Genomic DNA, 50,436 nt, shown 5'->3' on the forward strand with positions numbered 1-50,436 from the left:
CGGCCCCGGCGCCCAGCCCGGCGGCCGCCACCGCCCCGCCCGCGAGCAGTCCTCGGCGCCCCACCCCGCCCCCCGCGGTCGGTGGCTGGTTCGGCTCCTTTGCGGCTTCGGCATGCATGGAGCACATTGGAGACGATAGAACACGCCGTATGCAACTTTTGACCACACGTCACTTTCGTTCCGCCACGACGCCGTCACGCGGGACCCCGGCCGTCAAGCGCCCGCCCGTCCTGCCCGTCCTGCTCGCCGCCGCCGTCCTCGCCCTCTCCGGCTGTTCCTCCGGCGGCTCGTCCTCCTCCGACGCCAGGCACCCGGGCGGCACGGTCGTCCGGGTCCCGCAGAACTTCCCGACCATCCAGCAGGCCGTGGACGTCGCCCACGAGGGCGACACCGTCCTGGTCGACCCAGGCACGTACCGGGAGAGCGTGCGCCTCACCAAGCCCCGGGTCGTGCTGCGCGGCACCGACCGCAACACCGTCGTCCTGGACGGCGGCCTGAAGCTGGTCAACGGCATCACGGCCTCCGGCCCCGGCTCGGTGGTGGAGAACCTCACCGTCCACGGCTACCTCGCCAACGGCGTGCTGTTCACCGGCGTCACCGACGAGAAGCTCCAGCAGCACGGCGCGGGCGGCTCCGCCTACGACCCGCTGGACACCGTCCGCTTCCCGCCCCTCCAGGGCTTCCGCGCGGGCAACGTCACCGCGTACAACAACGGCCTGTACGGCATCTACGCCTTCGACGCCCGCGGCGGCGTCATCGAGGACTCGTACGCCTCCGGGGGCGCCGACTCCGGCATCTACGTCGGCCAGTGCAAGCCCTGCGACACCCTGGTGCGGAACAACACCGTCGAGCGCAACGCCGTCGGCGTCGAGATCACCAACGCCTCCGACAACCTCACCGTGGTCGGCAACCGGATCACCGGCAACCGGGTCGGCGTCACCGTCAACTCCAACGACCTCGAAGCCCTCGCCCCGCAGCACGGCGCGGTGATCGCGGGCAACGTCGTCACCGACAACAACGCCGCCGACACCCCCCAGCAGGCCGACGGCGCCTGGGGCATCGGCATCGGGATCGGCGGCGGCACCGCCAACCAGGTGCAGCGCAACCTGGTCCAGGGCAACCGCGCGGCCGGCGTCGCCGTCACCGACCCGCCCGGCCACCCGGCGAGCGGCAACCGGATCGAGGGCAACCGGGTCACCGGCAACGGCACCGACCTGGTGCTGGCCTCCGTCGACCCGGGCAACTGCTTCACCGGCAACCAGCCGGCCGTCCAGAGCCCGGACGGCCTGGAGACGCTGGCGGGCTGCGCCGTCCAGGGCCGGACCGCCCCGCCGTTCGGCCGCACCAGCCCCGTCCAGTCGCCACCCGGCGTCCCGTTCAGCCAGGTCCCGGCCCCGCCCGCCCAGCCGTCGCTGCCTGATCCGAGCGCGCCGGGCCGGCCGGCCACCGACCTCCCCGGTCCGGTCGACGCCGGCGCCTACCCGCTGCCGGAGTCCGCGGACGCCCTGCCGAAGCACTGACGGGCACTGACGGGCACCGCCGGTGCCCGGCCGGGCCGGTTGGACCGCCCATCCGCCCATCCGCCCATCCGGCAACCCGGCCGTGCGGCATGATCGGTGCGACCGTCGGACGATCCGGTCATCCGCCACGGGGAGGGGCCGCATCCGATGTCCGAGGCCTGGACCACCGACCTCGTCCTGGGCTGCGCCGTCCTGCTCGGCGCCTCCGTCCAGCGACTCGCCGGCATCGGCTTCGCCCGGGTCGCCGCGCCCGTCCTGGTCCTGCTGCTCGGCCCCGGCGACGGCGTCACGCTGTCGAACCTCGCCGCCGGCGCCATCAGCGCCGCCGGGCTGCTGGGCAGTTGGCGGCAGGTCCGGCTGACGGCGATGCTGCCGCTGGTCCTCGCCGCGGCCTGCACGGTGCCGGCCGGAGCCTGGGTCGCGGCACGGGTGCCGGCCCCCGCCCTGCTCACCGGCATCGGCGTCCTGGTCACCCTGGCCTCGGCGCTGGTGCTGCGCGGGGTGCGGGCGGCCGCACTGCGCGGGGTGGGCGGGGCCCAAGGGCCTCTCTTATGGATCAGGTCGGATCAGCGCGCGGCGTTGGAGTGCGTGCATCGCAAGGCGGAGGAGGGCGTCCATGCGGAGCATAGGCAACCGACGACAACGCAGCGAGGTGCGTGCTCCGGCGTCGCGCGCCCGGCATGATCCATAAGAGAGGCCCTGATCGCGGGCGCCACCAGCGGGTTCATGAACGCGGCCGCCGGGGTGGGCGGCCCGGCCGTCTCCCTGTACGCCGTCAACACCGGCTGGACGGCCCGGGAGTTCCTGCCCAACGCCCAGTTCTACGGCGTACTGGTGAACGCCTTCTCGCTGGCCGCCAAGGACCTCCCCGCGCTGTCCGGGACGGCCTGGTGGCTGGTGGCCGCCGCACTCGCGGGCGGCGCGGCGGCCGGCCGGCTGCTCGCCGCGCGAGTACCCGAGGCCCGCGCCCGGCAGGTGGTGCTGGGCCTGGCGCTCGCGGGCGGGCTGACCACCCTCGCCAAGGGCTTCTCGGGGCTCGGCTGACCGGCCCGGCGCACGGCCGCCGGCATCCGCCGCCGCCGGCCCGTCCGTCCGGAAACCCGCCCGAACCGAGCGAAACCCCACCCGACACTCCGGACGGCACCGGACGAGCCCGACACCCGTGCCGACACGGGCAGTTCGGGACACCACCGACAGTTCGGAATCCGCCCGAACAGTACTCCGCGGACATGACATACTGCGTCGGTGACCTCAGCTGACCTGGCCGCAAAACCGTCCAAAAGCCGCCCTCAACTGGGTCGGAAGTTCCACCTGTTGTGGTCCGCGTCAGCGATCTCCTCGGTCGGCGACGGCATGCGCGACTCGGCCCTGCCGCTGCTGGCCGTCGCCGTCTCCGACTCCCCCAGCGCGGTCTCCGTGGTCTCCGTCGCGGCGTCCCTGCCCTTCCTGGTGATGTCGCTGTACGGCGGGGTGCTGGCCGACCGGGCCGACCGGCGGCGGCTGATGTGGACGATCGACGCCCTGCGCGCGGTCGTCGTCCTCGCCTTCGCCGGCTGGGTCTTCCTCGCCGACCCGCCACTGGTCGCGCTCGCCGCGCTGGCCTTCGTGCTCGGCTGCGGCGAGACGGTCTTCTCCAACGCCGCCACCTCGGCCGTCCCCGAACTGGTCCGCCCCGACCAGCTCGACGCCGCCAACGGCCGGTTGCAGGCCAACATGCTGGTCGGCGGGAACCTGATCGGCCCGCTGCTCGGCTCGGCGCTGTTCGCCGTCGCCGTCGCCTCTCCCTTCGCGGTGGACGGCCTCTCCTTCGCGCTCGCCGCCGTCCTGGTCGCCGCCACCGGCCGCTCCACCACCCCGCGCACCCGAACGGACCGCTCGGTGCTCACCGAGATCCGCGAGGGCGTCAACTGGCTGGCCCGCCACCGCGAGGTGCGGATGCTCGCCGTGCTCTCCACCCTCGGCGCGCTGACCTGCTTCATGGGCACCACGATGATGGTCCTGATGGTCACCAAGGTCATCCACGCCCCCGCCGCCTCCTACGGCATCGTCCTCGCGGCCGGCGCGATCGGCGGCACCGCCGCCAGCACCCTGGCGGGCCGGCTCAGCCGCCTGCTCGGCCGGGGCACCCGGATCGCCGTCGCCTTCCTGCTGATGGGCGTCTCGCTGATCCTGATGGGCCTGAGCACCTCGGTGGCCGAGGTGGCCGCGCTGTACGGCGTGATCGGCTTCGGCATCGTCACCTGGAACATCCAGGCGATCTCGCTGCGCCAGCAGGCCGTGCCGAAGGAACTGCTCGGCCGGGTCAACAGCTGCTACATGCTGCTGACCCGCCTCGGCATCATGGCCGGCGCCGCCCTCAGCGGCTGGATCGCCTCCACCGTCAGCATCCGCACCCCGCTCTTCGTCGGCGGCGGCCTGCTGCTGGTCCTGCTGGTCGCGGTGCTGTTCCTGCTCCCGCGGATGACCGCGATGGAGGCCGCCCCGGCCGCCGCGGCCGCCGCGTCGGAGGCCGACTCCGCCGAGGCAGGCTCCGCCGAGGGCCGGTAGCCCCCGCCGCTCCGGTACGGCGGCCCCCTCGGGCGGGCCGAACGGCCGTGCACCGGACGCCGGTTGACCTCCGACCGCGCCCCAACCGTGCCCCGACCCCCACTCCGGCGGCACGCCGTTCCGACTCCGGCCGCAGCTGGCGGGAACGGGTATCGCGATATATCGTGAGTTCCCGTCCGCGCCGCCGGCCCCGTCGTGCGACGCCCCTTCGCCGAGCCCGGGACGGAAAGCATGCAGGGAGAGATCGTGTCCGCCGGAAAGCACTCCGACCCCGGCAGGCAGCCCGGACTGCGGGCCTCCCACGCCGACCGGGACCGGGTGGCCGAGCAGCTGCGCGTCGCGGCGGGGGACGGCCGGCTGACCGCCGAGGAACTGGACGAACGCCTGGAGGCGGCCCTGTCGGCGCGGACGCTCGGCGAGCTGTCCGGACTCACCACCGACCTGCCGCCGATGACGGTCTCCGCCGAGGGTGTCGTGGCGGAGGTCAGGGACGTCGTCCGGATCGACCAGAAGTGGAGCCGGGTCAAGCGGACCGGGCGCTGGGTGGTGCCACGCCGCCTGGAGATCGTCACGGAGTGGTCCGCGGTGACGCTCGACTTCACGGAGGCCGTGATCACCGAGAGCACCCTGCGGATCGACCTGGACATGCAGGGCAAGACCCTGACGCTGATCACCAGGCCGGGCATCGTGGTCGACGCCGACGACCTGCGGCTGGAGTTCAGCAAGGTCAGGAACCAGGCCGCGGACTCCGGCACGCCGGTCGTGCTCCGCGTGGAGCTGGTCGGCAGCAAGAGCCACGGCCGCGTGGTCGTGCGGCGGCCGCGGACGAGGGACGGCCGGTGGCGGACGGGGAGACGCGCAGCCCTGCCCGCCCGCGACTGAACCGCCCGGCGACCGACCCGCCCCGGGGCCGGGTACACCCCACCCCTCAAACTGACCATGGACAGCTCAAGCCACCGTCGGTAGCATCCTCCTGACGGACCGACAGATCCGGGCCCGCCGCCTCCGGTGCGGCCCCTGGCGGCCCGCACCGGGTGCCGCGGCGATGCCGCGCCCCCGCCCCCGAGCCGGGCGCCGGATCGCTCCCCCGTCGATCCGGCGCCCTTTCGCGTTCCCTCCCCCGGCGCCCCCGCCGGCCGAACGGCTACCGCGCTCCGGGCACCGAGTGGTGGATCGCGGTGATCGTCGCGGCGGCGTCGAAGCCGAGCACCGGGTCGGGCCGGCCGGCGAGGAGACCGGCGTAGAGCGGGCGGTAGTGGGCGACCTTCCGCCCGGTCCGGCCGTCGGTGCCGAAGGTCGCCAGCAACTCCCCCTCCCGGGCGGCGAATCCGGTCATGGCCGTGTGGTCGATCCAGATCTCCACCCCGGACCGGCCGAGCACCAGGCTGCTCTCCTTGCTGCTGGATCCCGTCAGCCAGCTGCTGCGCAGCCGGGCCGTGCCCGCCTCGCCCCGGGAGCGGAACCCCACGGTGCACCACGCGCTCGCGCCGCCGTCCGTCTGGCTGAGGCCGGTGAGCTCGGTGAGCTCGACGAAGCGGGTGAGCATGCTCAGCTGGTTCACCCCCGAGTCCGTCCAGCTGGAGACGTACGAGGCGAAGGCCGCCTCGCTGCGCAGCACGTAGGGGTCGTAGAAGGCCGAGGTGATGGCCGTGACCGGCCCCCAGTCCGGGTTCGCGGCGATCAGCTCCGCCGCCCAGTCGACCTCCGGCGAGAACGCGAAGTGGTGGGCGGTGAACACCCTGCCCCGCACGTCGGCCCTGCCGTCCAGCGCGCGCAGCGCACCGAGGGCGGCGCGATCGTGCACCAGCGGCTTCTCCACCAGCACCCGGGCCGTGGAGCGGAGCAGGGCCAGCTCCGTCAGCTCGGCGTGCGTCTCGGTCGGTGTCGCGAGGACCAGCAGGTCCGGCTGGTGCTCGTCGAGCGCCGTGGCGAGGTGGCCGTAGTGGTGCGGCGCCGAGCCCCGGAACGCGACGGGCGTCACGGAACGCGGATCGACCGTGAACTCCAGCTCCACGTCAGGCCGTTCGGCGAGGACGGCGAGGTGGGTCCCGGCGATGACGCCGACCCCGACCAGGCCCACGCGTACCCGTTCGGTCATGAGTCCCTCTTCCCCTCGTCCGCTCCGGCCCCGCACCCCGGGGCTCCGGCGCCTCGTCGTCGCGCCGCCACCTCGGCACACCGGCCCAACGATACGGCCGGGCCGTCGACCGATTCGCCCCGCGGGCCGTGCTCCACCGCCTCGCGGGCCGTGCCGAGGACGAGGCTGCCGGTCTCGGCCGGGAGGCCGGCGTCCGCGAGGTGTTCGGGCAGGGCGTCGAGGGCTCGGGTGGTGAGGAGGGCGCCGAGGACGGCGGGGCCGAGGGCGCCGCCGACCTGGCGGAAGGCGTTGTTCCCGGCCGCCGCCATGCCGGCCAGGTGGTGGGGGACGGAGGAGACGGCGGAGGCCGTCATGGGGGCGAAGACGGCGCCGAGGCCGAGGCCGAGCAGGACGAGTCGCCAGGCGAGGGAGCCGTACGAGGTGTGGGCGTCGAGGCTGGTCAGCGTGAGCAGCGCGGTCGCCGTCAGGACCAGGCCGGTGGTGATCAGGACGCGGGCGGAGACCCGGTGCATCAGCCGTCCGACGGGTATGCCGACCAGGAGGGAGGTCCCGGACACCAGGACCATCCGCAGCCCGGCTTCGAGCGTGGTCAGGTGCTGGACCAGGCCGAAGTACAGGCTCAGCACGAAGAAGAAGCCGATCAGCCCGAGGAAGCTGATCATGGCGACCAGGGCGGTGGCGGTGAAGGCCGGGCTGCGGAACAGGGCCAGGTCGAGCATCGGGCTGGTGCTGCGGCGCTCGACGAGGACGAACGCGACCGCACCGAGCGCGCCGAGCACCAGGGCCGCCACCACGGCGGGCTCGCCGAAGCCGTCGGCGCCGCCCTCGATGACGCCGTACACGACGGCGGTGACCGCGACGGCCGCGGTGATCTGCCCGGGCCAGTCGAGCCGGCGGCCGTGCGGCGCGCGCGAGTCGGGCAGCAGGAACGCCGCGACGACCAGCACGGTCAACGACACCGGGATGGGCAGCAGGTAGATCCAGCGCCAGGCGACGTGGTCGAGCAGCACGCCGGCGATCAGCGGGCCGACGGCGAGCGAGGCCAGCAGGGACGTCGCCCACAGCCCGATGAACCTGCCCCGCTCCCGGTGGTCCGGCACCGCGTGGCTGATCAGGGCGAGCGTGGTGGGCAGCAGCGCCGCCGCCCCCAGGCCGGAGAGCGCCTGCCCGGCCCACACCACCTGCACCGAGTCCGCGGTCAGCGCGATCGCCGCGCCGAGCGCGCAGAAGGCCATGCCGGCCTGGAAGACCCGCTTGCGGCCGTGGACGTCGCCCCACACGCCGGTGGTCAGGATGAGCGCGGCCATCGGCAGGACGAACGCGTCCGGCACCCAGGACAGTTGGGCCGTCGTGGCGCCCAGGGCCCGCTGGATCGCCGGCAGGCTCACCGACACGGTGGTCACGGGAAGGTAGGCGACGAAGACGCCCAGGCAGGCCAGGACGAGCGTGACGGCCCGTCCGGCCCTGGGGTCCTGCACCGTTGCGGAGTTCACGAGGACGTTCCTTCGGCTGCGGAGGGTGCCGCGCGGGCACCCCTGTGCTGGATGAGCGCCGCCGTCCGGCGCGCGCCCTGCTCCGGGAGCGGGCACACCGGCGGAGCCGCCGCTGTCCGCGCCGTCCACCGATCACCCGCGGAGCCGCCGACCAGCTTCGCCCCGGGGCCGCCGGACCTCCCAGGCGATCCGGCCCGGCGTTGCCAAGCCTCCATCCGGCCGGTTCGCCATGGCAGGATTCCTCCATGCCCGACGATCTGGACCGCAAAATCATCCACGGACTCCACTGCGCCCCGCGCGTCTCCTTCCGCCGCCTCGGCGAGGTCGTCGGGGTGTCCGAGCAGACCGTGGCGCGCCGCTACAACGCCCTGCGCCGCAGCGGCGTCCTGCGGGTCGTCGGGCTGAGCAACCCGGCCGCCCACGGCCAGGCCGAGTGGATCGCCCGGCTTCGCTGCCGCCCGGACGCCGTGGGCCCCCTCGCGGACTCCCTCGCCCGCAGGCCCGAGGTCGCCTACGTCGGCGTCGTCTCCGGCGGGGAGATCGTCTGCATCATCCGCTCACCCGCCGGCACCGCCCGCGACGACATCCTCCTGCGGCAGCTCCCCAGGGCCGCCTCCGTCCTCGACCTGAGCGTCGACCTCGTCGTCCACGCCTTCGGCAGCCCGGACACGGCCGGCTGGACCGGCGCGGAAGGCTCCCTCACCGACGACCAGGTACGACGGCTGACCGAGGACCGCCCCGTCCCCGGCAGGCCCCCGCTCGCCCCGGGCGACGAGGACCTCCCCCTCCTCGAAGCCCTGGCGGAGGACGGCCGGGCCTCGCACACCCGCCTGGCCGAACTCACCGGCTGGTCCAAGCCGCGCGTCGCCCGGCGGCTGGAGGCGCTGGAAGCCACCGGCTCCCTCACCTACGACGTCGACGCGATGCCCGAACGCCTCGGCTACGAACTCAACGCCGCCCTGTGGCTCCAGGTCGACCTGTCGCAGCTGCACCGCATCGGCGAGGAGATCAGCCGGCACGTGGAGTGCGCCTGCGCCTTCGCCGTCAGCGGCCGGCACAACATCATGGCCATCGTCATCTGCAAGGACACCCCCGACTTCTACCGCTACCTCAGCAGCCGCGTCGCCCGCATCGAGGGCATCAGGGGCTACGAGATCAGCATCCGGGTGCGCCGCCTCAAGCAGTCCGTCTCACTCATCCACCACGGCCGCCTCGTCCACCCCACCCACGCCTGACCTGCCCGGACATCCCCTCAGCGCACCCGCCCCCGCGCCTTCAGCGGGATGTCGGGCAGCGCCGGGGCGGCCAGCCGGTCGCCGGCGTAGCCGTGCACCTCGCCGAAGCGGGTGCCGGACTCCCAGTCCTCCCGCGCCCGCGCGATGTCCTCGGTGGTGCGGCCGATGAAGTTCCACCACATGACGATCTTCTCGTCGAAGGGCTCGCCGCCGAGCAGCAGGACGGCGGCGTCGCCGTGGGCGCGGAGGGGGAGGTCGGGGCGGCCGCAGCCGAGGTAGAGCATGGAGCCGGGTTCGACCGGGACGCCGTCGACGTCGACGCGGCCGGTCATGGCGAGGACGGCGTACTCGAAGTCGGGGACGAGCGGGAGGCGGAGCTCGGCGCCGTCGGTGAGGGCGAGGTCGGCGCCGACCAGCGGGGTGTGGGTGGTGCCCGGCGAAGCAGCGGTGTCGAGGATGCCGAGGAGGACGGTGGCGCGCAGGCCCGGGCGGGTGAGCACGGGCAGGTCGGGGTGGTGCTCGAAGGCGGGGGCGGTGTGCCGGCTGGCCTCCGGAAGGGCGACCCAGAGCTGGGCGCCGTGCAGGTGGCGGGCGTGCGGGCGCGGGGACTCCTCGGAGTGCGAGATGGCCCGGCCCGAGGTCATCAGGCCCAGTTCGTACGGCCGGACGGTCTGGAGGCTGCCGAGGCTGTCGCGGTGCAGCACCTCGCCCTGGTGGAGCCAGCTGACCGTCTGGAGGCCCATGTGGGGGTGCGGCGGGACCTGCATGCCCGGCTCGTCGGCGATGTCGTCGGGTCCGTAGTGGTCCACGAAGCACCAGGCGCCGACCATCCGGCGGCCCAGGTTGGGCAGCAGCCGGCGGACCATCGTGCTTCCACCGAGCGGAAATTGACGGGCCGTCAGCAGATCGCGGACTGGGCCGGTGCTGGCCTCGCGGCCGCAGCTGGTCGGGGCGGGCTTGAGGTCGAGGTTGCTCATCGCGGTTCCACCACCGTACGGAGAGGGCCGGGCGGGGCCCCGGAGGGCGCCGCCACCGATCATCCGTCACGGTGCGGCGTTCCTCCACCCGCGCCCGGCCATCCGGCGGCAGCCGGGACCCCAGCGCGGCAGCCGGCACCAGGGCGGCAGCCGGGGCCGGCGGGCGGGCCTCAGTGCCCGCAGGCCCACCAGGCGTCCGCCGTCGCCTTGTCGGCGAGTTCCCGCAGGTTGCGGACCGCCTCGGCCGGGTCCTCGGCCCCGTACACCGCCGAGCCGGCCACGAACACGTCCGCGCCCGCGTCCGCGCAGCGCTCGATCGTGCCGGCCGAGACGCCGCCGTCCACCTGGAGCCACAGTTCCAGGTCGTGCCTGGCGATCAGCTCCCGGGTGCGGCGGATCTTCGGCAGCATGATGTCCAGGAACGCCTGGCCGCCGAAGCCGGGCTCGACGGTCATGATCAGCACCATGTCGAGCTCGGGCAGCAGGTCCTCGTAGGGCTCGATCGGGGTGCCCGGCTTGAGCGCCATCGAGGCGCGGGCGCCCTTGGCGCGGATCTCGCGGGCGAGCCGGACGGGCGCGGCGGCGGCCTCGACGTGGAAGGTGACGGAGCCGGCGCCGGCCTCGACGTACTGCGGGGCCCAGCGGTCCGGGTCCTCGATCATCAGGTGGCAGTCGAGCGGGATGTCGGTGGCGCGGGCGAGCGACTCGACCACCGGGACGCCGAGGGTGAGGTTGGGCACGAAGTGGTTGTCCATGACGTCCACGTGCAGCCAGTCGGAACCCCGGGCGGCCTCGGCCTCGTCGGCGAGCCGGGCGAAGTCGGCGGACAGGATGCTGGGGTTGATCTGGGCCATGGCCGACTACCTTCGTGCGAGGGCTTGCGAGGGCTGGGCGCCCCGGAACGGGCACCTCATCCCATCATCCCGTGCCGCACCGCCGCCGACCGCACCCCACGGCCACCACGTGACCGTCGTCACACCCGTTTCGGGGTTACCGGGGCCTTCGCCGTGGTCATCAGCCCTGGAGCGGTCCACGCACCCACCCCGGCGGCCCGAGTACGTCCCGGCACGTCCGAGTTCGTCCCGGTAACTCCAGGGCGCCCGGGCACTTCCGAGGACGGGGACTCGCCGCCGCGGCGCCTGCCGGAGGCCGTCCCGACCAGTCGAGTTCCCGCCCCGTCGGGAGCTCCGTCCGAGGAAGGTCTCCCGATGGCCGATCTCGTCCATCCCGCCCGCGCGCTGTGGTGGCTCTTCGAGCCGGTGCACACCGTCACCTACTTCCTGCCCGAGGGCCGCGCCGCCTTCGAGGAGGCCGGTCTGCACGGCCGCCTGCACGGCTACTTCGCCAGCCGCGCGGCCCCGCTCGGCGCGGTGGACGCCCCGCCGGTGACCGCCGCGTTCTTCAGCTTCTCCCCGTCGATGGTCGAGCGTGCCCTGCCGGAGGTGTGGAACCACGCGAGCCCGGACGAGGCGCTGGCCGCCCGGCTGAAGGGCTCGGCGGCGATCCTGGGCGGGCTGCTGGAGCACGTGGACAAGGACCAGGTCGAACTGGTCGCCGGGACGCTGGAGCAGGCAGCCGCCCGGCTGGACTGCGCCGGCCGGGTGCTGGCCGCGGCCAACGCGGCGCTGCCCCGCCCGAGCGGCCTGTACGAGCGGCTCTGGCAGAGCGCCACCGTGATGCGCGAGCACCGCGGCGACGGCCACGTGGCCGCGCTGGTGGCGGCCGGGCTGGACGGCTGCGAGGCGCTGGTGGTCCGCTGCGCGATGGACCTGCGGCGCGAGGACCTCCAGCCGCTGCGCGGATGGACGGACGCCGAGTGGGAGGCGGCCGCCGAGCGCCTGGTCGAGCGCGGCTGGCTGACCGCCGAGGGTGCGGTCACCGAGCTCGGCCGGATCGGCCACCAGGCCCTGGAGGCCGCCACCGACCTGGCCGCCGCCCGGGTCTGGGAGGACTACCCGCGGGCCGAACTCGACCGGCTGGCAGCCGCGTTGAAGCCGATCTCGGCGCTCTGTCGCAGCCGGCTGCCGATCAACCCGATGGGGCTGCCTGACAACCAGTGACCGGACAGCCGGCGACCGGACACCAGTGACCGGTCGGCGAGGTCAGCCGGCGAGGTCAGCCGGCCGGGGACGCCCCGGGCGGGCCGAGCACGATCCCCCGCCCGGCGTAGAACTGCCCGAACGACCGCCACGGCACGCGCGCGAAGGCCTGCGACTCCCCCGGGAAACCGGACGGGTTGTGGATCAGCAGCGCCGTGTCCGTGGCGCCGACCGCCAGCACCAGGTGCCCGCCGCGCCGCACCGGCTCCGGCCCGTGCGGCTCCCGGATCGACGGGTGCACCGACACCATCACCAGCCGCCCGCCGGCCACCTCCGCCGACACCTCCGCAGGCGTCAACTCCCTTGCGTCCGCGGCCAGTCCCCAGCGGCTCCGGACGTAGGAGGCGAACGGTGCGTGGATCAGCCCGCGCAGACCGTCGCCGTCCCGTACGTACCCGCCGGCCGCCATGCACTCGCCGGCGAGCGCCATCGCCGCCGGGGCCACGCCCCACCAGTGTTCCAGTGCCATCCGCAGGCAGGCCACCCCGCACAGCCGCCAGGACCACCACGCGTACTCCTCCGGGGTGGCCGCGCCGGACTGGCCCCAGCGCGGGTCGGCGGAGGCGTCCAGCCGCCCGTCGACGATCTCCCGCACCAGTTCCGCCGACTCCCACTGCGCCCGGTACGGCACATCGTGCACCACCCGCAGCGGCCGTACCGGCGCCTCCGGCCGCGCCCCGCCCTGATCCACCATCCCCCGAAGCTCTCACGGCACGGCGACCCGGACAACTCGCGACACTCCCGTGCCGCCCACGCTCAGGCGACCGCCGCCTACTCGCCTGCCTTGTCCGCCCCGTCCGCCCCGCCGCTCCCCGGCTCCCGGTGGGCCAGCCGCTGCGCCGCGTGCCGGCCGCGCGCCTCCACCGGCAGTGAGCCGGTGGCGCCGGCCAGGCCGAACGGCGGCATGTCGAAGTAGATCGACTCGTACCCGCCCTCCGGCACGATGTACGTCTCGTGCCAGAGCCCGACGTGTCCGCGCGCCTTGCCCTCCCGCAGTTTGCGGTTGGCGATGCCCCACACAGTGTGGTGGAAGCCGTCCGGCGCACTCGCATAGCCGTACAGCTTCTCCTTGGACTCCCAGTACTGGACGACGTAGTAGGTGCGCGGCGAGGCGGTCAGCAGGATGCGGCCGCGCAGGCCGCGTTCGGGGGCCCGGCGCAGCTCGTACAGCATCCGGAACATCGCGAACATCACCGGGCCCCAGTGGTGCACGGCCCAGAACCGGTTGATCCGCATGCCGATCAGCAGCACCACGGTGTCGCCGGTGGCGGCGGCGGTGGTGTAGCCCGGCTGCGGCCTGGCGAACAAGGACATCCCTGCCTCCCCGCACCCATGCTCATGTAAGCGGTGATTACATCAGCGCCGGATGACCCGGTCAAGGCTCGCGGCAACCACAATTCGACTACCGCGCAGGTCGGTTGGCGACACCCTGGCCGAAGGCGTCGAGCACCTGCCCGGCCAGCTCCTCCGCCCTCCCGGCCGGCAGGTAACCGTCCACGATCATCTGCGCCAGCCCGTACACCAGCGCCTGCCCGGCCAGCCCGACCAGCGCCGGATCCCCCGGGCGCAGCCGGCCCGCCTCCTGGTCGGCGACGATCAGGTCCGTCAACGCCCGGTCGATGCCGTCCAGTTGCTCGCGCAGCTCGGGCTCCCTGACGGCTGTGAACACCCGTGAGCGCACCAGCTCGAACCGGCGCGGATGGTGCAGCGCGTACCGGACGAACCCCAGTCCGATCGCCCGCATGCCCGAGCCGCCGTCCGGCCCGGCAGCCGCCAGCTGCGCCTCCTGCCAGCCCACGAGGTCGGCCAGCACCCGGTCCGCCAGGGCGGTCAACAGCGCCTGCCGGTCGGCGAAGTGGCGGAACGGCGCCCCCGCCGACACCCCCGCCCGACGCGCCACCTCCCGCACGCTCACCTTCTCCTGCCCCTGCTCGTCCAGCACCTCGAACGCCGCCGCCACCAGCGCCTCCGGCAGCGCCCCGTGGTGGTACGCCCCCCGGCCCCCGCCACCCTCCCCGCCCTGCGCCCGCGCCCGCATCTGCTCCCGCTCCCTCATGCCTGCCTTGCTACCACAGCGGGGCGATTCCCCATCCGCGTCACACCCTCCGAACGGAGCCCGATGTCCACTCCCACCTCCCGCCCCACCGGCCGCACCAGCCGCGCCGCGACCTTCGCCGCCGCCTACGTCCTGCTCCGCAGTTCGGCCGACCTCGCCGACCACTGGATCCAGACCGACCACCAGGCCGACACCAAGGCCGACCGCTCCCCGCACGGCCGCCGCGCCTGCGCCGCCCACGTCGCGACCTACACCGCGGTCCAGGCGGCCGCCCTGGTCCTCGGCGGCCGCGCCCTCGGCCTGCGCCCGAAGCCGCGCCGGGTCATCGCCGCGCTCGCCCTCTCCGCCTCCACCCACTACCTCGCCGACCGCCGGGAACCCCTGCGGCGGGCGGCCGAAGCCACCCGCCGCGGGAACTTCCTGCGCCTCGCCGACCACGGCATGAACGGGGGCTACATCCTCGACCAGGCCTTCCACCACGTCGTCGAGACCTGTGCCGCCCTCATCGTCGCCCGCTGACCCCGCCCGCCGGCCTCACCCGGCCTGCGGGTGCCACCCCCCGAGCCGCGCCGCGGCGACGCGCACGGCCTCGGGGTCCGTGACCAGGAGGCTGCCCCCGCGCCCTTTCGGCCAACCGCCGAAGGGAGGATCGGAGGTGAGCCGCCGCACCGTGTCCCGCCCGAGGCCGAGGCACTCGGCCACCTCCTGCTGGGTGATCCTGAGGCACACCGGCCCGTCCGGCTGCCCCGCCCCCTCCGCGTGGTCCAGCAGCGGCAGGACGAGACGGGCCACCCGGGCCGCGCCGTCGCCGGACCGCAGGATCATCGCCCCCTCCCGCCCCCGGCCGGAGACGTACGGCAGGAGGTCGTTCCACCACTCGCGGCGGAACTCGGCGCTCCTGAACCGTTCGCCGGAGATCATCACCACCTCGCACTCGGTGCGCGCCCGCACGGTGGCCGTACGGGAGGTCAGTTCGAGCGCCGCCATTTCGCCGAGGAGGTCGCCGGCCCCCCGGATGGTGATCAGCTGTTCGGCTTCCCAGTCCCGGCCGCCCCCGCTCTGCCACACGTCCACCAGACCGCCCAGCAGGGCGAACACGTCGACCCCCGGGTCGCCCTCACGCATCGGCGTCCACCCCGCCGGACGGGTCATCCGCGGAAGGCCCCTGAGGAACGCGACCCACCGCTCCTCACCCACACGCTGACGGAACGTCCAGTGCGGCCCGGGCGAGGCCCCGGGCCCGGGCCGCCGAGCCGTCCGGTTGGCAGCCGTCGGCGAACCCGCCGAGAAGTTGTGGCAGTTTTTCATGCCGGGAGATTAGAGGCCGCCGCGCCCAACGAACCGCGACCATCCGACAGTTGGAGCAATGTCCAGGACTCCCCCCGGTTACCTGCTACCCTCCCGCGCCGCCTGCCGCCCGCGGGATCCGCTGTGGCGCGGGTCACAGGAATTCGGACCTGCCAAGCCATTGCCCGCCGCGCCCCACGCCCAGACTCGTGACCGCCACCGCGCAGCAGGCCGGCCACCCGCCCCCTCACCCCGCCAGGAGAACGCCATGCCCGAACCCCCGCAGCTCCCCGGCGCCTCCAGCCGGCCCCTGCCGCCCTACCAGGGGCTACTCGGGCTGGACGTACGGCGCTACACCGACCTGCCCGGCGTGGTGCAGGCACCGGTCAGCGCCTACCTCGAACCGCTCCTCGACGCGGCGCTCACCGCCGCCGGGCTCGACGAGCTGAGGACGGCGAAGCGCTTCCTGTCGCACTCGGGCGACGGGCTGGCCCTCGGGTTCGCCTCCGAGCTGATGCCCCACGTCATCCACCCCGGGCTCGGCTGCCTCAGCAACGAACTCGCCCGGCACAACGCGGCACCGAACCGCGTCCGGCTCCGGATGCGGGCCAGCCTCCACGCCGGCCACGTGACCGCGGAGGGGTCCCCCGGCGAGGGCAACGGGCCGGCCCGGAACGAACTCCACCGGCTGCTCGACTCCGAGCAGGTCAAGGAAGTCCTGGCGCACGCCAGCCCGGCGACCACCCACCTGGTGGCGATCCTCTCCGACCACGTCTACCGGGAATCGGTCCGGGAGCTCTACACCGGACTGCCCCCGCGGCTCTTCAAGCGCGTCCGGGCGACCGTGCCCGGACGTGACTACAGCGAGTGGGCGTGGATCTACGACCCCGCGCACGCCGGGAACCCGCTCTTCCTGCCCGACTGCGAACGCCTCCACGTACCGAAGTGGACCACGTTCGTGGACACGATCGACCGCCTGCACTCCACGATCCGACGCCTCCTCGACCGCTACTGACTCCGCCCAACGGAAGGAACGCACCCGTGGCCCTGATCACCTACCACGGCATCTTCGACGTCATCCACGCGCGGGTGACCGGCGCCGCCCACCTCCGACCGGCTTTTCTCGCCGTCGAGTTCGAGGGCGAGACCGTCCGCCTCGATCCCGCCGAGGCGCGCGCGGCGCTCTGGGAGGAGCCGGAGGACACCGGGCTGCGCGGCCGGATCTGGTGCCGGGCCGTCGCGTTGGCCCAGCACGACACCCTGTCGACGGCCATCGGCTCGACCGAGGTCACGGGCTGGGTCGAGGCCCTGGTCTGGCTCGCCGCACCACGGCTCGAACGGTTCGTGCGCCAGTCCTCGCCCCGGACCCGGGCCGACCGGCAGGACCTGGAGTCCGAACTGCTGTCCGCCTTCGTCGAGGAGTTGGCCGAGGTCTCACCGGACGACCCGGAGGTCGGTGACCGGCTGCTGCGCGCCGCCGTCCGGCAGGGCCGGAAGTTCACCCGGGGCTCGGCCGACGAGTACCCGAACGAGCACGTCGTCGTGATCGCCGACGCCCGCGACGCCAGGGCTGCCGACAACGGCCGGGTGCCCGCGAGCACCGCGGCCGCGGACACCGGCGGCGCGGTGGTCGTGCCGGACCCCGGTTCCCCCGCGAAGGTCGAAGCGGTTCGGCTCGCGGAACTCACCGACCACCTGGGACTGCGGGAGGTGGTGCGCCGCACGCACCGTCCCGCGCGCGGGTCGCGGGTCGGCAGCCTTTCGCTGCGCGCGGCGGGAACGGCCCGTTGACCGCCCCGCGCCCGAGCGGGCCGCTGACCTTTCCCGAACTGTTCGGCCTCCCGCTGGCCGTCGACATGCGCACCGCCGCCCGGGCCTTCGGGATCTGCCGGCAGACGGCCTACCGGCTCGTCCGGCGGCAGGCCTTCCCCTGCCCGGTGGTCCGCACCGGGCACCGCTACCGGGTGCCCACGGCGGGCCTGCTCACCGCGCTGGGCATCGAGGAACTCCCGCTGTACGCCGACGAGTCGGAGACCTGGGTGAGCGAGCCGCCGCTGCCCGGGCTCGGCTGGAAGGACCTCTCGTGAAGACGACGCCGCCGGTCCCCCGGCACGATCAGCGCCGACCTGAGAGTCCCCGGATGCCGACCACGTGCTTCGTGATCGGCCCCGCCGGGGACCGGTACCCAGGGACCGACACCGGCCGGGCCTCCGGCGAAGCGCACCTCCGGGTCTTCGAGCAGGTCGTCCGGCCGGCGTGCGCGGCGCTGGGGATCGAACCGCTGCACACGGACGACGCCCGGAAGGGCGGGGAGGCCTCCGATCGGATCTGCCGGCACGTGCTCCAGTCCGACATCGTGATCGCCGACCTGACCGACGGAGAGCCGGACGTCCTGTACCAGCTCGGCCTGCGCCACACCACCGGCCGTCCGACCGTCCACCTCGCGGAGCGCGGCCGGCTCCCCTTCGACGCCTCACCCGGCCGGACGATCCTGTACGAACGCTCCCCCGACGGTCTCGCGGACGCCCGCGAGCGGCTCCGGACCGCACTGGACCGGGTCCTGACCGAGGGCTACTCCCCGCTCCCACCGGCCCGGATCCTGCTCGGCCTGCGGTCACGGGACCACGACGCCGCTCTCGGTCCTCCCGGCTCCGACCAGGAGGACCGGGAGGACCGGGCGGGTCCGGAGCGCCGGGAGGAGCCGGAGCACCGGGAGCACCAGGCCGACCAGGAGGACGGGCCAGGCCTGATCGACCGCTTCGCCGCCGTCGAGGCGGAGATGCGGATCGTGACCCAGGGCATCGAAACCATGACGGACCTGGTGAACACCATCGCCAACCTGGCCGAGGACTTCGGGCCCGTCCCGCAGGCCCCCGCCGGTACGGGGAGCGCCCCGGCGGCGACGGCACCCGCCGCGCTCCGGGGACTGGCCGTCTCCCTGGCCGGCCCCGCGTCCGAGCTCCGGGACCGCGCCGCCGAGGTCGCCTCGCGGGTGTCGGGTGTGGACCCGACGGTGCACCGGTCGCTCGCCCTCTTCGAGGCGGCGCCGCACCTGTGGGAGGGATCGCCGGCCCACGACTCCCTGCTCCGGCTCGTCGGCATGTCCCACTCCGCGTGGGAGGTCCTGAAGACCCTCCGGCTCTTCCGGATGACGATGGAGTGGCTCCTCTCCGCCCGCCCCGGCCTCCAGGGCCCGGCCGAGGACATCATCGCGGCCCTCGACCGCCTCACCGAGACCATGGCCCGCATCGAGAGCTGGGACCGGAGGGCCCGCGCCCTGGTCTGACCCGCCGCCCACCGGTGGCACTCGGGAGGACCCCTGGCCCCGAGTGCCACCGGCCACCACTCGCCACTCGCCACTCGCCACCCGCCACCCGCCACCCGCCGGAACGCTCCCGAAAGGAACCGCATGCCCCTCGGCGTGGACCTCGACCGGCTCAGGACCGACCTCGGCGCCACTCCGGCGCAGATGTTCGAGTCGCTCTGCGTCCATCTCTTCCCGGCGATCCTGGAACACGACTTCGGCCCCGTCGTCGACGGCACGCTGTTGGCGCTCCGGCCACCGGACGGCGGGCTGGAGGCGTGCGCCAGGACCGCCGGCGGACGCGTGGTCGGCATCCAGGTCAAGCACCACGCGGCACTGAAGTCCGCGCTGCGTTCCATGGACGAGTCCGTCGGTTCCGCCCTCGCCCACCATCCCGACCTCACCGACATGCTGGTCTTCCTGCCCCAGGACTTCACCGCCGGCGGCACCGGCACGCCCGGCACCCGCCAGTGGAGCACCGCTTCGAGCCGCTGGGCCGCGATGGTCCGCCGTGTCCGGCCCGGCCACCCGGTCGTCTTCCACCCCTACACCAAGAGCCTGATCGAGCGGGCGGTGGTGTCGTTCGCAGAGGAGGCCGTGCCGGCCTACTTCGACGCCCGGTACCTCCGGTTGTCGGACCTCCACCGGCACGCGGCCGCGGCCGCCCGCACCGTCCGTCGCCGCCCGGGGCCGGCCGGCCCGCAACCACCGCAGCTCACCACGTTCCTCTCCGAGGCCCTGGCCGGGCTCGACGACCCTTCGCCGCTCGTCTCGCGGCTGGCCGGGACGGCGTCAGGGCTCCGGCTGTGGGCCGGATGGCGACCGGCCACCGACGGCCTCCCCGTTCCGTCCGTCGTGCCCGTCTCGGCGGCGTCCGAGCGCTGGACCGCCTCCTCCGGCCGTCGGGCGGAGTGCGCCGACGGGCTGGACGGCATCGCGCGGCTTCTCGGCGAGGAGGACCGCACCGACCCCGGGATCCTGCGCCGCCGGATCTCACAGGCGCTCCGGCTCTGCGGCCGGGTCGCCGTCGAGGTCCGGGAGGTACACGACGAACTACTGGCCGCCGTACGGGAGTCGCAGCCGTACGAGGCGCTGCCGGGCCCCGGACGTGGCGCGCTCGGCCGCCTGCTGGCCGTCCTCAAGGACCTGCTGGCCTGCGCCCGCACCCTGTACACGACGTGCGCCGATCCCGCCCTGGCCACCCGCCAGACCGGCGCGCTGCTCGTCGGCGGCGGTTGGGGCACGGGGAAGTCCTACGGCCTGGGAGGCTGGGTGCGGGGGCGCGTCGCGGACGGCGCGCCCACCGCGTTCGTCTGCGGCCACGAGTTCGGCCCGGACGAACCGTTCGAAGCGCAGCTGCCCCGCCTCGTCGCCCCCGGCACCCGGGCACACGGGCTGCGCGACCTGCTGGCGGCCCTCCAGCAGCAGGCCTTGCTGACCGGCCGCCGGGCGGTCCTCGCGGTCGACGCGCTGAACGAGGTCCGGTGCCTGCGCGGGGACTTCCGGGTGGCCTTCGAGTCCCTGGCCGAGGCGGTCGGCCGCTACCCGCTGGTGACCCTGGTCGGCACCGTCCGGATGGACGCCCGGCCGGCCGTTCCCGAGCAGGTCGTCCACACCGTGAGCACCCGGGGGCACGGGTTCCTGTGGAACCCGGGAGTCGCTTCGCCGGACCGGTCCTGGCGGATCTACCAGGACATGTACGGGCTGCCGGAGCTGCTGCTGCCGCCGGACGTCTCCGAACTGCGGCGGCCGCTGATGCTCGCCGTCCTGGCCTGGTGCCTGCACCGCACGCCGCGGCCGCCCGGCGAGGCGATCGTCCCGCCCACCGTCGGCGACCTGTTCCAGACCTGGCTGGCGATCCTCAACGATGACCACGCCGCCTACCTCGACCGGGTCCACGACCTGCGCGCAGCCCCGTCCGCGGCCCCGCCGCCCCTGGTCACCCTCGCCTGCCGGGCACTCGCGGACGCGATGGGCGTGCGGGGATCGCTCGACTACGGGACCGCCGGCCGTGTGCTCTCCGGTGTGCCGGGAGCGGCCCGGCCCGCGGTCGTGCTGCGCTGGCTGGAGAGCGCGGGCGTGCTCGCCCTGGACCCGGACACCCGAAGGGTCCGGTTCGCCGTCCAGCGGTTCGCCGAGCACGTCCGTGCCGTGAACCTGCTCAACCAGCGCCGCCGCTCGGCCGCCGTCACCCGCCTGGTCAAGGAGTTCGAGCGGCTGCGCGCCGCCGAGCCGGAGTCCTCGCGGCTCACGGACCGCCGTCGGATGCTGGAGGCGCTCGCCGGGGCCGCGCCGCACGCGGCCAGCGCCGCCGAACTGGCGGATCTGGTACCCCGCCGGTACCGCTCAGCCGTCTCCGGCATGGTGCTGGAGTCGTTGGAGGGGCGCGCCGCCCCACGCGTCAGCCGGTCCTCCCGCGTGCTCCTGGCCCGCTGGCTCCGTACCCCGGACACCGCCCAGGCCGCGCTGCTCGCCGTCCTGGTGAACTCCACCTGCCCCCGGCACCCACTGGGAGTGGGTTTCCTGGACGCCCAGCTGTCCGCCTGGAGCCGGGGCCGCTACGGCCGCTGGTTCGCCGACCCCGTCCTCGAAATCCTCGACGACGAGGACCTGGTCCTCCTGCTCCGCCGCCTCGTCAAGGCGGCCGGGGATGCCGGGGCGAGGGGCGACGAGGCCGTCGCCGAGGCTGGCGTCCTGCTGCTGTGGCTCTCCGGCGTGGGCCACCACGGCCTGCGCGACGCCTGCGTGCGCACCCTCGCGGACCTGTGGACCGACCGGCCCGCGGCGATCGCCCGGCTCCTCGACAGGTTCGGCGGCCACCGGGACGAACTCGTCACCGAGGCGTACTGGCTGGCCGCCTACGGGGCGCTGGCCCGCAGTACGGAGCTGCCGTCCGGCCGGCTGTTCCGCAGTGCCGTCGACCGTGCGCTGACCCGGCCGCACCTGCGGATCCACGATGCCGTCCTCGCGGTACGGGGCCTCCTCGGCCCGGAGCCCGGGGCCGCCGGAACCTTCCCCGCCGTCCCCCTCCGCCGGCCCCGCCTGGTCGCCCCGTTCTGCGGCAGCCTGATCGCCGAGGAGGCCGTCTCACTGTCCTGGTGCCCGTTCGAGGAGGCCGATCCGAGGCCCCGTCAGGCCTGGCTGGCCCGCCGGGCCCAGTTGTTCGCCCTCGGCGCTCCGCGGCACCCGGTCCGGGTGCGCGGCGGATCCGCCTTCGACGCGGCCGACGCGTCGGTGGCCAAGGCGCTCCAGCGCGCGCAGCAGGAGTGGTACGCCGAACAGGCCACCCTGGTCGGGGATTCGCCGCCCGTCCCGGTGCCGGGCGAGCACGGCGCGGCCCGGTACCACCAGCGAACCATCGATCCGACCCTGGGGGCCCGATGGCCCACCCGTCTCAACACCGTCTCCCGGCCGGGGAACTGGTGGACCCCGCCGTTCACGGCCGCCGGGCTGCGAGGGTCCCCGACCGGCCCGCCGGCCGGCCTGACGGCGGTCCTGACGAAGCCGGACCCGTCCGGAACACCGTGGCTGCTGATGAACGCGCTCCACCACCTGCTCGACGAGGACGACGAGGGGGACGAGCAGGACGAGCGGCCCGTGCCCGGCCTCCCCCTCCTGCACGACCCGAGGAGCGGCATCCTCCGTCTCTCCGACACCTGGCGGGCCGCCTCCCCGGCCCACCGGACGCAACGGCTTCCTCCGGTCCTGCGGGTCGAGTCCTTCGTGGTCCCCCGCTCGGAGCTGGCCTCCGCGTTTCCCGCACCGGCCGCCCTCCAGCGGTTGCGGCCGACCCTCCGCTGGCCCGGACAGGCCTACCTCGCGGAGTACTACGGCCGTCCCGAGTTCGCCCACGCCCCCGGGAAGCCGTCGGGGCCCGAGCCCACGGCGGTCACCTCCCAGGACATCGGTGTCCCGCCGCCGGCCGTCGGCCGCTTCTTCGGCGCCCGTGACCGCCCGGTCCCCACCCGCCGGCTGACCGACCGGCTGAACGTCCGCTGGACCGGCCGACAGCTCGACTTCGCCGACCGGTCCGGCGGGGAACTCGTGCTCACCGACCCGGGATTCGCCGGCGAGGGCCCGGAGAGCATCCTGCTCCGGCGGACGGCCGTCGACCGCCTGCTCGGCGAGGACGACGTCCTGCTCTGGGCCGTCACCCTCGTCGAACCCGTCGCGGTGTGGTCGGTGGGCTGGTCGGCCTACTGCGTGCTCGACTCCGGCACCCTGTGTCACCTTCCCGGTGTCGGGCCTTCGACCGGCCATCGGCTCCCGCCCGTCCTCTGGCCCCGGCCCGGGGTGCCCGCGTGGCGGCCGGGGTCGGAGCCGGAGGCAGGCCGGGGGCCAACGGCCTACCAGGCGTAGTCCTCCGGGGCGGGCTTGTGCCCGGGGAAGAGCTCGTCGAGGTGGTCGAGGGTCTTCTGGTCGAGCGTGAGGTCGAGCGCCGCGAGGGCGCCGTCGAGGTGGTCCGCGGTGCGCGGGCCGACGATGGGGGCGGTGACGGCGGGGCGGGAGAGCAGCCAGGCGAGGGCGAGGACGGCCGGGTCGGCGCCGAGTTCGTCGGCGAAGTCCTCGTAGGCCTGGATCCGGTCACGGTGCCTGTCCAGGAGTTCGCTCGCGTAGGGCAGCGCACTGCGGTCGCGGGTGCCCTCGCGCTCCTTGCGCAGGATGCCGCCGAGCAGGCCGCTGCGCAGCGGGGACCACGGGATCAGGCCGACGCCGTAGTGCCGGAGGGCGGGGATCACCTCGAGTTCGATCGTGCGGTCGAGCAGGTTGTAGAGGGACTGCTCGCTGACCAGGCCGAGGAGGTTCCGGGAGCGGGCGGTCTCCTGGGCCTGGGCGATGTGCCAGCCGGCGAAGTTGCTGGAGCCGACGTAGACGACCTTGCCCTGGGCGACCAGGACCTCCATCGCCTGCCAGACCTCCTCCCAGGGCGTGTCCCGGTCGATGTGGTGCATCTGGTACAGGTCGATGTGGTCGGTCTGGAGGCGGCGCAGGCTGGCCTCGACGGCCTTGCGGACGGCGAGCGCGGAGAGCCTGCCCTCGTTGGGCCAGTCGCCCATGTCGCCGTAGACCTTGGTGGCGAGGACGGTGCGCTCGCGGCGGCCGCCGCCCTTGGCGAACCAGCGGCCGATGATCTCCTCGGTGCGCCCCCGCTGCAGGCCCTCGCTGTCGCGGCCGTAGACGTTGGCGGTGTCGAAGAAGTTGATGCCGCGCTCGTGGGCGGTGTCCATGAGGCGGTGGGCCTCGGCTTCCTCGGTGTGGCGGCCGAAGTTCATGGTGCCGAGGCAGAGGCGGGAGACGGTCAGGCCGGTGCGGCCGAGGTGGGTGTACTCCATGGCGCCCCACCCAAGACCACACCGGCGTCACTGTCCAGCACATTTCACGGGTGTGCCGGAGTCCTGCGGATCACCGCCCACAGTCCCGCTGGTCACCGCTCACAGCCCCGCCGCTCACCGCCCGTGGGTGGCGAACTTCCGTACGGCGAGCGGCACGCAGACCGCGAGCAGCAGGGCGCTCCAGAGCAGCGCGGCCAGGGTGGCGTGCTGCGTCGGCCAGGCGGACCCTGCCGCCGAGGGGTTGCCGAAGAGTTCCCGGCAGGCCTGGACGACGGAGCTGACCGGGTTCCAGTCGGCGAGGACGCGCAGCCAGCCGGGCATGCCGCCGGTCGGCACGTAGGCGTTGGTGACCATCGCCAGCGGGAAGACCGCGACGGAGAGCTGTCCGGCCGCCTCCTCCTTGCCGACGGCCAGGCCGAGCAGGGTGCCGACCCAGGTCATCACGAAGCGGAAGAGCAGCAGCAGGGCGAACGCCCCGGCGGTGTCGGTGAGTCCGTGCCGGGCGCGCCAGCCGGTGAGGAGTCCGACCAGCGCCATCAGAGCCAGGACGGCCACGCTGACCAGCAGGTCGGCGAGGGCCTGGCCGAGCAGCAGCCCGGTGCGGGAGACCGGCATGGAGCGCAGCCGGTCGGTGACCCCGCGCCCGACGTCGCGGGCAGCGCCGACCATGGTGGGCATGATGCCGTTGGTGGCGACCATGGCGAACAGCCCGGGCATCAGGAACTCCCGGTAGTCGCCGCCGCCCGGCACCTGCATGGCGCTGCCGAGGACGTATCCGAAGACCACCACCATCACCACCGGAACGCCCATCGAGGCGGCCAACAGGCCTGGCGAGTGGCGGTAGTTGAGCAGGACGCGGAGCATCGACGTCCAGGTTCCGGTGGCGAGCCGGCCGAGGGCGGACGGGCGGGCGGGCGGACGCGCGGACGGGCGGGCGGCGAGGTGCACGGCGGTGGCCATCAGGCGGCCCTCCCCTCGGCCGCCGGTCCGTCCGCAGGCTCCCGGGTGAGCGCGAGGAACACGTCGTCCAGCGAGGGCTCCCGCACCGCGACGTCCCGTGCGGTCACCGCCATGCCGTCCAACTCCCGTACCAGCGAGGGCAACAGGACGGGGACGCCGGGCGCCGTCAGCACCGTGACCGTCCGCTCGGCGACGTCCACCTGGGCGTCGCCGCCGGTCAGCGAGGACAACACCACGGCGGTGGCGGCGAGTTGCGCGGGGTCGGCCAGGGTGACGGAGACCTGGCTGCCGATCGCGGCCTTGAGCCCGGCCGGCGGTCCGGTGGCGATGGCGGCGCCGCGGTCGACGACCACGATGTCGTCGGCGAGCCGGTCGGCCTCCTCCAGGTACTGGGTGGTGAGCAGCACGGTGGTGCCGCCGTCGGCCAGTTCCCTGACGGTGTCCCAGATCGCCTGCCGGCTGCGCGGGTCGAGCCCGGTGGTGGGTTCGTCCAGGAAGAGTACCGACGGGCTGGTGACCAGACTGGCGACGAGGTCCAGGCGTCGGCGCATGCCGCCGGAGTAGGTGCGCACGAGCCGGTCGGCGGCGTCGGCGAGGCCGAAGCGGGTGAGCAGTTCGTCGGCGCGCTCCCGGGCCCGGCGGGCGCCGAGGTTGTGCAGCCGGCCGAACAGGTGGAGGTTGTCGCGGCCGGTGATGCCCTCGTCCACGGCGGCGTGCTGTCCGGCGAGGCCGATGGCGCGCCGGACGTCCTCGGCTTCGCGGACGACGTCGTGTCCGGCGACCCGGGCGGTGCCGCGGTCGGGGGCGGCCAGGGTGGCGAGAACGCGGACGGCGGTGGTCTTGCCGGCGCCGTTGGGACCCAGCAGACCGCAGACGGTGCCGGCCGGGACGGCGAGGTCGAGGCCGCGCAGGGCCTCGGTGGCGCCGAAGCGTTTCTCCACGCCGGCCATCTCGATGGCGGCTCGTGCGGTGTCGGACATGGCCCTGCCCTCTCTCTAGGTACATCGTACGTAGAAGCGCGCTCGGGCGCCATCGTACTACGTACGACGTACGTAACTACGATGGGTGAGCGAGGTGATCTCCCAGTGCCGTCCAGCAACACCCCCACCGGCTCCGAGCAGCCGGAACAGCCAGCCCGAGCAGCACGGGCAGAACAGGCCGAACAGGCCCAACAGGCCGAACAGCCCGGCAGGCCCACACCCCCCGAGGCCCCCGAGCTGATCTGGCTGCGCCCCGAACGCACCGGCCGCGGCCCGCGCCCGGCCCACAGCCGCGACTCGATCGCCGCGGCGGCCATCGGGATCGCCGACGCCGAGGGCCTGGACGCGGCCTCCATGCGCCGGGTGGCGGCGGCGCTCGGCGCGGGCACCATGTCGCTCTACAACTACGTGCCGAAGAAGGAGCACCTGCTCGACCTGATGCTCGACGCGGTCACCGGCGAGTACCGGCTGCCGGCCGAGCCGAGCGGCGACGTCCGGGCCGACCTCGCCGCCCTCGCCCACCAGCAGCTGGCCATCCTCCGCCGCCACCCCTGGCTGCCCACCCTGGTGCTGGCCCGTCCCGGCATCGGCCCCAACGCGCTGCGCTACACCGACCACTTCCTCGCCGTCACCGCCCCCACCGGGCTCGGCGGCGGCGCCCGGCTGGAGGCGATGTCGCTGTTCAACGGCTTCGTCTGCCAGTTCGCGCAGTACGAGCAGACGGCCGCGGCGGGCGCCAAGTGGCAGGCGGAGCTGGTCGGTTACCTCGGCCGGGCCGCGGCGAGCGGCGCATACCCGCACCTGGCGCAGGCGTTCGCCACCGCCGGACCGCCCGGCGACCCGGACCAGGCGTTCGACCGCGCCCTGGGCCGGATCATCTCCGCCATCCTGGCGCCCCTGCCCGGGAGTTAGAGGAGAACCTCGCGCGGCAGCACCCCGGCCACCCGGCCGTCCACCAGCACCATCAGCGCCCGGTGCGTGCGGCCGAGCAGCACCCGCGCCTCGGCCGCCGACTGCCCGACGCCGACCGCCGGCAGCGCCGACCCGACCAGCCCGCCCAGCGCGTCCTCCGGCTTGGCGGCGCCGTCGGCGAGCGCCGCCGCCAGCGCGGCCCGGGACACCGAGCCGACCACCTCCGTGGCGGCCACCCCGTACGGGCGCGCCGCCCGCGCCAGGACGACCGGCGCCACCGGCGCACCGCCCAGCGCCTCCAGTGCCGCACCCACGGTGGCGTCGGCGGCCACCGTCACCAGCGGGTCGCAGGCCTCCAGCAGCGGCCGCAGGCCGTCCCCGTCCTCCAGGAAGCCCCACTCCCGCATCCACACGTCGCTGTGCACCTTGGACAGGTAGGAGCGCCCCGAGTCCGGCAGCAGCACCACGACCAGGTCGTCCGGCCCGAGCCCCGCCGCCACCCGCAGTGCGGCGGCCACCGCCGCGCCCGAGGACGGCCCGGCCAGGATGCCCTCCTCCCGGGCCAGCCGACGCGCCGCCAGCAGCGACTCGCGGTCGGGGACGCGCTGGTAGGAGTCGATCACCTCCGGGCGCAGCGCCTGCGGCTGACGGTCCTCGACGGTCTGGGGGTGCAGGTAGTGCCCGATGCTCTCGACGTACCACGGACTGCCGTCGCCGCCCCCGTACGTCGAGGACTCCGGGTCCGCGCCGACCACCGTCACCGAGCCGCCGGACACCTCCTTCAGATGGGTGCCCGTCCCCGTGATGGTGCCGCCGGTGCCGACGCCCGCGACGAAGTGGGTCACCCGGCCGCCGGTCTGCTCCCAGATCTCGGGGCCGGTGGTGCGGAGATGGGCCTCGGGGTTGGCCAGGTTGTCGTACTGGTTGGCGAGCCAGGCTCCGGGGATCTCCTCGGTCAGCCGCTCCATCACCTTGAACAGGTGCCGCGGATCCTCGGCGGGCACGGCGGTCGGGGCGAGCACCACCTCCGCGCCGTACGCCCGCAGGATGTCGGCCTTCTCGGGCGACGACTTGTCGACAACGCCGGCGATCACCCGGTAGCCGCGCTGCCGCCCGACGATGGCCAGGCCGATGCCGGTGTTGCCCGAGGTCGCCTCGATGATCGTCCCGCCGGGCTTCAGCAGCCCGTCCCGCTCGGCGGCCAGCACCATCGAGAGGGCGGCGCGGTCCTTGACGCTGCCGCCGATGTTGAGGAACTCGGCCTTGGCGTAGATCGGCGCGGCGAGACCGGCGCCCAGCCGGGCGAGGCGGAACAGCGGAGTCCCGCCGATCGCGTCGAGGACGGATTCGTGCACTGCGGCCATGGTCGGCCCCTTTCACTAGCACTGTCCGCCCGAGCCTGCCCCGGTCCGGGGCCCGGTAGACGGTGGTGACGCCGTTCCTCATCCTCCCGAAACACGTGCCCGACGGCCGCGCAGGGGTACGGGCGCGGGCCGAACGGTCCGCGTCGCCTTCCGCCGTTACGGCGCACTGAAGGGCGCGCACATATTCGTACGCGCCCCACGGCCTCGGTGCACTCCAAGTCGCACAACGGCGCGAGCCCCGCCCGCCCCGTCCGTCCTGCCCGACAAGGCACACCGAGAGTGACCATTTGTCAGATCAGCGGGCCGAAGAGACCGCGCTCCCAGTGCCCCAGCCAGGAGGCCGTGGCCGACGGCAGCTCCTCGTCCTCCGTGGACTCGTCGTACGGGAGCAGCGCGGTGGGCGCGAGCCAGCCCTCCCCCGGGTCGACGCTGATCCGCAGGACGCTCACCCGCTTGCGCTCGGCGAGGTAGCTCCAGAAGTCGTAGGTGTGCGGGTGGTGGGTCTCGTAACGGTCGTGCACGGCCCGGCAGACGGACTTGATGGTGGTGGTCACGAGCAGGAGGTGGCGGCTGCCGGGGCCCAGGTTGACGCAGAGCCGGCGGCGCGCGCCGCCGCAGTCGGTGTAGGAGAGGTTCTGGCGGTTGTCGATGTGCAGACCGGGGCGCAGGCCGTTCTCCGGCAGGCGGTGGGTGACGGGTTCGCCGGGCGGGTCGTCGGTCGCGGGGAGCGGGACGGGGAACGGGTCTCCCAGCTCGCCGACCAGGGCGGCCATCGACTCGCGGTCGGTGACGGTGGCGGGAAGCCGGAAGAACTCCACCAGGCCGCTGTCCTGGGTGAACAGGCTCGGCGCGTACCGCGCGGGGAGGTGGTCGGACAGCGGGGCCCAGTCGCCGGCCGGGACAACGGCCCCCGACTCGTAGCCGGGTTCGCCGAAGAGACGCCGGACGCCACCGATCTCGCAGCGGTCCAGGAGGGCGGCCGGGTCGCGGAAGGCGATCGCGGCGGGGTGCAGGTCGGGCATGGGGGAAGTCCTCGGAATCAATCGTCGTCGTCGGTGGGGTCGGTGGGGTCGTTGTGGCGGTGGATGCCGGTCATCAGGGCGGCGGCCAGGGTGGTCCACCAGACGACGTCGGCGGTGGCCGGCTCGCGCGGGGAGATGAGGTTCGCGGCGAAACAGGCGAGGGCGAGGCTGGCGACGGCGACCGTCGCCGTGGGGGCGAGCTTGATGGGGATCAACTCCCGGGCGGGGGAAGGCTGTCGGCCGGCCGGAGCCGGACGCGGACCCACACCCGCTTGCCCTCGTCGCGACGGACGATGACGCCGAAGTCGAGGGCGAGCTGACGGACCAGATCGATCCCCCGGCCGCCCTCGGTGAAGCGGCGGGGGTGGGGGTGGCGGAGCCGGAGGTCGCCGCGCGGGTCCCAGACTTCGAGCCGGCAGTCGCCGTCGAACTCCTGGAGGGAGAGGCGGACTTCGTCGCTTCCCCGGCAGGCGTGGACGACGGCGTTGGTCACCAGTTCGGAGGTGATGAGGACGAGGTCATCGACGGGATCGCCGCTCCAGCTCCAGGAGTTGAGCTGCTCGCGGATCAGACGGCGGGCGGTACGGACCGAGGTCGAGTGCTCGGTGAGGGTGGTCTCCCAGGTTCGGAGGACCGGGTTACGCAAGGTGGACATGAGTCACCCCACACCTTCAGTGGCGTGTTCGTGCGGTCACGTTGAGTGTGGGGCAAGCGAAATCGAATTTGCAACCCGAACACCCGCAAGCAAAAAATAAATTAGTGGATCTTGTGGTTGGCTTGAGCCCCCGAGGCATAGCCAGCAACACTGTGGCGAACAAGGGAGGTACGTGTTGAGCAAGGACCCGTCAGCGATCAGGCAGATCCGCCTCGGAGACGAGCTGCGGGCGTGGCGGATCGAGAACAACAAGACGCTCGCCGACGTCACCGCCGGCCTGAAGGGCTGGAACCCGGCTCGACTCAGCAAGGTCGAACGAGCACTGCTGCCTGTGACCTCCGTCGACTTGGCCGTGTATCTGGACCACTGCGGGATCGCAGGTCCGGAACGTGCCGAGATCGAGGCCTTCGCCACTGACAGCCCTTCGAGGCACTGGTGGCAGGATCACGAGTTCGCCGACACCATCAGCGCGGCGTTCGCCGAGTTCCTCAGTCTCGAAGCTGACGCCGCTCAGATGTTTGAGTACTACTTGTCAGGCTTCCCGGGCTTGCTACAGACCGAGGACTACGCACGCGAGATAATTGCCGCGGGCCTCGACGGTCTCAGCGAAGATCAGAGCGAAGCTGCTGCCGAGATCCGGGTTCTGCGCCAACGCAGGCTCACCAAGGAACCCATCCTCAGGCTCGATGCCTACTTCGGCGAACTGGCCCTCCTGGTCGGCGGGGACATGGAGGTCCTCGCCGGTCAGATCCGCCACGTGCTCAAAGTAGCCCGGTACCCGAACGTCACCGTTCGCATGGTCCCGTTCAGCGCTGGACGACCTGGAGTTCTCGCGTCTGGACTCACCCTCCTCCGCTTCCCCGGAGAACCGGGCGAGGGCTTCTCATTCGTAGAAGCAGTCGGCGGTATGCTCCCGCGTAAGTCGGGACGCGACGTCCGTCGAGCTGATCGAGCCTTCGCCCGACTGAAGCGATGCGCTCTTTCCAAAGACGCAACCATCACCGTCCTTGAACGCAAGTTGGAAGAGATCACGTGACCGAGAAGCACGATCCCTACAACCACAACCCTGCCGACGCCGAGTGGATCAAGTCTCCCTTCTCCGCTGAATCCAACGGTAGCTGCGTGGTCATCGCACGCTTCGGCAACGGCGACGTCTGGGTTGGCGACGACAAGAACCCCGACCGGCCCCACCTCGCCTTCGACCAAGCCGAATGGACCGCCTTCGTCCAGGCCATCGAGGCCCACGACCCCCGCTTCACCGCCTGACCCCACCCGGGAGGCCCAGATGCGCGACCGACACGACCCCTACAACCACAACCCCGCCAGCGCGGAGTGGGCCAAGTCCCCCTTCTCGGCTGACGACAACGGCAGCTGTGTGCTTGTCGCCCGTTTCGACAACGGCGATGTGTGGGTCGGCGACGACAAGAACCCCAACCGCCCACACCTCGCCTTCGACCAAGCCGAATGGACCGCCTTCGTCCAGGCCATCGAAGCCCGCGACCCCCGCTTCACCGCCTGACCCCCGCTTCCGGCCACGCGGCATGACCGCGTGGCCGGAACGTCAGCGGCTCCCCATCCCCAGCCACGCCGCCAACGCCGCCCAGAGACCCCGGCGTTCGGACGGCGCCGCCGCAACCTCCACCGCCGGCGCCTGCAACGCCGGCCCCTCCGGCGCGATGCCCTGGGCCCGGGCGGCCGCCAGCCATCCGGGGACGTCGGCGAGCAACTGGTCGTACAGCTTCTGGTCGGAGACCTTCCGGGGATCATGCCCCAGGTGGACGAAGCCCGCGTTGTCGATGGGGCGCATCTCCGGGACCGCGAGCCCGGTGAGCTTCCGCAGGAAGTCGAACTGCTTGCTGCCCGGGTCACCGAAGCCGATGAACTGCCAGAAGATCGGCAGTTTCGCCGCCTCGCACAGGCGAGCTTCCGCCGCCTTCTTGTTGATCGGCCCGCCGTCCGTCTGGAACAGGACGAGGGCCGGCACCGTGGCACCGCTCTCCCGGTAGTGCCGGACCACCTCGTCCATCGCCAGGTGGTAACTGGTCTTGCCCATGTGCCCGAGCTTCGCGACGATCCGGTCGATCCAGCCCGCGTGGTCCTCCAGCACGATCTCCGCCTCGGCGTCGACCTCGGTGGAGAAGAAGACGACCGGCACGCTCCCGTCGTCGTCCAGGTGGGCCGACAGCCCCAGGACCCGGTCCGCGAGCGCCTGGACGCTGCCGTCCTTGTAGTAGGGCCTCATCGAACCGGAGTAGTCGATCACCAGGTACACCGCCAGCCGCTGGCCTCCGAGCCCGCGCCGCTCCACCGAGGCGCCGGCCGTCTTGTAGAGGCTCACCAACGCCGGTGCGCTCTGCTCGACCTTGCTCAGACTGACGGCCATGGGTCGCTCCCTCACTCACTGCGGCAGCCGGGACTGCCGGGGCGCGTGATCGTCAACGCGCTCCGGACACTGTGCGTGACGAACGGGCCCGGCGACAAGCCCTGGCGCGTGCCGGTCCCTCACAGACCGTTGGGGTGGCTCGACAGCCACCCGGCGTGCCGCTCCTTCAGCCGGTCGCGCTCCTCTGTCGTGGCCAGGTAGACGTCCGCGCCGCCGTCGTACGGGTGGTACAGCCGCCGCATGCCGGTACCGGTGACGATCACCCCGCCCTCCCGTTCGTCGGCGACCCGGCGCAGCAGCCGGTCCAGGCTGCCCGGCCGCCACCGCCGCCGCTCCACGAAGACGTGGCAGAACGTTCGGAACGCCGGTTCGGGGTCGTCCTCCTGGAGCCAGGTCCGCCAGTGCCTCGCGTCCCGGTGCATCCGGGGGACGCTCGCCCGGCTCGTCCATCTCGGGATGAGCACGTACACCTCGGCACCGGCGAACAGCTCCTCCAGCACGGTGTTGTGACGCTCCAGGACGATCGCGTACTCGCGCTCGTCGTCGGGGTAGCGCTTGGATTCCGGCAGGCTGTGGAAGCGCACCCACACGTCGCGTGCCCGACTGCGGAGCTCGTACCCGACGGGCTCCGCGCCGGGCCACCGCCGTTCCCAGAGCGCCGTCAGCGCGTCCCGATCCATCCGGTTCCCCGTCCTCTCCTCCTCGTCGACCGGCGAGTCTGTCACATCCGCCCCACCAGTCCCGGCCTGGTGAAATCCCCTCGTCACGGCCGCCCGGCTCCCGTAGCGTGGTTCGGTCGATCTTGAGGGCGGAACAGGGCAGAACGGGGCACCACACCATGCAGCAGTACCAGGGCTGGGCCGACGACCACTTCGGCGCCGTCGCGGACGTCTTCGCCGCCAACTTCGCCGAGTTCCCCGAACTGGGCGCCGCCGTCACGGTGTTCGCGGGCGGCCGGAAAGTGGTCGAGCTGTGGGGCGGCACGGCCGACGAGCGCACCGGGCGGGCCTGGACGCAGGACACCGTGGTGCCGGTGTTCTCCTGTGCCAAGGGTCCGGTGAGCATCTGCGCGCACCTGCTCGCCGAGCAGGGCCGGCTGGACCTGGACGCGCCGGTGGCCCGCTACTGGCCGGAGTTCTCCCGGAACGGCAAGCAGGCCGTGACCACCCGGATGACCCTCGGCCACCGCGCCGGCCTCCCGGCCCTGGACGCGGTGCTCTCCTTCGAGGAGGTCGCCGCCTGGGATCCGGTGATCCGGGCGATCGAGGCGCAGCAGCCGCTCTGGGAGCCGGGCACCACCCACGAGTACCACGGCCATGTGTTCGGCTTCGCGGTCGGCGAGGTGATCCGCCGGATCACCGGCCTGACCCCGGGCGCGTTCCTGCGCAAGGAGATCGCCGAGCCGCTCGGCCTGCCGCTCTGGATCGGTCTGCCGGAGAGCGAACTGCCGCGCCTGGCCCGGCTGGTGGAGGCCGAGGGCCGCCGCCCGATGCCCGGGCCCGAGCACCTGCTCACCCGGATCGTCACCATGAACGGCGCCCTGGTCTTCCCCGGCCTGGACGTGCCGCACGGCTGGAACGACCCGGAGCTGCACGCGATCGAGCTGCCCGGCGCGGGCGCCGTCGCCTCGGCCACCGGCCTGGCGGGCCTGTACGCGGCGGCGGCCACCGGCCTGGGCGGCGCTCCCCGCCTGCTCTCCCACGACACCGTGACCGACGCGGTGCGCGAGGTCTCCTCCGGCGCCGGCTTCCTGGGCTTCGACCTGGGCGCCCGCTGGGGCTCCGGCCTGCTGCTCGACTCCCCCGCCTTCCGCCCGCTGCTCGGCGCGCGCAGCTTCGGCAACGACGGCGCCGGCGGCCAGTTCGCCTTCGGGGACGACGAGTTCGGCGTCGGCTTCGGCTACGTGGCCAACCGGATGATCGGCCACGGCGACGCCCGGGCGAACCGGCTGATCGAGGCGGTGCGCGGGTGCCTGGGCTGACGGGCTTCCTCCCCCTCGTCACCGGCCTGGCCACCACGGGCGGCCTCGGCGAGCTGCGCTACGGCGCCTCGCTGCCCGAACTCGCCGCCCACTACGGCGATCCGTGGGACGGCGGCGGCATCCACCGCGGCCACCGCTGGCCGCACGCCTTCGGCTGGGGCGACGTGCAGACGGTGTTCTGCCGCTGCCGCCGGCTCCACGCGCTCTCCCTGCCGGTCTGGCACGGCGAGCTCGACCTCCCGCAGCCGGGCGGCGGTTCGCTGACGCTCGACACCCGCGTCGCCGAGCCGGACCTGATGGCCGCGCTGGCCGCCACCGGCCACGGCTGGCGGACGGTGACGTACGAGAACCTCCCCGGCCAACGGAACCTGGAGTTCTCGCCCGCCGAGGAGGTCAGGGTCGAGCTGGTGCTCACCGACCGCGACGGCTACGACCAGCCGCCGCTCCCGGAGTGGGTGCTGCACAAGGCGGTGCTGTGGGGCTACGAGCACGTCGACTGCCCCGAGCCGGACGGCGGCGCGCCGGACGACGGCTGGGGCGCCTCCACGCGGTGACCCGTGGGCGTCACCCGCCTCAGCGCAGCGCGCGCGGCAGCACCACCCGCACCCACTCCTCCGGCTGCGACAGGTGCGGGGCGTGCCCGGCGCCCTCGTACAGGTGGCGTTCCGGCTTGGGCAGGGCGAGGTCGATCAGGTCCAGCACCTCGCCGAACATCGGCGCGCTGTCGTCGCTCTGGGTGAGCAGCGCGGGCTCGCCGAACCGGGAGAGCCCGGTGAGGTCGAGGTCGAGCGCGTCCGGGTCGCGCAGCTCGTCGAGGTAGGTGGGCGCGTTGCGGATGTAGCTGTGCCGCACCGGCGCGGGCAGCTGCTCCCAGGCGCCGGGGCCGAGGGCGAGGCTGTCCACGTACAGTTCGGCCGCCGCGGCGGACTCGGCCTGCTCCAGCAGCTCCCGGACGGCGGCGATCCGGTCGGCGAAGCCGGTGCCGATCGGCCGCAGGTCCGGGTCGGCGAGCAGGATGCCGGTGCCCGGCGGCTCGTGCACGGCGATCCCCCGCAGCAGGTCGGGCCTGGCGGCGGCGAGCCTGAGGGCGACCAGCGCGCCGTAGGAATCGCCGTAGACGAAGGCGGGGGCGAGGCCCAGCGCGTGGAGCAGCCCGGCCAGGTCGGCCGCGTCCTCGTGCACCGAACCCTGGGTGAGCGGGTCCTCGCTGCGGCTGTGCCCCCGGCGGTCGTAGGCGACCACGGTGGTGGACTCGGCCAGGCCGGGCAGCACCCGCGCCCAGGAGTCCCCGTCGCTCCAGGAGCCGTGCACCAGCACGACCCCGGGGCCCTCGCCGTGGGCCTCGTAGTGCAGCCCCACCCCGTTCACCCTGATCTCCGCCATCACGAGCCTCCCGGTGTCGGCGGTGCTCCTCCACCAGCCTGACACAACCGCCCGGAAGGCTCAGGCCCACGGCCCGGAGCGGACACCCCGGGAACGGGCGCCCGCTCGGCGACCTCGGGCGCGGCCCCCGGTCAGCTCAGCCCCCGCACCGGCGGCTCGTCCCGCGTCCCGTCCTCGGCCACCACGGTGAAGCGTTCCGAGCCGGACAGCGAGAGGTCCACCGGGTAGAGCGAGGCGGTGCCGTTGACGTCCAGCACGGCGCTCCGCCGCCCGGTCGCCGCCTCCACCCTGGTCACCCGGCCCCTGGTCATCGCCCACACCGAGGCGCCGTCCACCACCAGGCCGGTCACCTGGTCGTCGAGCTCCGCCGTCCAGCGCTTGCCGCCGTCCGCGAGCGAGTACGCCAGCAGCCGGCCGGTGGCGGTCCTGCCGGGGTGCCTGCCGCCGCTGATGCCGACGTCGCCGGGCTTCTCCCCCGGCACGATGAACAGGTCCCCGACGACCACCCCGCCGAACAGCGGCCTGGCGCTGAACTCGTCGAAGGCGTGCAGCCCGCCCAGCATCACGTCCAGGTCGTACTCGTCCCCGGCGACCGGTATCGCCGCCCGCTGCCGGCCGGACCGGTCGTAGCCGAGCACCGCGTGGGTGCCGCGCTCGGCCCCGTCGTCCACCCAGACGGCGAGCGGGTCGACCGACAGCACCGCGAGGTTGCGCAGCCCGCCCGCCACGGGCAGCGCGATCCGCTCCCGCTCCCGTCCGTCCGCCGGTGCCAGCGAGCGCAGCACGGGCGCCGCGTCGCCGCACCGCGCGACCGTCACGGCGTCCCCGGCGCCGCCCGCGACCTGCAACGGCGTGCAGCCGGGGTCGGGCGTACTGCGCCAGACGTCCCGGCCGTCCGCGAGCCGTACGGCGCGCCAGCCGCTCCGCTCCTGGAGCAGGGCCTGCGGGCCTGCCACGGCGACCACGTCGGGCGTCGCGTCGTCCCCGTCCCTGGCGGGTGCGTCCACGGTGGCGGTCCAGCCCTCCCGGCCGTCGGCGAGGTCGAGCGCCGTCACGGCCGAGCACGGCCGGTCGTGCGGCGAGTGGCCGATCAGCCCGACGGCGCCGGCCCGGGCCTGGTCCCCTGGACCGGTCCCGCGGCTCATCGCGCACACCGAGTCCTCCCCGGGCGGGGTCCAGCTCCAGGCGACGGCCCCGGTGGCACCGCGGTACGCCACCACCAGGTCCGGGCGGACCCGCACCACCAGGTCCCCGCTGGCCCAACTGCCCACCGCGCGGATCGTGGACGGCCGGTCCGGCGGCACCTTCCAGGAGTCGTTGAGGCCGTCCCCGGCGAAGGCGACGAAGATCCCGAGCCCGAGCAGAGCGCCGACGGCGGCCGAGGGGAACCCGGCCCTGGGGTGGATCAGCGCCCAGACGAAGCCCGCGCTGCAGGGCATCAGCCCGAGGATGCTGATGATCCCCATGTAGGCCAGGCTGTCGCCGCCGAACCCGTTCGCCGGGCCGAACAGCACCGCCAGCCCCATGCTCGCGAACATCGCCCCGAGCACGCCGCCGGAGACCACCAGCCAGGTCTCCCTGCCCCAGGCGACGCCGGCGCCCCACCTCGCCCTGACGACCCTGTCCGCGGGCCAAACGGCCATGCCGGTCTCTCCCCTGCGACGCGCCGCCCACCGCGCGGGGCGACGATCACCGGATCGTCGCAGAGCCGGTCATGATCCGGAACAAAGAGCAGGGAAAACCCCGGCCATGCCCCGTACATACCAGGCCGCGGACGGCGGGATCGCCGGAAGTCCCGGCCCGGCGCCTTCACCCGTCGGGCCCGGCGCCGTCACCCGTCCGCGCTACCCCGTCAGCCGGCTGCCCCGCCTTGTCACCCGTCACCCGTCACCCGTCACCCGTCACCCGTCCGGAAACCGATTGCCCGCCCTCCGGTCACTGGCTAGCGTGGCCCGACATGACCGCGACTCCCGACACCCCCGACTGGCTCACCGCCAACCGCGCGAACTGGGACGAGCGCGTCCCCGTCCACACCGCCGGAGCCTTCTACGACCTGCCCGGCTTCGTGGCGGGCCGCGACACCCTCCAGGGCTACGAGCCCGCCGAGGTCGGCGACGTCACCGGCCGCACGCTGCTCCACCTCCAGTGCCACATCGGGCTCGACACCCTCTCCTGGGCCCGCCGCGGCGCCGTCGTCACCGGGCTCGACTTCTCCGCCCCGGCCGTCGCGGCGGCCGCCGACCTCGCCGCCCGGATCGGCGCCGCCGACGCCCGGTTCGTCACCTCCGACGTCCACGACGCCGCCGAGGCGCTCGACGGCCGGACGTACGACATCGTCTACACCGGCTTCGGCGCCCTCTGCTGGCTCCCCGACCTCACCCGCTGGGCCCGTACGGTCGCCTCGCTCCTCACCCCCGGCGGCTTCCTCTACCTCGCCGAGCACCACCCGGTGGCCGACGTGCTCGCCGACGACGGGCGCACCTTCGAGGAGGACTACTTCGAGCGCACGCCGATCGTCGTCGACTTCCCCGGCACCTACGCCGACCCGGACGCCCGGCTCGACTCCACCGTCACCGTCCAGTGGCAGCACGGCCTCGGGGAGGTCGTCACCGCCCTGGCCGACGCCGGACTCCGCCTGGACTTCCTCCACGAGCACGACCACGCCCACTACCGCGTGCCGGCCGGCTCCCCCGCCCCGCAGTCCTACTCCCTCCGGGCCACCCGGCCCCGGTGACGCCCAGGGGCACATATTGGCCCCTTGACGCCTCGTGTGAGGCAGGTCACCGGAACCGGGCGGCCGCGGCGGACAAGGCACTTCGTGGACTACACATTGCACGCCCGGATACGCGCGGGGGACCCCGAGGCGTTCAGGGAACTCTTCCGCGACCATGCCCCCCTGGTCCATCGGCACGCCGTCCGCGTGAGCGGTGACCGGGACCTCGCCGAGGACGTCGTCTCACTGACCTTCCTGGAGGCCTGGCGGCTGCGCGGCCGACTCCTCGACCACGAGGCCGGCCCGCGCCCGTGGCTCATGGGCATCGCCGTCAACGTGCTGCGCAACACCCGCCGTGCCGCACGCCGCCACCACGCGGCCCTCGGACGCCTGCCCGCCCGCGACACCGTCCCGGACTTCGCCGACGAACTCGTCGGGCGGATGGCCGACGCCGACCAGCTCGCCGCCGCCCAGCGGGCGCTGAAGCAACTGCGCCGCTCCGAGCGCGAGGTGTTCACCCTGTGCGTCTGGTCCGGACTGGGGTACGCCGAGGCCGCCGCCGCGCTCGGGATCCCGGTCGGCACCGTGCGTTCGCGCCTCTCACGCGCCCGCACCCGACTGCGCAAACTCGCCGGACAGGAACTGAAGAAGAACCGGGAACCGCTTCCGCGTCCCGGACAAGTACAGGGCGGCCGCACCTGCGCGGCCCGGTCGTACGAGTCGCACGAGGAGACGTACGGATGACCCGCAAGTTCTGGAAGCGGACCGAGCCCCTGGACCCCACGGAGCCGGAGTCCACGGAGCCGGACCACGCGGACCTCGCCCGGCTGCTGCCGGCCCCGTCGATCCCCCCGATGCCGCTCGACCGTCAGCTGCTGTTCGAGGAGCACCTGTTGAACGAGATCCGCACTCCCGCACCCCCGACCGCGAAGCGGCCGGCTCGGCGCGCCCTGCTGATCGCCCTCCCGGTCACCGCCGCCGCGCTCACCGCCGTCGTCGCCGTCAACGCGCTGACCGGCGGCGCACCGCGGACGGGGTCGGCTTCCGTGGAGGCGCCCGTCGTGCCGATCGAGGAGGGCAGCGCCCTCCAGCTCGTCTCGACCGTCCAGCAGATCGCCGCCGCCGTGAGCAAGCAGCGGACTCCGGAGCCCAAGCCCGGCCAGTACATCTACGTCAGGAGCGAGGTCTCCTACCTGTCCTACTCGCACAACGCCGACAACGACGAGTCCAGGACGTGGGTGCAGCCGCTGCACCAGCGCGAGATCTGGAAGTCCCCCGACGCGCGCGGCGGCTGGGTCGACGAGCCCGGCCAGCTGCCCGAGGGCGGCCTCGGCCTCGGCAAGGACAACCCCCACTCCAAGCCGGTGAACGGCAAGGACATCCCCGGCGAGGCCCCCACCCTGTCGTACGACTGGCTCAAGGCCCAGCCGACCGACCCGGAACCGCTGCTGAAGGCGATCTACGCGACCACCGGCGGCCCGCGTGACCGGGACCAGCAGGCGTTCGAGACGATCAAGGCGGTCGTCAACGAGCAGCTCGTACCGGCCCCGAACGCCGCCGCGCTCTACCGGGCCGCCGCGGACATCCCCGGGGTGGTCGTCGTCCAGAACTCCCAGGACGCCGCCGGCCGCACCGGCCTCGCCCTGGCCCGCCTGGACGAGAAGACCGGCGAACGCATCGAGCTCGTCTTCGACCGCACGACCTTCGCCTACCTGGGCAGTCGCGGCGTCCAGGTCAAGCAGGTGAACAACGTCAAGCCCGGGACGGTCACCGAGCGCACCGCCGTCCTGGAGCGGACCGTCGTCGACACCCTGAAGCAGCGGCCCGCTCCCGGCGGGGCCGCCTGACCGGAGCTTCGGCCCGGGTCGGCAGGTGACTGCCGACCCGGGCGCGCCCGGACGGCGCCCGGCCGGGAACCCCCTCAGCCGAGGCCCGGCTCGCCGCCCGGCACCCAGTTCCCGTGCAGGCCGAGCGGCACCCGCACCGGCAGGTGGATGCGGGCCACCGGCTCGCCGGTGAAGTCCTCGGCGGCGAGGATCACCAGGTCCGTCGCACCCCGGGCCGGGTCGAGGACGTACGCCATCAGATAGCCGTCGTCCTCCGCCGCCGGCGACTCGGCGGCGACGAACACCCCCTCGCCCACCGCCCCGTAGCGCCCGAACTCGTGGGCCTCGACGGTCCCCCGACGCAGGTCGTGCTTGAGCAGGGCGTTGCTGAAGCCCTCGTCCGGGCGGTCGTCCCCGGGGCCGGCCGGCGACGCGTAGAGCTCGACGGCGGCGGCGTAGCCGTAGCGGTACGGGCGGCCGGTGTGGCGCGCGTTGAGGCGCGGGAACTCCTGCACCCGGTCGTCCAGCCGCTCCTCCCGCACCGTCCCCGCCGCCAGGTCGACCGTCCAGCGGTCGAGCGTGGGCCGGCTCGCGCCGATGTCGCGCAGGTCCATCCCCGGCGGGTGCCGCACGACGTCGACCACCAGCGAATCCGCCGTCCGCTCGTACGCGTTGAGGGTGTGCCCGACCAGGTGCGGCGACAGCTCGAACCACCGCACCGCACCGCCCTCGCGCGGCATCACCCCGAGCCGGGCGGCGCGCCGCTCGTCCCAGGTGAAGGGCACGCCGGTGGCCAGGTGCGCCGCGCTGAACACCACCGGCGTGTCGTACAGCAGCACGAACCGCTCGGTGAGCGCGAAGTCGTGCATGTACGGGTTCCCCGGCACCTCGATCAGCGTGCTGCGCCGGACGGTGCCGCCGGCGTCCATCACGATGTGCTGCACCTGCTCCGAGCCGTAGCGGAAGGCCAGCGAGTGCAGTTCCCCGGTGTGCGGGTCGAGGATCGAGTGGGCGTTGGCGCTGTACCCCTCCGGCGTGGCGCCCAGCTCGCACGGGCCCACCGTGTCCAGCTCGTAGGTGAGTTCGTACGGGCGGATGCCGCCCTCGATCAGGGCGTAGGTGCGCCCGGCGAGGCCGGCGACCTGCACGTTGGGCGAGATGTCCAGCCGCTCGTCGACGGGCGTGCCGCGCCGGGGCTCGCCGAGCCGGTCGGCGACCGTGCCGGAGCGCACCCAGCGGTTGCGGTACCACTCGGCGCGACCGTCCCGTAACCGGACGCCGTGCACCATGCCCGCGCCGAGCGTCCACAGGTGCGCGGCCGGGTCCTCGATGCCCAGCGGATTGGGGCCGTTGCGCAGGTAGCGGCCGTCGAGGTGGGCCGGGATCCGGCCGGTGACGGGCAGGTCGTGGGCGGTGACCTCCTCGGCCACCGGGGCGAAGTTCCCGGACAGGTAGCGGTTGCGGCTGGTGATGGTCCTGCTCGTGCTGTTCCTGCTCACGGTGCTCCCACTCATGGCGTCTCTCCTCATGGTGTCGCCGTCTCGTCAGGTGTCGGGGCGCCGGCGCCGAACGCCCGCCCCAGCGCGGCCATCAGCTCCTCGTAGCGCGCGCCCGCCTCGGCCGGGGCGAAGTGGCCGGCCAGCTCCAGGCTCACCGCGCCGTGGGTGGCCGCCCAGAACAGCTTGGACACCTCGTGGGCGTCGCCGGGCCGGAAGACCCCGGCCGCCATGCAGGCGTCCACGGCGGCCACCGAGGCGCCGAACGCCCCGTCCGCCACGGCCAGGGCCTCGGCGCCGGGACGGAATCCGGGCACCGGCTGCTCGAACATCACCCGGTAGTAGGCGGGTTCGGCGAGCGCCCGCTCCCGGTAGGCCCGGCCGAGCGCGGTCAGGTACGCCAACGGCCCTTCTCCGCGCGGCACTTCGTCCTGCGCCCGGCGCAGCCGCGCGAAGCCCTCGCGGTACAGCGCGTCGAGCAACCCCTCCTTCCCTCCGAACATCGTGTACAGCACCTTGGTCGAGGAGCCGATCTCGGCGGCGATCCGGCGCACGGTCAGCCCGGCGGGGCCTTCGGTGACGAGGAGCGCGATGGCGCGGTCGAGGATCACGGCGCGCACGGCGTCCTGGCCGGCCCGCTGCGCGTCCTGGTAGGGCGTGCTCATGGGTAACAATGTAACCGATGGAAAACAGTGTTACCACCCCTGTCTGCGGATCGCCGCCCGAAGCCCTGCGGCTCGTACACACCCCCTGCTCGGAGCAGGAAGTCGGCCCGTCCGACTTTCCACTCCGGCCTCCACCCCTTCCGCACACTGGCGCGCCCCACGAACGAGGGACCTGACGCATCCCTCCCGGCACCGCAACACCAGTTCACCGCAGGAAAGTTGGCGTCACGTCAAGGCGAGTCCAGCCCGTCGGCCGCGGAATTCCCGGCCCGCGCTGAGCCGACCGAGTGAGCCTCCGCCACGGGCAGTGCGCGCACCACCGGTCCGCTCGTTCTGCTGTACATGCCTCCCTCGCTCTCCACGCCGCCCCCGTTGCCCGCGCACAGCACCGCGAGGAGGTTCCCGTGGCCGTGATCGGCCGTGCCACGGCCACCGTGGTGGCCCTGGGCATCCTGCTCGTCCCGGCGGCGGTCACCGCGGGCACCGACCTGGCGCCCGAGGTCGGCTCGGGCTGGTGGGAGGTGTCGGCCAACGCCGCCAACGTCCGGGTCGACCACTTCGGCGAGGAGCCCGTCATCGGATTAGCCAGTTCGGGTGACCGGGTCGAGGTCGTGGACACCTGGACCTCACCGCTCGGCGCCCGCTGGGCGAAGGTCATGGTGGTGCGCAACCGGGTCTCCGGATGGGTCCTGTGGTCCCTGCTCGCGCACCGCGACCCGTCATCGGAACCGTAGAATCCGTCTGTACGAATCAGGAGGGATATCGCGTGTTCCGAGCGCAGCGTCCGCGCACCGCAGAGCTGACCCCGTGGCAGGGCGAGGGGCCGGTCAACGGCGTCGCCCTGCTGTTGCCGGGCGGATTCATCCGCAGCCGGCGCGCACCGATGAAGGTCGCCGAGCTGGGCCTGCGGGACCTGGCCACCGAACTCGCCGACCGCGGCCGGCCGCACGGCCTCGCGGTGCACCTGCTGCGCTACCGCCACGGCGGCTGGAACGGCGCCGACGCCGACACCGCGGTCGACACCCGCTGGGCGCTCGACGAGCTCGCCCGGCGGTACCCGGGCACACCGGTCGTCCTGATCGGCAACTCGCTGGGCGGGCGCGCCGCGTTCTGGTGCGCCGGGCACCCGTCCGTGGTCGGCGTGGCCGGGATCGCCCCCTGGCTGCCCAGCGGCGACCCGGTGGACCAGCTGGCCGGGCGGCGGGTCCTGATCGTCCACGGCACCGGCGACCACAGCTCGGCCAACGCCGCCCAGTCCCTGGAGTACGCGCTGCGCGCCCGGCAGGTCGTCCCCGGCCTCGCGCGCTACGAGGCCCCGGGCGCCAACCACTACCTGCTCCGCGAGTCCCGCGACATCAGCGCGCTGACCACCGGCTTCACCCTCGCCACCCTGGGCGCCGAGCCCGCCCCGCTGACGGCGGGGGCGGTCTGCACCCGGCTCCCGGCCCGGGCGTAGCCGCTCCCCTCCCCCTGCCGCACCTCGCGCCGCACACCCCGTGCCCCGCACCCCGGGCCTCCCCTGCCGATCGGCAGGGGAGGCCCGGCTGCTTTCCCGCAGGAATCCTGCCGATCGGCACATGCGCGAACGGGCCCTCAGCGATCAATCTTGGAGTCACCGCGAGGGCGGCCACCCGGGCCGCCGCAGAAGGGATCCTCCACCGTGTTCCGTGAGCGCGCCCTCCACCTCCACTTCCACGAAGCGGAACTGAATGATCGTCAGTTTCGTCCTCTCCGGGGCGGGTCACTCCGACCCGCGCCCACCCCACCGGACCTGACCTGACCTGACCGGAGAAACACATGCCCCTCGTCAAGCCCGCCGCCAAGCCCGCCGCCCTCGCGCTCGGCCTCGCCACCCTGTTCCTCGCGGCCGCGCCCGCCACACCCGCCCTCGCGGCCGCACCCACCCTCGCCACAGCCCAGGCACCGTCCACCGGTCCCGACCCGGCCGTCCTCGACGCCGCGATCGCCGCCCGGCCGGGCGATCCGATGGCCGGCGTGGTCGCCCGGGTGACGGTGGACGGCCGGGCCTGGCGCGGCAGCGGCAGCGATCCGGTGAGCGGGCGGCCGGTGGCACCGAACGCCGCGTTCCGGATCGGCAGCATCAACAAGGCCTTCGTCGCCACCGTGTTACTGCAACTCGCCGCCGAGCGGCGGATCTCCCTGGACGGCACCGTCCAGCAGTACCTGCCGGGCACACTGCCCGCGGACTTCACCCTGCCGATCACCATCCGTCAACTCCTCGACCACACCAGCGGGCTGCCGCAGGCCGTCGAGGGCCCGGGGGCCCACGACGCCGACGGGGTGATCGCGCGCCGGTGGGGCCTGGAGACGCTCGACCAGGTCGTCCAGAGGACGCTCCACCCCGAGGACGGGCACGAGGTCACCCGAGCCTTCGACCCCGGCACCGAACAGGAGTACAACAACTTCAACTACCGGCTGGCGGGCCGGATCATCGAGCAGGTGACCGGGCACACGTTCAGGGCGGAGGTGACGGCCCGCGTCCTGAAGCCCCTCGGCCTGCGGCACACCGAGGTGCCCGAGGGCAGGCCCACGATGCCCGAACCGCACCTGACCGGGTACTTCGCCGACAACGCCGGCACCCCGACCGACGTGTCCGAGCAGGGCGGCAACTCGGAGTCGATGGTCTCCACTCCGGCCGACCTCGACCGCTTCCTGCGCGCCCTGCTGGGCGGCGAACTCCTGCCGCCCCAGCAGATGCACGACCTGCTCACACTGCCGCGCGACGCCTCCGGCCGGCTGCTCCCCATGCGCACCGAGGGTGAGTGCCGGTTCGGCCCGGACAAGGGACGGGCCTGCTACAGCGCCGGGCTCATGGCGCTCCCCCTACAGGACGGCACGGTGCTCTGGGGCAAGACCGGGCATGACCTCGGGTACTCAGACGCCTTCTTCGCCAGCCTGGACCTGCGCAAGCGCCTGGTCTACTCCGTCGGCACCCACGACAGCGCCCCGGCACCGGCGCTCCGCATCGCCGCCGCGACCTTCGGGCCCTTCGCCAGCTGACCCCGACCGCACCGGCCCAGCCCACGACCGACTGACCGACCAGCCCACTGACCGACTGACACTCGGCCGCCGTCTCACAAGGAGTCCGGATGATCGCCATCCCCGACGGGCTCGTCCGCACCACCGTCGACCGCGAGGGAGCCCCCGGCGCGGCCTGGATCGCCGAACTCCCCGGCCTCGCCGCCGAACTGCTGGAACACTGGGGCTGCGTGCCGGACGGCGTGGCCACCCACGGCGGCGTCGGTCTGGTCCTCCCGGTCCGGCCGGGCACGGGGCATCCAGCGGGCCGGACAGCGGGGCGGACGGCCGTACTGAAGGTCTCGTTCCCCCACCCCGGCAACGTCCACGAGCCGGACGCCTTCGCGGTGTGGGCGGGCCGGGGCGCCGTCCGGCTGTACGAACGGGACGTCGAGCGCTTCGCGATGCTGCTGGAACGCGTGAGCCCGGCCACGCTCGCCGAAGTCCGGGACAGCGACGAGGTGGTGACGGTCGCCGGGCGGCTCAGCCGTCGGCTCGCCGTCCCGGCACCGCCCCGTCCGCCCGGTTGCCCACCCGGTCTGCCCCGGCTGAGCGACCGGGCCCCGGACTGGGAGACCCGCCTGCGCGCCGACGCGGCCTCGCTGCCCCACGCCCTGCCGGCCCGCACCGTGGCGGCCGCCCTGGCGACCGTCCGCGACCTCGCCCGCGCCCAGCCTGACCTGCTCGTCCACGGCGACCTCCACGCCCGCAACATCCTGCGCGCGGAGCGCGAACCCTGGCTGGCCGTGGACCCCAAGGGGTACCTGGGAGATCCGGCCTACGACGGCGGCACCCTGCTCACGGCCCACGCGCTCACCCTGCTCGACGCCGCGGACGTGCGCCGCGCGATCCTCCGCGCACTCGACGCCTTCGCCGAGGCCGCCGAGCTGGACCGCGAACGCACCCGCCGCTGGGCCCAGCTCCACGCCGTCCAGGCCGCCTTCCGGGGTCGTCGGCACGGCTTCCGGCGCGCCCGCAGCGGCCCCGAACGCGACCGGCTCACCCGGTACGCGGACCAGCTCGCCGAAGTCCTCACCTCCGGCTGAAAGGACTCCCGCAGTCGCCGACGCACATCAGCCCGGACCTCCGGTCCCCACCGGCCGACCGCCCCGCCTGCAAGGAGGCGGACCCTCCTCAGGCTGCCACGCCCCGCCGAAATCGTGTTGGCGGTCGGCGGCCCGCACTGCCTATGGTCGGGGGATGACCACCACCCGAACCTTCCGCATCATGGTGCGCGGCGTCTTCGACGGCCTCACCGACGAACAGCGCGCCGAACTGCTCGCCGCCGCCCCCGAGCACGACGTGCTGCACGCCGCCTTCACCCGCGAGGGCCACCTCAGTTACGACCTGTCCGCGCGGGCCGCCTTCACCTTCCGCTTCCTCGACGGCGGCGAGGCCGAGGAGGACATCCTGGAGGCCACCGAGCGGGCCGAGCAGTCGGCCCGGAGCTGGCTGGCCGAACGGGGCTACGGCCACAAGAACCTCCGGTCCCAGGCCGAGGACCTCTCCCAGGCGCCGCTCGGCAAGCGGCAGCGCCGCGCCGCCAACGCCGCGCACTGACCCGACCCCCTCCCCCTTCGCCACCTCCTTGACGGTCTCCTCTTCGGATATGCTTGAGTAGTCAAGGAGGTGGCAAATGACAGAACAGGCGAAGCCCACACAGTCCACGACGGGCCCGAGCCCCGACCCGCTGGACACCGCCCTGCGACTGGTCCGCGCCCAGACGGCCGTGGTCAGGCGCTTCGACGCGAGCCTCAGCAGGCTGCACGGCGTCAGCCTGGCCGACTTCACCATGCTGCTCCACCTGTCCCAGGCCCCCGGCGGCCGGATGCGCCGGGTCGACCTCGCCGACGCCCTCGGGCTCACCGCCTCCGGCGTCACCCGCGGCCTCGCGCCGCTGGAGCGGATCGGCCTGGTCTCCCGCGAGGCCGCCGCCCGCGACGCCCGGGTCGCCTATGCCGCCCTCACCCCGACCGGCCGCGACCGGCTCGCCGAGATGCTGCACACCGCCCGCCAGGCCGCCGCCGACCACTTCGCGGCCGAGCGATGGAGCGCCGAGGACCTCGGCCGGCTGTCCGCCCTGCTCACCCGCCTCGGCGGCACCGCCCCCGGCCAGCGGCTCGGCTGAGCCGCGCACCCCGCCACACCCACCGCCCGGCACCACGTCCTAGGCTGGCCACACGACCCGCACCACCCGCCCGACCCGCACCACTCGTACCACCCCACCCCCGCGAAGGGCAGCACCATGACCGACACCCCCGGTACCGGGCCCGGCCGGGAGCCCGCCCTCGCCGACGCCCAACGCACGCACTGGCAGCGGACCTACACCGCCAACCCCGGGATGTACGGCGAGCAGCCCTCCGCGCCCGCCGAGTACGCCGCCGGGGTGTTCACCGCCGCCGGGGCCGGGGACGTGCTGGAACTCGGCGCCGGCCACGGCCGCGACGCGCTGTTCTTCGCCCGTACCGGCTTCCGCGTCATGGCCGCCGACTTCAGTGCGACCGGCCTGGACCAGTTGCACGCCACCGCGGTGGAGCAGGGCCTGGCCGACCGGCTCTCGCCCCTCGCCCACGACGTCCGTGACCCGCTGCCCCTCCCCGACGCCTCCGTCGACGCGGTCTTCGCCCACATGCTGCTCTGCATGGCGCTCTCCACCGAGGAGATCACGGCGCTCGTCGCCGAGGTCCGCCGCGTCCTGCGCCCGGGCGGCACCTTCGTCTACACCGTCCGCCACACCGGCGACGCCCACTACGGCGCCGGCACCGGCCACGGGGACGACATCTGGGAGCACGGCGGCTTCGCCGTCCACTTCTTCCCCCGCGAGCTGGTGGACGCGCTCGCCGAGGGCTGGCGCCTGACCGACGTCCATCCCTTCGAGGAGGGCGGACTGCCCCGCCGCCTCTGGCGCATCACCCAGGAGACCCCCCGATGACCGCCCCCGAAGCCCCCCACACCACCGACACCGAGGCCCCCGCCCTCACCATCGACGGCACCGGCCTGCTCTGCGTCCAGCTCCTGCTCCGGCTGCGCGCCCGAATCGCGCACCTCCCGGCCGGCGCGGTGGTCCACATCCAGACCACCGACCCCGCCGCCCCGCTCGACCTGCCCGCCTGGTGCCACCTGACCGGCCACGAGTACCTCGGCCAGGTCCCGTACCAGGCCACCGACCGCGAGGTGTACGCCCTGCGCCTCACCTCCGCCCCGGTCCCGACCCGCCCGGACCGCCCCTGGCACCCGGCCCCCGACGCCGGCCAGCCGCAGCCCGACGCCGGCCGGGGGCAATCCGGCACCGCCTGACCACCCGTCGCCCGGGGCGCCCGTCACCCGAAGCGCCCCACGCCCTCGGCGGAAATCCCCGCGCGCCGGACTCCGGCGCCGGGACAGACTGCCCCCATGCCCACGGCCGCCACGACGCCCCCGCCCCCGACCCCGGCCGCCAACCACCTCCTCGGCCACCCGCCCGAGGCCCGCCTCCTGCTGCTCAACTGCGACGACCTCGGCCTGGACGAGTCCGTCAACCTCGCCGTGATCGACGCCGTCCGCAACGGCGTCGCCGCCTCGTGCAGCCTGATGACCCCGTGCGCCGCCGCCCCGCACGCGCTCCGGCTGCTGCGCCGGCACCCGGAGGTCCCCTTCGGCGTCCACCTCACCCTCGTCTGCGAGACCTCGGTGCGCGAGTCCCCGGACCGCCGCTGGGGCCCGCTCGCCGCCCGCGACCGGGTGCCCTCCCTCCTCGACGCCACCGGTGAGCTGTTCGCCCCCACTCCGGCCGGGCGCGCCGAACTGCTCGCCCGGGCCAGGATCGACCACGTCGAGCGTGAGTTCCGCGCCCAGATCGACGCGGTGGCGGCGGCCGGACTCGCCCCCACCCACCTCGACTTCCACTGCCTCGCCGACGGCGGCCGCGAGGACATCCTCGACCTCACCCTCGCCCTCGGCGCCGAGTACGGCCTGGCGGTCCGGGTCTGGCTGCCGCCCGCGCTGGCCCGGCTGCGCGAACGCGGCCTGCCGGTCGTGGACCACGGCTTCCTCGACAGCTTCGCCGTCCCCCTCGACGACAAGCCCGCCCACTACGCCCGGCTGCTCGCCGCCCTCCCACCGGGCCTCACCGAGTGGGCCCTGCACCCCGCCCTGCCCGGCCCGAGCCCTCGTGGCCCGGACCCCCGCGACCCGACCGCCCACGGCCCGGACGACGGCCGACGCGTCCGGGAGACCGACCACGAGTTCCTCGTCTCCCCCGAGGCACACCGGGCGCTCGCCGAGCACGACATCACCGTCCTCGGCTACCGCGCGCTCCAGGAGGCCTGGCAACGAGCCCGAGGACGGCTCACACCCGAGGCCCGCGGGACACCCGGTGTGCCACGATGAGGAGGCACGAACGACCCAGCGCCACAGGGAGGTTGACCGCCGTGGACCCGATCATCAGCTGCCGCTGGCAGGACCCGAACGGCGAGTGGGCCCTGACCGTCGGCCACAACGGCGACGGCTGGGAGCTGCTCGCCGCGGCCCCCGCCTGGTCGGAGTCGCTCCCCTTCGCCGACCCGGACGACGTCCGCCGGCTCGCCCAGGCCTTGCTGGACCTGCCCGCCGAACCCGAACCGTACGAGTTCGAATGGCAGCTCTCCCGCACCGAGCCCGCCCAGGCCAAGGGCGAACGGACCCACTTCGCGACCTTCGCCGTCGGACTCGACCCCACCGACGGCCACCGCCCGTACCTCGCCTACCAGTCCTACTACCACCTGGGCCAGGCGACCGGACTCGGCCTGGAGGTGATCTGCGAGGACCCGCCGGTCGACCACCTCCGCGCCCAGGCGCACGCCTTCCTCACCACCTTCCCCGGCCCCACCCACCGGTAGCCGCCCCCAGCTCCACAGCCCGCCGGCCGCGACACCACCGGCCCCGACACCACCAGCACCGACCACGAAACCGGCTCACGCCACGGCGCGCGCCGCCCCGGCATCCCCCGGCACCGCCCCCACGCACCACTGCCCGTACCGCTCCACCAGCGCCGCGACCACGGCCGCCGCCTCCGCCGACCCCGGCTCCACCCCCGCCGCTACGGCCGGCCCCGCCAACTCCCGGACGGCCACCGCCAGTCCGGGCCTCGG

Annotated in this window: 53 protein-coding genes; 32 read left to right on the plus strand and 21 right to left on the minus strand. The window is 73.9% G+C overall.

Annotated features, from left to right (window positions below; translation table 11 throughout):
* The first annotated feature begins 149 nt into the window (after positions 1-149).
* The 5 genes from BU198_RS39460 to BU198_RS39480 all read left to right on the plus strand — a co-directional run bounded on the left by BU198_RS39460 (position 150) and on the right by BU198_RS39480 (position 4,949).
* A complete protein-coding gene (locus BU198_RS39460; protein WP_188301544.1) occupies positions 150-1,520 on the plus strand; it encodes a nitrous oxide reductase family maturation protein NosD in 1,371 nt (456 codons plus the stop codon).
* Between the two features lie 147 nt (positions 1,521-1,667).
* Complete coding sequence (locus BU198_RS39465) at positions 1,668-2,204, plus strand: sulfite exporter TauE/SafE family protein (RefSeq protein ID WP_188301545.1); 537 nt, start codon at positions 1,668-1,670, stop codon at positions 2,202-2,204.
* Positions 2,205-2,246: 42 nt separating this feature from the next.
* Complete coding sequence (locus BU198_RS39470) at positions 2,247-2,564, plus strand: hypothetical protein (RefSeq protein WP_188301546.1); 318 nt, start codon at positions 2,247-2,249, stop codon at positions 2,562-2,564.
* A 270-nt stretch (positions 2,565-2,834) separates the two neighbouring features.
* Entirely contained in the window at positions 2,835-4,067 is a 1,233-nt protein-coding gene (locus tag BU198_RS39475; RefSeq protein WP_188301547.1) for an MFS transporter, read from the plus strand.
* Positions 4,068-4,298: 231 nt separating this feature from the next.
* Entirely contained in the window at positions 4,299-4,949 is a 651-nt protein-coding gene (locus BU198_RS39480) for a DUF1707 domain-containing protein (protein ID WP_188301548.1), read from the plus strand.
* Between the two features lie 262 nt (positions 4,950-5,211).
* Here the strand turns inward: BU198_RS39480 and BU198_RS39485 are convergent, their stop codons facing one another.
* Both BU198_RS39485 and BU198_RS39490 read right to left on the minus strand, forming a co-directional pair.
* Entirely contained in the window at positions 5,212-6,165 is a 954-nt protein-coding gene (locus tag BU198_RS39485; RefSeq protein WP_188301549.1) for a Gfo/Idh/MocA family oxidoreductase, read from the minus strand.
* Positions 6,162-7,658, minus strand: a complete 1,497-nt coding sequence (locus tag BU198_RS39490; RefSeq protein WP_188301550.1) for an MFS transporter — start codon at positions 7,656-7,658, stop codon at positions 6,162-6,164. The genes BU198_RS39485 and BU198_RS39490 overlap by 4 nt, the downstream gene beginning before the upstream one ends.
* A 245-nt stretch (positions 7,659-7,903) precedes the next feature.
* Here BU198_RS39490 and BU198_RS39495 point away from each other — a divergent pair, with 245 nt between their 5' ends.
* Positions 7,904-8,893: an Lrp/AsnC family transcriptional regulator gene (locus BU198_RS39495; RefSeq protein WP_188301551.1), complete on the plus strand. Its 990-nt coding sequence runs from the start codon at positions 7,904-7,906 to the stop codon at positions 8,891-8,893.
* A 17-nt stretch (positions 8,894-8,910) separates the two neighbouring features.
* Here the strand turns inward: BU198_RS39495 and BU198_RS39500 are convergent, their stop codons facing one another.
* Positions 8,911-9,870 carry a pirin family protein gene (locus BU198_RS39500; RefSeq protein ID WP_188301552.1) on the minus strand — a complete coding sequence of 320 codons (960 nt, stop codon included), beginning with the start codon at positions 9,868-9,870 and terminating at the stop codon, positions 8,911-8,913.
* 170 nt (positions 9,871-10,040) lie between these two features.
* Positions 10,041-10,724 (minus strand): ribulose-phosphate 3-epimerase, encoded by a 684-nt coding sequence (gene rpe, locus BU198_RS39505; RefSeq protein WP_188301553.1) that lies wholly within the window; start codon positions 10,722-10,724, stop codon positions 10,041-10,043.
* A gap of 354 nt (positions 10,725-11,078) precedes the next feature.
* On the opposite strand from rpe, the gene BU198_RS39510 reads away from it, so the two are divergent.
* A complete protein-coding gene (locus BU198_RS39510) occupies positions 11,079-11,930 on the plus strand; it encodes an SCO6745 family protein (RefSeq protein ID WP_188301554.1) in 852 nt (283 codons plus the stop codon).
* 55 nt (positions 11,931-11,985) lie between these two features.
* On the opposite strand, the gene BU198_RS39515 is transcribed toward BU198_RS39510, so the two are convergent.
* From BU198_RS39515 to BU198_RS43605, 3 genes are all read right to left on the minus strand, one after another.
* The gene (locus tag BU198_RS39515; RefSeq protein ID WP_188301555.1) at positions 11,986-12,663 is read right to left on the minus strand and encodes a C39 family peptidase; all 678 of its coding nucleotides are present in this window, start codon (positions 12,661-12,663) and stop codon (positions 11,986-11,988) included.
* A gap of 77 nt (positions 12,664-12,740) precedes the next feature.
* Entirely contained in the window at positions 12,741-13,283 is a 543-nt protein-coding gene (locus tag BU198_RS39520; RefSeq protein ID WP_411293290.1) for a DUF4188 domain-containing protein, read from the minus strand.
* A gap of 88 nt (positions 13,284-13,371) precedes the next feature.
* Positions 13,372-14,025 carry a TetR/AcrR family transcriptional regulator gene (locus BU198_RS43605; protein WP_262987110.1) on the minus strand — a complete coding sequence of 218 codons (654 nt, stop codon included), beginning with the start codon at positions 14,023-14,025 and terminating at the stop codon, positions 13,372-13,374.
* Positions 14,026-14,088: 63 nt separating this feature from the next.
* Between BU198_RS43605 and BU198_RS39530 the strand changes: the two genes are divergently transcribed.
* Positions 14,089-14,544: a transcriptional regulator gene (locus tag BU198_RS39530; protein WP_188301556.1), complete on the plus strand. Its 456-nt coding sequence runs from the start codon at positions 14,089-14,091 to the stop codon at positions 14,542-14,544.
* A gap of 15 nt (positions 14,545-14,559) precedes the next feature.
* On the opposite strand, the gene BU198_RS39535 is transcribed toward BU198_RS39530, so the two are convergent.
* Positions 14,560-15,333: a Crp/Fnr family transcriptional regulator gene (locus BU198_RS39535; protein ID WP_411293291.1), complete on the minus strand. Its 774-nt coding sequence runs from the start codon at positions 15,331-15,333 to the stop codon at positions 14,560-14,562.
* A 247-nt stretch (positions 15,334-15,580) separates the two neighbouring features.
* Between BU198_RS39535 and BU198_RS39540 the strand changes: the two genes are divergently transcribed.
* The 5 genes from BU198_RS39540 (at position 15,581) to BU198_RS39560 (ending at position 22,975) form a co-directional block, all read left to right on the plus strand.
* On the plus strand, positions 15,581-16,327 hold the full coding sequence (locus BU198_RS39540; protein WP_188301558.1) for a hypothetical protein: 747 nt from the start codon (positions 15,581-15,583) through the stop codon (positions 16,325-16,327).
* A 26-nt stretch (positions 16,328-16,353) separates the two neighbouring features.
* Complete coding sequence (locus BU198_RS39545) at positions 16,354-17,103, plus strand: hypothetical protein (RefSeq protein ID WP_188301559.1); 750 nt, start codon at positions 16,354-16,356, stop codon at positions 17,101-17,103.
* Positions 17,100-17,399, plus strand: coding sequence for a helix-turn-helix domain-containing protein (locus BU198_RS39550; protein ID WP_188301560.1), 300 nt, complete (start codon positions 17,100-17,102; stop codon positions 17,397-17,399). Before BU198_RS39545 ends, BU198_RS39550 begins: the two co-directional genes overlap by 4 nt.
* Positions 17,400-17,452: 53 nt before the next feature.
* The gene (locus BU198_RS39555) at positions 17,453-18,598 is read left to right on the plus strand and encodes a hypothetical protein (RefSeq protein WP_188301561.1); all 1,146 of its coding nucleotides are present in this window, start codon (positions 17,453-17,455) and stop codon (positions 18,596-18,598) included.
* A gap of 123 nt (positions 18,599-18,721) precedes the next feature.
* Positions 18,722-22,975, plus strand: a complete 4,254-nt coding sequence (locus BU198_RS39560) for a hypothetical protein (protein ID WP_188301562.1) — start codon at positions 18,722-18,724, stop codon at positions 22,973-22,975.
* Here BU198_RS39560 and BU198_RS39565 read toward each other — a convergent pair.
* The 3 genes from BU198_RS39565 to BU198_RS39575 all read right to left on the minus strand — a co-directional run bounded on the left by BU198_RS39565 (position 22,963) and on the right by BU198_RS39575 (position 25,889).
* On the minus strand, positions 22,963-23,949 hold the full coding sequence (locus BU198_RS39565) for an aldo/keto reductase (protein ID WP_188301563.1): 987 nt from the start codon (positions 23,947-23,949) through the stop codon (positions 22,963-22,965). The two genes, BU198_RS39560 and BU198_RS39565, sit on opposite strands and share 13 nt — an antisense overlap.
* Before the next feature lie 114 nt (positions 23,950-24,063).
* Positions 24,064-24,909: an ABC transporter permease gene (locus tag BU198_RS39570; RefSeq protein WP_188301564.1), complete on the minus strand. Its 846-nt coding sequence runs from the start codon at positions 24,907-24,909 to the stop codon at positions 24,064-24,066.
* Positions 24,909-25,889, minus strand: coding sequence for an ATP-binding cassette domain-containing protein (locus BU198_RS39575; RefSeq protein ID WP_188301565.1), 981 nt, complete (start codon positions 25,887-25,889; stop codon positions 24,909-24,911). The genes BU198_RS39570 and BU198_RS39575 overlap by 1 nt, the downstream gene beginning before the upstream one ends.
* A 105-nt stretch (positions 25,890-25,994) precedes the next feature.
* Between BU198_RS39575 and BU198_RS39580 the strand changes: the two genes are divergently transcribed.
* Positions 25,995-26,801 carry a TetR/AcrR family transcriptional regulator gene (locus BU198_RS39580; RefSeq protein WP_317620512.1) on the plus strand — a complete coding sequence of 269 codons (807 nt, stop codon included), beginning with the start codon at positions 25,995-25,997 and terminating at the stop codon, positions 26,799-26,801.
* Here the strand turns inward: BU198_RS39580 and BU198_RS39585 are convergent.
* From BU198_RS39585 to BU198_RS39600, 4 genes are all read right to left on the minus strand, one after another.
* A complete protein-coding gene (locus tag BU198_RS39585; protein ID WP_188301567.1) occupies positions 26,798-28,165 on the minus strand; it encodes a pyridoxal-phosphate dependent enzyme in 1,368 nt (455 codons plus the stop codon). The genes BU198_RS39580 and BU198_RS39585 overlap by 4 nt on opposite strands.
* Positions 28,166-28,455: 290 nt before the next feature.
* The gene (locus BU198_RS39590) at positions 28,456-29,187 is read right to left on the minus strand and encodes a hypothetical protein (RefSeq protein WP_188301568.1); all 732 of its coding nucleotides are present in this window, start codon (positions 29,185-29,187) and stop codon (positions 28,456-28,458) included.
* A 17-nt stretch (positions 29,188-29,204) separates the two neighbouring features.
* Positions 29,205-29,402, minus strand: a complete 198-nt coding sequence (locus BU198_RS39595) for a hypothetical protein (protein WP_188301569.1) — start codon at positions 29,400-29,402, stop codon at positions 29,205-29,207.
* Positions 29,399-29,842: an ATP-binding protein gene (locus BU198_RS39600; RefSeq protein WP_188301570.1), complete on the minus strand. Its 444-nt coding sequence runs from the start codon at positions 29,840-29,842 to the stop codon at positions 29,399-29,401. The genes BU198_RS39595 and BU198_RS39600 overlap by 4 nt, the downstream gene beginning before the upstream one ends.
* A gap of 175 nt (positions 29,843-30,017) precedes the next feature.
* Between BU198_RS39600 and BU198_RS39605 the strand changes: the two genes are divergently transcribed.
* Genes BU198_RS39605 through BU198_RS39615 form a run of 3 tightly spaced genes read left to right on the plus strand, consistent with a single transcriptional unit; the run spans position 30,018 to position 31,361 of the window.
* Positions 30,018-30,878: a helix-turn-helix domain-containing protein gene (locus tag BU198_RS39605; RefSeq protein ID WP_188301571.1), complete on the plus strand. Its 861-nt coding sequence runs from the start codon at positions 30,018-30,020 to the stop codon at positions 30,876-30,878.
* Entirely contained in the window at positions 30,875-31,108 is a 234-nt protein-coding gene (locus tag BU198_RS39610) for a DUF397 domain-containing protein (RefSeq protein WP_188301572.1), read from the plus strand. Before BU198_RS39605 ends, BU198_RS39610 begins: the two co-directional genes overlap by 4 nt.
* Positions 31,109-31,127: 19 nt before the next feature.
* The gene (locus BU198_RS39615) at positions 31,128-31,361 is read left to right on the plus strand and encodes a DUF397 domain-containing protein (protein ID WP_188301573.1); all 234 of its coding nucleotides are present in this window, start codon (positions 31,128-31,130) and stop codon (positions 31,359-31,361) included.
* 42 nt (positions 31,362-31,403) lie between these two features.
* Here the strand turns inward: BU198_RS39615 and BU198_RS39620 are convergent, their stop codons facing one another.
* Both BU198_RS39620 and BU198_RS39625 read right to left on the minus strand, forming a co-directional pair.
* Complete coding sequence (locus tag BU198_RS39620; RefSeq protein WP_188301574.1) at positions 31,404-32,225, minus strand: VWA domain-containing protein; 822 nt, start codon at positions 32,223-32,225, stop codon at positions 31,404-31,406.
* Positions 32,226-32,344: 119 nt separating this feature from the next.
* Complete coding sequence (locus BU198_RS39625; RefSeq protein ID WP_223245560.1) at positions 32,345-32,905, minus strand: hypothetical protein; 561 nt, start codon at positions 32,903-32,905, stop codon at positions 32,345-32,347.
* Positions 32,906-33,063: 158 nt separating this feature from the next.
* On the opposite strand from BU198_RS39625, the gene BU198_RS39630 reads away from it, so the two are divergent.
* Complete coding sequence (locus tag BU198_RS39630) at positions 33,064-34,206, plus strand: serine hydrolase domain-containing protein (protein WP_188301575.1); 1,143 nt, start codon at positions 33,064-33,066, stop codon at positions 34,204-34,206.
* Entirely contained in the window at positions 34,194-34,760 is a 567-nt protein-coding gene (locus BU198_RS39635) for a hypothetical protein (protein ID WP_188301576.1), read from the plus strand. Before BU198_RS39630 ends, BU198_RS39635 begins: the two co-directional genes overlap by 13 nt.
* Positions 34,761-34,779: 19 nt before the next feature.
* Here the strand turns inward: BU198_RS39635 and BU198_RS39640 are convergent, their stop codons facing one another.
* Positions 34,780-35,589, minus strand: coding sequence for an alpha/beta fold hydrolase (locus tag BU198_RS39640; protein ID WP_188301577.1), 810 nt, complete (start codon positions 35,587-35,589; stop codon positions 34,780-34,782).
* A 131-nt stretch (positions 35,590-35,720) separates the two neighbouring features.
* Positions 35,721-37,232 carry a PQQ-binding-like beta-propeller repeat protein gene (locus BU198_RS39645; protein ID WP_188301578.1) on the minus strand — a complete coding sequence of 504 codons (1,512 nt, stop codon included), beginning with the start codon at positions 37,230-37,232 and terminating at the stop codon, positions 35,721-35,723.
* 314 nt (positions 37,233-37,546) lie between these two features.
* Between BU198_RS39645 and BU198_RS39650 the strand changes: the two genes are divergently transcribed.
* From BU198_RS39650 to BU198_RS39660, 3 genes are all read left to right on the plus strand, one after another.
* On the plus strand, positions 37,547-38,323 hold the full coding sequence (locus BU198_RS39650; RefSeq protein ID WP_188301579.1) for a class I SAM-dependent methyltransferase: 777 nt from the start codon (positions 37,547-37,549) through the stop codon (positions 38,321-38,323).
* 96 nt (positions 38,324-38,419) lie between these two features.
* Positions 38,420-39,046 carry an RNA polymerase sigma factor gene (locus tag BU198_RS39655; protein WP_223245564.1) on the plus strand — a complete coding sequence of 209 codons (627 nt, stop codon included), beginning with the start codon at positions 38,420-38,422 and terminating at the stop codon, positions 39,044-39,046.
* The gene (locus BU198_RS39660; protein WP_188301581.1) at positions 39,043-40,149 is read left to right on the plus strand and encodes a CU044_5270 family protein; all 1,107 of its coding nucleotides are present in this window, start codon (positions 39,043-39,045) and stop codon (positions 40,147-40,149) included. Before BU198_RS39655 ends, BU198_RS39660 begins: the two co-directional genes overlap by 4 nt.
* 74 nt (positions 40,150-40,223) lie before the next feature.
* Here BU198_RS39660 and BU198_RS39665 read toward each other — a convergent pair whose 3' ends face one another.
* Positions 40,224-41,642 carry a carotenoid oxygenase family protein gene (locus BU198_RS39665; protein WP_188301582.1) on the minus strand — a complete coding sequence of 473 codons (1,419 nt, stop codon included), beginning with the start codon at positions 41,640-41,642 and terminating at the stop codon, positions 40,224-40,226.
* An 11-nt stretch (positions 41,643-41,653) separates the two neighbouring features.
* Complete coding sequence (locus BU198_RS39670) at positions 41,654-42,289, minus strand: WHG domain-containing protein (RefSeq protein ID WP_188301583.1); 636 nt, start codon at positions 42,287-42,289, stop codon at positions 41,654-41,656.
* 404 nt (positions 42,290-42,693) lie between these two features.
* Between BU198_RS39670 and BU198_RS39675 the strand changes: the two genes are divergently transcribed.
* From BU198_RS39675 to BU198_RS39720, 10 genes are all read left to right on the plus strand, one after another.
* Positions 42,694-43,023, plus strand: coding sequence for a hypothetical protein (locus BU198_RS39675; RefSeq protein WP_188301584.1), 330 nt, complete (start codon positions 42,694-42,696; stop codon positions 43,021-43,023).
* A gap of 32 nt (positions 43,024-43,055) precedes the next feature.
* A complete protein-coding gene (locus BU198_RS39680; protein WP_188301585.1) occupies positions 43,056-43,745 on the plus strand; it encodes an alpha/beta hydrolase in 690 nt (229 codons plus the stop codon).
* 341 nt (positions 43,746-44,086) lie between these two features.
* On the plus strand, positions 44,087-45,310 hold the full coding sequence (locus BU198_RS39685) for a serine hydrolase domain-containing protein (RefSeq protein WP_188301586.1): 1,224 nt from the start codon (positions 44,087-44,089) through the stop codon (positions 45,308-45,310).
* Between the two features lie 89 nt (positions 45,311-45,399).
* Complete coding sequence (locus tag BU198_RS39690; protein WP_188301587.1) at positions 45,400-46,374, plus strand: aminoglycoside phosphotransferase family protein; 975 nt, start codon at positions 45,400-45,402, stop codon at positions 46,372-46,374.
* Positions 46,375-46,528: 154 nt separating this feature from the next.
* Positions 46,529-46,888: a DUF6204 family protein gene (locus BU198_RS39695; RefSeq protein WP_188301588.1), complete on the plus strand. Its 360-nt coding sequence runs from the start codon at positions 46,529-46,531 to the stop codon at positions 46,886-46,888.
* Between the two features lie 76 nt (positions 46,889-46,964).
* Positions 46,965-47,456, plus strand: coding sequence for a MarR family winged helix-turn-helix transcriptional regulator (locus BU198_RS39700; RefSeq protein ID WP_188301589.1), 492 nt, complete (start codon positions 46,965-46,967; stop codon positions 47,454-47,456).
* 117 nt (positions 47,457-47,573) lie between these two features.
* Positions 47,574-48,260, plus strand: coding sequence for a class I SAM-dependent methyltransferase (locus BU198_RS39705; protein WP_188301590.1), 687 nt, complete (start codon positions 47,574-47,576; stop codon positions 48,258-48,260).
* Positions 48,257-48,625: a sulfurtransferase TusA family protein gene (locus BU198_RS39710; RefSeq protein WP_188301591.1), complete on the plus strand. Its 369-nt coding sequence runs from the start codon at positions 48,257-48,259 to the stop codon at positions 48,623-48,625. Before BU198_RS39705 ends, BU198_RS39710 begins: the two co-directional genes overlap by 4 nt.
* Before the next feature lie 96 nt (positions 48,626-48,721).
* Positions 48,722-49,696, plus strand: a complete 975-nt coding sequence (locus tag BU198_RS39715) for a polysaccharide deacetylase family protein (protein ID WP_188301592.1) — start codon at positions 48,722-48,724, stop codon at positions 49,694-49,696.
* Positions 49,697-49,737: 41 nt separating this feature from the next.
* Positions 49,738-50,184: a hypothetical protein gene (locus BU198_RS39720; RefSeq protein WP_188301593.1), complete on the plus strand. Its 447-nt coding sequence runs from the start codon at positions 49,738-49,740 to the stop codon at positions 50,182-50,184.
* Positions 50,185-50,436: the final 252 nt, after the last annotated feature.

Source organism: Streptomyces sp. CBMA156 (assembly GCF_014596515.1).
Lineage (GTDB): Bacteria > Actinomycetota > Actinomycetes > Streptomycetales > Streptomycetaceae > Kitasatospora.

What these genes read in the sequence shown, in the direction of transcription:
- BU198_RS39515 (WP_188301555.1), bottom strand. Translation starts at nt 12,663, where the DNA reads ATGGTGGATCAGGGCGGGGCGCGGCCGGAGGCGCCGGTACGGCCGCTG.
- BU198_RS39690 (WP_188301587.1), top strand. Translation starts at nt 45,400, where the DNA reads ATGATCGCCATCCCCGACGGGCTCGTCCGCACCACCGTCGACCGCGAG.
- BU198_RS39575 (WP_188301565.1), bottom strand. Translation starts at nt 25,889, where the DNA reads ATGTCCGACACCGCACGAGCCGCCATCGAGATGGCCGGCGTGGAGAAA.
- BU198_RS39600 (WP_188301570.1), bottom strand. Translation starts at nt 29,842, where the DNA reads ATGTCCACCTTGCGTAACCCGGTCCTCCGAACCTGGGAGACCACCCTC.
- BU198_RS39530 (WP_188301556.1), top strand. Translation starts at nt 14,089, where the DNA reads ATGTCCACTCCCACCTCCCGCCCCACCGGCCGCACCAGCCGCGCCGCG.
- BU198_RS39715 (WP_188301592.1), top strand. Translation starts at nt 48,722, where the DNA reads ATGCCCACGGCCGCCACGACGCCCCCGCCCCCGACCCCGGCCGCCAAC.
- BU198_RS39520 (WP_411293290.1), bottom strand. Translation starts at nt 13,283, where the DNA reads ATGTCCTTGTTCGCCAGGCCGCAGCCGGGCTACACCACCGCCGCCGCC.
- BU198_RS39645 (WP_188301578.1), bottom strand. Translation starts at nt 37,232, where the DNA reads ATGGCCGTTTGGCCCGCGGACAGGGTCGTCAGGGCGAGGTGGGGCGCC.
- BU198_RS39590 (WP_188301568.1), bottom strand. Translation starts at nt 29,187, where the DNA reads ATGCCCGACCTGCACCCCGCCGCGATCGCCTTCCGCGACCCGGCCGCC.
- BU198_RS39510 (WP_188301554.1), top strand. Translation starts at nt 11,079, where the DNA reads ATGGCCGATCTCGTCCATCCCGCCCGCGCGCTGTGGTGGCTCTTCGAG.
- BU198_RS39560 (WP_188301562.1), top strand. Translation starts at nt 18,722, where the DNA reads ATGCCCCTCGGCGTGGACCTCGACCGGCTCAGGACCGACCTCGGCGCC.
- BU198_RS39685 (WP_188301586.1), top strand. Translation starts at nt 44,087, where the DNA reads ATGCCCCTCGTCAAGCCCGCCGCCAAGCCCGCCGCCCTCGCGCTCGGC.
- BU198_RS39460 (WP_188301544.1), top strand. Translation starts at nt 150, where the DNA reads ATGCAACTTTTGACCACACGTCACTTTCGTTCCGCCACGACGCCGTCA.
- BU198_RS39695 (WP_188301588.1), top strand. Translation starts at nt 46,529, where the DNA reads ATGACCACCACCCGAACCTTCCGCATCATGGTGCGCGGCGTCTTCGAC.
- BU198_RS39660 (WP_188301581.1), top strand. Translation starts at nt 39,043, where the DNA reads ATGACCCGCAAGTTCTGGAAGCGGACCGAGCCCCTGGACCCCACGGAG.
- BU198_RS39470 (WP_188301546.1), top strand. Translation starts at nt 2,247, where the DNA reads ATGAACGCGGCCGCCGGGGTGGGCGGCCCGGCCGTCTCCCTGTACGCC.
- BU198_RS39565 (WP_188301563.1), bottom strand. Translation starts at nt 23,949, where the DNA reads ATGGAGTACACCCACCTCGGCCGCACCGGCCTGACCGTCTCCCGCCTC.
- BU198_RS39630 (WP_188301575.1), top strand. Translation starts at nt 33,064, where the DNA reads ATGCAGCAGTACCAGGGCTGGGCCGACGACCACTTCGGCGCCGTCGCG.
- BU198_RS39670 (WP_188301583.1), bottom strand. Translation starts at nt 42,289, where the DNA reads ATGAGCACGCCCTACCAGGACGCGCAGCGGGCCGGCCAGGACGCCGTG.
- BU198_RS39465 (WP_188301545.1), top strand. Translation starts at nt 1,668, where the DNA reads ATGTCCGAGGCCTGGACCACCGACCTCGTCCTGGGCTGCGCCGTCCTG.
- BU198_RS39665 (WP_188301582.1), bottom strand. Translation starts at nt 41,642, where the DNA reads ATGAGTGGGAGCACCGTGAGCAGGAACAGCACGAGCAGGACCATCACC.
- BU198_RS39500 (WP_188301552.1), bottom strand. Translation starts at nt 9,870, where the DNA reads ATGAGCAACCTCGACCTCAAGCCCGCCCCGACCAGCTGCGGCCGCGAG.
- BU198_RS39615 (WP_188301573.1), top strand. Translation starts at nt 31,128, where the DNA reads ATGCGCGACCGACACGACCCCTACAACCACAACCCCGCCAGCGCGGAG.
- BU198_RS39640 (WP_188301577.1), bottom strand. Translation starts at nt 35,589, where the DNA reads ATGGCGGAGATCAGGGTGAACGGGGTGGGGCTGCACTACGAGGCCCAC.
- rpe (WP_188301553.1), bottom strand. Translation starts at nt 10,724, where the DNA reads ATGGCCCAGATCAACCCCAGCATCCTGTCCGCCGACTTCGCCCGGCTC.
- BU198_RS39555 (WP_188301561.1), top strand. Translation starts at nt 17,453, where the DNA reads ATGCCGACCACGTGCTTCGTGATCGGCCCCGCCGGGGACCGGTACCCA.
- BU198_RS39570 (WP_188301564.1), bottom strand. Translation starts at nt 24,909, where the DNA reads ATGGCCACCGCCGTGCACCTCGCCGCCCGCCCGTCCGCGCGTCCGCCC.
- BU198_RS39585 (WP_188301567.1), bottom strand. Translation starts at nt 28,165, where the DNA reads ATGGCCGCAGTGCACGAATCCGTCCTCGACGCGATCGGCGGGACTCCG.
- BU198_RS39650 (WP_188301579.1), top strand. Translation starts at nt 37,547, where the DNA reads ATGACCGCGACTCCCGACACCCCCGACTGGCTCACCGCCAACCGCGCG.
- BU198_RS43605 (WP_262987110.1), bottom strand. Translation starts at nt 14,025, where the DNA reads ATGAGGGAGCGGGAGCAGATGCGGGCGCGGGCGCAGGGCGGGGAGGGT.
- BU198_RS39485 (WP_188301549.1), bottom strand. Translation starts at nt 6,165, where the DNA reads ATGACCGAACGGGTACGCGTGGGCCTGGTCGGGGTCGGCGTCATCGCC.
- BU198_RS39710 (WP_188301591.1), top strand. Translation starts at nt 48,257, where the DNA reads ATGACCGCCCCCGAAGCCCCCCACACCACCGACACCGAGGCCCCCGCC.
- BU198_RS39535 (WP_411293291.1), bottom strand. Translation starts at nt 15,333, where the DNA reads ATGAAAAACTGCCACAACTTCTCGGCGGGTTCGCCGACGGCTGCCAAC.
- BU198_RS39620 (WP_188301574.1), bottom strand. Translation starts at nt 32,225, where the DNA reads ATGGCCGTCAGTCTGAGCAAGGTCGAGCAGAGCGCACCGGCGTTGGTG.
- BU198_RS39540 (WP_188301558.1), top strand. Translation starts at nt 15,581, where the DNA reads ATGCCCGAACCCCCGCAGCTCCCCGGCGCCTCCAGCCGGCCCCTGCCG.
- BU198_RS39625 (WP_223245560.1), bottom strand. Translation starts at nt 32,905, where the DNA reads ATGGATCGGGACGCGCTGACGGCGCTCTGGGAACGGCGGTGGCCCGGC.
- BU198_RS39495 (WP_188301551.1), top strand. Translation starts at nt 7,904, where the DNA reads ATGCCCGACGATCTGGACCGCAAAATCATCCACGGACTCCACTGCGCC.
- BU198_RS39705 (WP_188301590.1), top strand. Translation starts at nt 47,574, where the DNA reads ATGACCGACACCCCCGGTACCGGGCCCGGCCGGGAGCCCGCCCTCGCC.
- BU198_RS39700 (WP_188301589.1), top strand. Translation starts at nt 46,965, where the DNA reads ATGACAGAACAGGCGAAGCCCACACAGTCCACGACGGGCCCGAGCCCC.
- BU198_RS39480 (WP_188301548.1), top strand. Translation starts at nt 4,299, where the DNA reads ATGCAGGGAGAGATCGTGTCCGCCGGAAAGCACTCCGACCCCGGCAGG.